We start from the raw sequence: 57671 nt of genomic DNA, 5'->3' as shown, positions 1-57671 counted from the left end.
TTTAGCAGCTGCCAGGGATACCGCTAGAATGGCATTAGCGCCCAGGTTGGCTTTGTTCTCGGTGCCGTCAAGCGCCAGCATGGCATCGTCCAGGCCGCGCTGATCACGTGCATCCATACCCAGCAGTGCATCACGAATTTTGCCATTAACCGCATCGACTGCTTTCAGCACGCCTTTACCTAGGTAGCGCGACTTATCGCCGTCGCGCAGCTCTAACGCTTCCCGGGAGCCGGTGGAAGCACCGCTAGGAGCACAGGCTTCACCAACAGCACCACTAGCAAGACGTACGTGCGCCTGTACGGTCGGGTTACCACGGGAATCGAGCACTTCCAACGCACTGATAGCAACAATTTTGGTCATGGCAGTATCCTTTCCTGTTAGTCAGATAAAATTATTAATATAGCGACCTGATTAGCGAAACATGGCTTAGTAAAACATGGCCTAGCGAATCGTTAGCGGCTCAAACCCTTTCACCAGCGCATCCAACTGGGCAAGCTGAGTTAAGAACGGCTCTAGCTGATCCAGCGGCAATGCGCAGGGCCCATCGCATTTGGCGTTATCAGGGTCAGGGTGGGCTTCCAAAAACAGTCCTGCAAGGCCGACAGCCACCCCCGCCCGGGCCAATTCAGCCACCTGGGCACGACGACCGTCCGCGCTGTCGGCACGCCCACCGGGGCGTTGCAGCGCGTGGGTCACATCGAAAAATACCGGATAGCCGGTTTGCTTCATATCACCAAAGCCCAGCATATCAACAATTAGATTGTTGTAACCAAAGCTTGAGCCGCGCTCGCAAAGCATCAACTGATCGTTACCGGCTTCCTGGAATTTGCTGAGGATATGACGCATTTCATGGGGCGCCAAAAACTGCGGCTTCTTGATATTGATGACCGCGCCGGTTTTGGCCATGGCGACCACCAAATCGGTTTGGCGAGCCAAAAAAGCCGGCAGTTGGATAATGTCGGCGACTTCAGCGGCCGCTTGCGCCTGCCAGGGCTCGTGAACGTCAGTGATGATCGGTACGTTGTGGCGAGCTTTGATATCGGCCAGGATCTGCAGGCCTTTCTCAAGTCCCGGCCCGCGGTAGGAGTGAATCGAACTGCGGTTGGCTTTATCAAAGCTGGCCTTGAAAACGTAGGGCATGCCCAGCTTTTGAGTCACCGTGACGTAGGCTTGGGCGACTTCGTCGGCAAGCTCGGCAGACTCCAGCACGTTCATGCCGCCCAACAGCATTAGCGGCAATGAATTGCCGGCGGTTAAGCCGGCAACATTAATGTGACGCTCTTGAGGTCGTTCTTGAGAAGCCATGCTTTTGCCCTCTTATTCCTGCGCATTCGCATGGGCGCGACTGCGCGCTGTCTTGTGCTCCAAGGCGGCATTCACAAAGCCTGAGAAGAGCGGATGACCATCCCGGGGAGTAGACGTGAACTCCGGGTGGAACTGGCAGGCTACATACCAAGGGTGGTCAGCCAGCTCGATGACTTCAACCAGCGATTGGTCAACGCTCTTGCCTGAAACAACCAAACCGGCTTTTTCAAGCTCATCAATAAACTGGTTATTGACCTCGAAGCGGTGACGGTGGCGCTCGACAATCTCATCCGAGCCATAGGCTTCGCGCGCTTTGGTGCCCGATGTCAAATGACACACCTGACCACCTAAACGCATAGTGCCGCCTAAATCAGACGCCGCATCGCGCAGCTCGACTTTGCCTTCTGGGCTTAGCCACTCGGTGATCAAACCGACTACCGGGTGCTGGGTATCGTGGGTGAACTCGGTGGAGTTGGCATCACTCCAACCAGCCACGTTACGAGCAAACTCAATCACCGCGACCTGCATACCCAGGCAAATGCCTAAATAGGGCACGTTGTTTTCGCGGGCGAATTGAGCGGTCATGATCTTGCCTTCTACGCCGCGCTCGCCAAAGCCGCCGGGCACCAGAATGGCGTCTTTACCCGCCAGTCGCTCGGTGCCGTGACGCTCTATATCTTCAGAGTCAATATAGTCGACGTTGACCTTGATACGGCCCTGGATACCGGCGTGAATCAGCGCTTCGTTGAGCGACTTGTAGGCATCCAGCAGCTCCATGTACTTACCAACCATGGCGATGCTAACCGACTTGAGCGGGTTGAGCTTGGCATCGAGCACCTTCACCCACTCAGACAAATCCGCTTCAGGCGCTTCAAGACGCAGCTTGTCGCAAACAATCTCATCCAGACCGTGCTCGTGGAGCATCAGCGGAATACGGTAGATTGTATCGGCATCCTGAAGCGGGACCACGGCACGCTCTTCGACGTTGGTGAACAGGGCGATTTTGCGCCGCTCGCTCTCTTCCAGCTCAACTTCGCTGCGGCAAATCAAAATATCCGGCTGGATACCGATCGAGCGCAACTCTTTAACGCTGTGCTGGGTCGGTTTGGTCTTGGTCTCGCCCGCCGTCTTAATGTAGGGCACCAAAGTCAGGTGCATAAACAGCGCGCGGTTGGCACCCTGCTCACTACGAATTTGGCGAATGGACTCAAGAAAAGGCAGTGATTCGATATCACCGACCGTGCCGCCGATTTCCACCAGCGCCACATCAAAACCTTCACCGCCCGCGTAAACGCGCTGTTTAATCTCGTCGGTGATATGCGGGATCACCTGAACGGTGCCGCCTAGATAATCGCCACGGCGCTCTTTACGCAGTACGTGCTCGTAGACACGACCGGTCGTAAAGTTGTTGCGCTGGGTCATTTTGGTGCGAATAAAGCGCTCGTAATGCCCGAGATCAAGGTCGGTTTCGGCGCCATCTTCTGTGACGAACACCTCACCGTGCTGGAAGGGGCTCATGGTGCCCGGATCCACGTTGATGTACGGGTCGAGCTTGAGCATGGTGACCTTAAGGCCGCGGGCCTCTAAAATCGCCGCAAGCGAGGCGGAGGCGATGCCCTTGCCAAGAGAGGACACAACGCCGCCGGTCACGAAGATATATCGTGTCATGGATAACCTGTCGAAACGTGATCAGAAGGCACGGCAGAAAGCCACGCCAGGATGGGTCGACAGACTAGCAGATTACGACCTAAGGCTCAATTTGAACTGAGCAGCCAAAACTACTCACCCTAATCACTCTTGTGCAACCGCCCCAGCGATAGGTCTCCGCGAGGGCGCTGTGAACCCTTCCCTGGGCGCTACTTTTGTCATCCATGACAAAAGACCCTCGCTACGACCTATCCCTGGAGCTGCTCTATGCATCAGACACGCTCTATACGCCCAGATAGTCCAGAATGCCTTCCGCTGCCTGGCGGCCTTCATAAATCGCCGTGACCACCAAATCAGAACCGCGCACCATATCGCCACCGGCAAAGATTTTTTCGTTGCTGGTTTGGAAGGCGTACTGGCCGTGCTCCGGTGCGGTGACGCGGTCACGTTCGTCGACTTGGATATTAGAGCTATCGAACCACGGCGCCGGGCTTGCCTGGAAGCCGAAAGCAATGACCACGGCATCCGCCGCGATGATCTCTTCAGAGCCGGGCACCACTTCAGGACGCTGACGGCCATTTTCGTCCGGCTCACCCAAACGTGTACGTACCACCTTCACGCCTTCGACCTTCTCTTCACCGACGACCGCGACCGGCTGACGGTTGAACAGAAATTCCACGCCCTCTTCACGGGCATTGGAGACTTCACGGCGTGACCCTGGCATGTTGCCCTCGTCACGACGATAGGCACAGGTCACGCTGGTAGCGTTCTGGCGAATGGAAGTACGGTTACAGTCCATCGCCGTATCACCGCCGCCCAGCACGACCACGCGCTTGCCTTCCATGGAGATGTAATCTTCGGGGTCTTTTTCAAAGCCCAGGCAGCGGTTGACGTTGGCAATCAGGAAGTCCAGCGCCTTGTACACGCCGGGCAGATCTTCGCCAGGGAAGCCGCCTTCCATGTATTTATAAGTCCCCATCCCAAGGAAGACCGCGTCGTACTCCTGCATCAAGGTTTCAAACTCGATATCGGTGCCGATTTCGGTATTCAGGCGGAACTCGACGCCCATCTCCTCAAATACCGCACGACGACGCTCCATCACGCTCTTTTCCAGCTTGAACTCGGGAATACCAAAGGTCAGCAGGCCACCGATTTCCGGGTACTTGTCGAACACCACCGGTTTAACGCCGTTACGGGCCAGAATATCCGCACAGCCCAAGCCCGCAGGGCCTGCACCAATGATGGCGACTTTTTTGTCGGTCCAGGTAACGTGAGACATGTCCGGACGCCAGCCCATGGCAAACGCCGTATCGGTGATGTACTTCTCCACCGAACCAATGGTCACCGCACCAAAGCCATCGTTCAGCGTGCAGTCGCCTTCGCAAAGGCGGTCTTGCGGGCACACGCGGCCACACACTTCGGGCAGCGAATTGGTTTTGTGCGACAGCTCAGCGGCTTCAATAATGTTGCCTTCCACTACCAGCTGTAGCCAGTTAGGGATGTAGTTATGCACTGGGCACTTCCACTCGCAGTACGGGTTACCGCAGTGCAGGCAGCGATGTGCTTGGCTCGCCGCGTCGGTGGGCTTGAACGGCTCATAAATTTCCGCGAACTCTTTGGCACGGGCGCGGGCATCTTTCTTCTGTGGGTCCTTACGACCCACATCGACAAACTGAAAATCGTTATTTAAACGGTTAGCCATGATCTCTCTCCTGTCAGCGTGAGGGGCATAAGCGGGTTATTGCGGCTGACGCCGAGACTGATCCAGCAAACTACCCAAGCTGGCCGCTTTTGGCTTAACCAGCCAGAAGTGGCGCGCATAGTCGCTAAAATCTTCCAAAATAGCCGCCCCACGCGCGGAACCCGTTGCGGCCACATAGGCTTCGATCATTTCACGCAGGTGACGACGATACGCCTCCATGGCCTCTGTGTTGACGCGATGAATCTCAACCAGCTCGTGGTTGTACTTGTCCACGAAGGTGCGCTCTTCATCCAACACATAGGCAAACCCACCGGTCATACCTGCGCCGAAGTTAACGCCTGTTTCGCCAAGCACACAGACCAAACCGCCAGTCATGTATTCGCAGCAGTGGTCCCCTGCGCCTTCAATCACCGCGGAAGCACCCGAGTTACGCACTGCAAAGCGCTCGCCTGCGGTACCGGCCGCGAACAGCGTGCCGCCAGTGGCACCGTACAAGCAGGTGTTGCCGATAATGGCCGTTTTATGGCTCTCAAACTGGCTGACTTTGGGTGGCACAATCACGATACTGCCGCCGTTCATGCCCTTGCCGACGTAATCGTTGGCGTCGCCTTCCAGGTAGAGGTTTAGGCCGCGGGCATTCCACACGCCAAAGCTCTGCCCTGCCACCCCAGTAAAGCGGGCGGTGATCGGCGCATCTTCCAGGCCCTCTTCACCATAGCGTTTGGCGATAGCACCTGATGTTAGCGCCGCCACGCTGCGGTCACAGTTGGTAATGGTGAAATCAAATTCACCCCCCGAGCGGTTTTCAATAGCATCTTTCAGCGCTCCCAACACTTCCTGGTTTTTAGAACCGGGATCGTGGGGCACGTTACGGCTAACGGTACAGAACTGCGGCGCGTCTTTGGGTACAAAATCATTGTCCAGCAGCGGCGTTAAATCGAGCTTACGCTGGGAAGCGGTATTACCTTCCAGCACTTCCAGCAGATCGGTACGCCCGATCAGGTCGGTGAGCTTACGCACGCCCAGCGCCGCCATCAGTTCACGCACTTCTTCGGCAATAAAACGGAAGTAGTTTTTGACCATGTCCACGGTGCCGCGGAAATGCTCGCCGCGCAGGAAGTCGTCCTGGGTGGCGACACCGGTGGCACAGTTGTTGAGGTGGCAGATGCGCAGGTACTTACAGCCTAATGCCACCATTGGCGCGGTACCGAAGCCGAAGCTCTCGGCGCCTAGAATCGCTGCTTTGACGACATCCAAACCGGTTTTCAGGCCGCCATCGGTCTGTAGGCGAATCTTGTCGCGCAAGCCGTTGATGCGCAGCGCCTGGTGCACTTCCGGCAGCCCCAGCTCCCAGGGCGAACCGGCGTGCTTGATCGAGGTCAGCGGACTCGCTGCCGTTCCGCCGTCATAACCAGAGACAGTAATCAAATCCGCGTAAGCCTTGGCCACGCCGGTGGCGATCGTGCCGATACCCGGTTCGGAAACCAGTTTCACTGACACCTGGGCATCCGGATTGACCTGTTTGAGGTCAAAAATCAGCTGTGCCAGATCCTCGATGGAGTAAATATCGTGGTGCGGCGGCGGTGAAATCAGCGTCACACCAGGCACCGCATAGCGCAGCCGGGCAATCAACTGGTTCACTTTACCGCCGGGCAGCTGACCGCCTTCGCCAGGCTTGGCGCCCTGGGCGACTTTGATCTGCAGCACTTCCGCATTGACCAGGTACGCCGGGGTAACGCCAAACCGGCCGGAGGCGATCTGCTTGATTTTCGAGCTGCGAATTGTGCCGTAACGTGACGGGTCTTCGCCGCCTTCGCCAGAGTTGGAGCGGCCGCCCGCTTCGTTCATGGCTTGTGCCAGCGCTTCGTGGGCTTCCGGCGAAAGCGCACCCAGCGACATACCGGCGCTATCAAAACGCGGCAGCAGCTCTTCAACCGGCTCTACTTCATCCAGCGCAATCGGCGTTTCAACAGTCTTGAGCTTGAGCAAGTCACGAATAGTAGCTACCGGGCGCTCATTTACCAGTTGGGCGAACTTCTTCCACTTGGTGTAGCTGCCTTCCTGAACCGCCGCCTGCAGCGACATTACGACATCGGGGTTATAAGCGTGGTACTCGTGGCCATGGACATACTTGAACATGCCGCCCTGGGAGATTCCTTTGCGGGGAATCCAGGCATCTTTGGCCAGCAGCGCCTGCTGCATCTGTAGCTCGGCGAAGCCGGTGCCCTGAATGCGCGACGCCATGCCGATAAAGCACATATCCATCACTTCGTCCGCCAGCCCTACGGCTTCGAATAGCATCGAGCCACGGTAGGAAGCCAGCGTCGAGATGCCCATTTTAGACAGGATTTTGAACAGTCCTTTCTGCAGGCCTTTACGGTAGTTCTCGCGACCATCAGCCGGGTTGCCGGTCAGCTCGCCCGTGCGGTGCATATCCGCCATGACCTGATAGGCGAGCCACGGATAAACCGCCGTAGCGCCCACACCAAACAGCACCGCCATTTGGTGGGCATCGCGGGCATAGCCGGTCTCCACCACGATGTTAGCGTTGGGGCGTAGCGCCAAACGGCCTAAGTGAGAGTGCACGGCACCCACCGCCAGGGCAGCCTGAATGGGAATCAGCCCTTTCGTCAGCTCGGCATCGGTCAGAACCAGAATGACTTTACCGGCGCGCACTTGGGCTTCGGCTTTTTCACATAGCGCTTTAAGCGCTTGATGCAGGCTCTGCTGCTCAGGGTCGTAACCCAGGGACAGCGTATAGCTGGCAAACGCCGGATCGTCCTGACTCACCAGCGCCGTAAACTTGCGTGGCGACAGTACTGGGGTAGTCAAAATCAAGCGATGAGCATGCTCTGGCGTCGCTTTAAAAACGTTAAGCTCAGCGCCACAGCAGGTTTCCAGCGACATGACGATCGCTTCGCGCAGCGGGTCGATGGGCGGGTTGGTGACCTGGGCAAACTTCTGACGGAAGAAGTCCGTCAGCAGGCGCGGACGGCTTGAAAGCACCGCCATGGGCGTATCGTCGCCCATGGAACCAACGGCTTCCTGGCCGCTCTCCGCCAGCGGACGCAGCACCTGGTCGCGCTCTTCAAAGCTTACCTGGAACATCTTCTGCTGCACGTTGAGCGAATCGGTATCCATGGTTTGGAAACGCGCCAGTTCGGTCAGCGCCGACTCTAAATAGTTCGCCTCCTGCTTCAACCAACGCTTGTAGGGGTAGGCAGATTTCAGCCGCTCATCGATATCGGTGGTGTGCAGCACTTCGCCGGTCTCAGTATCCACGGCGAGCATTTGGCCAGGGCCAACGCGGCCTTTGGCGACCACGTCTTCCGGCTTATAGCCGTAGGTGCCGATTTCCGACGCCAGGGTGATATAGCCGTTCTTGGTAATTACCCAGCGCGCTGGGCGCAGGCCGTTACGGTCAAGCATACACACCGCTTGGCGGCCGTCGGTCATCACCACGCCCGCGGGGCCGTCCCACGGTTCCATATGCATGGAGTTGTATTCGTAGAAGGCGCGTAGCTCAGCGTCCATGGTTTCGACGTTCTGCCAGGCGGGCGGCACCATCATGCGTACCGCACGGTGCAGCTCCATACCGCCGGTCAGCAGCACTTCCAGCATGTTATCCATACTGGAGGAGTCGGAACCAGTGGTATTGACGATTTCATCCAGCTCGGCGATGTCCGGCAAGCGGTCGTTAACAAAATTGGCTTTACGCGAGTTCGCCCAGCCGCGGTTGGCCTCTATGGTGTTGATCTCACCGTTGTGGGCCAATAGGCGGAAAGGCTGCGCCAGCGGCCAGCGCGGTGCAGTATTGGTCGAGAAGCGCTGGTGGAAAACGCAAATAGCGGTTTCCAGGCGCGGGTCGTTTAAGTCCTTGTAGAACGCCGGTAGGTCTTCCGGCATCACAAGGCCTTTATAGGAGACTACTTCTGACGACAGCGAGGCAACGTAGAAGTCCTCTTCGTCGCGTAGCACTTGTTCAGCGCGGCGGCGGGCCATAAACAGATCGACATCGAAGTGTTCGCCCTGGCCTGGCTGCACAAACAGCTGACGAATACGTGGCAGGCAGTCCAACGCCATGGGGCCGCAAACGCTGGGGTCAGTCGGCACATCGCGCCAACCCACTACATTGAGCCCGCGCGCTTCAAGCTCGCCGGTCAGAGTGTCACGGGCATGTGCTTCTCGGGCGTCATCGTCGGGTAGAAACACCACGCCCACGGCAAAGCGTTCGCCAAGCTCAGCATCAAACGCCTCTTTGGCCAGCGCCTGCATAAAAGGAGTCGGCATTTTAAGCAGCAGACCACAGCCGTCGCCGGTTTTGCCGTCGGCAGCGATACCACCCCGGTGAGTCATGCAGGTCAGGGATTCAATGGCAGTTTTCAGCAAATCGTGGCTCGCCTGGCCTTCCATATGGGCAATCAGGCCAAAACCACAGTTATCGCGGAACTCGCCAGGCTGGTGAAGACCTTTATTCATGGGCGTGCCTCTACTAGTCAGCGTATTTTTTTAGCAGCGTGCTTATGGTATAAAGGCAGGTTTTGCTTTTTTTATGGTGCTTATAACCTGCCCAGAATGGGGTATTTCCCACATTCGCTGCCGCAACAAAATGGCCGGTCAGCATAGCGATTGGCACACGTTGTGCGCAATCTCTTGGCGCCCACATCGTTAGGGAAACTCTTTTCAAATCCTGTATTTGCATTCTCATTCAAGAAAAAAACACATATACTTCAAATGCTTATAGCCAGTTAAAACGCTATTTTAACGCTTACCATTTCCCATTGAACTTTAGTCTAAGTGACGCCCAAACACTCATGCCGATAGCGCATAAGGCATACGGATTATACAAAACAGCGTTCGACTAATCGGCTTGCGAAGCGAATACAAAACCGCCCAATGAAACCACTCTATGTAAGGAGTGATCCATTGGGCGGCTATAGCTGGCTAGGTTGTGAAGTGACCAGGTTTGAAATGACCAGGTTTTGAAAGACTAAGTTGTGAAAGACTAAGTTGTGAAAAGATTACGTTACCACTTAGCAGCGCGGGTAATCGTCCAGCAGGGTGCGGAGAACATCAACGGGCGTTGCATCACTAACGCAGGCATCGCCCAGGGCGTTAAGCAGTACTAACCGCAGTCGCGAATCGATGTTTTTCTTGTCCAGCCGCATACGTGCTAAAAAGTCATCACTGGACATACTCGCCGGTGCAGCTAACGGCAGCTCGGCGCTCTCAATTACCGCTAGGCTTCTTGCTAGCGCTGCGTCGTCGATCCAGTCCAAGCGCTGGGAAAGCGTTGCCGCCATGGCCATGCCAGCACCCACTGCCTCCCCGTGGAGCCAGTTGCCGTAGCCCTGGTGTGCCTCAATGGCGTGGCCAAAGGTGTGGCCCAGATTGAGCAGCGCACGCACGCCCTGCTCAGTTTCATCTTCGGCAACGATATCCGCTTTGATTTGACAGCTTTGCGCAATCGCTTCGGCGATGACCTCAGGCTCTACGTTGAGCAGTGCGGGCATATTCGCTTCCAGCCAGCTTAAAAACGCTTCGTCACGGATCAGTCCGTACTTGATGACCTCTGCGAGGCCAGCGGAGAGCTCGCGACGCGGCAGGCTCTTAAGCGTATCAATATCCACCAGTACGGCTTTAGGCTGCCAAAAAGCGCCAATCATGTTTTTACCCAGCGGATGGTTAACGCCGGTTTTACCCCCTACCGACGAATCAACCTGGGAAAGCAGCGTGGTGGGCACTTGGATAAACGCCACCCCGCGCTGATAGGAAGCGGCGGCATAACCCACCATATCGCCAATTACCCCACCACCTAAGGCGATCAGGGTGCAGCGGCGGTTAAAACCCGCCTCTAGCAGCGCGTCCCAAATACGGCTGACCTGCTCGATGGTTTTATACTGCTCGCCATCGGGGAGCACGACCGTGCGCACCTCCAGATGATCAGGCAAGCTAGCGCAGAGCTTTTCCAGGTAGAGCGGCGCGATGGTCTCGTTTGTAACCACCATTACCTGCTGGCCGGTCAGGTAAGGCGTTAGCATATCGGCACGCTCAATCAGCCCGGTGCCAATATGAATCGGGTAGCTACGCTCGCCTAAAGCAACATGAAGCGTGCGTTGCGCACTGGCTGTCGAGATCATTGCGATACCTTATGGTTAAGCGTTCCAGCCGACGGTGATGAGGGCTCGAGGGGATCCACCAGCCGATGCACCCGGCGTAGGATTTCATTGACCACCGCACGCGGGCTGCGCCGGTCGGTGCGCACAGCAATATCGGAGGTGGCGCGGTAGAGCGGATCGCGCTGGGCAAACATATCATTGAGAACCTGTTCGCGGTTGGCACACTGCAGTAGCGGCCGGTTGCGATCTTTCGCAGTCCGTTTGAGCTGCTGGTCGACGGTGGTCAACAGATACACCACCGTGCCGCGCTCGCGAAGTGCGCGGCGATTTTCTTCGCGGAGTACCGCACCGCCACCGGTGGCGACCACCACCGGCGAGAGCTGGGTTAACTCATCAATCATATGAATTTCCCGCTGCCGAAAGCCCTGCTCACCCTCGACATCAAAAATCCACGGAATATCGGCACCGCAGCGGTCTTGGATGGCGTGGTCACTGTCGTAAAAGGGGCGCGCGAGCTCTGCCGCCAACAGGCGACCGATGGTGCTTTTGCCAGCCCCCATGGGGCCTATGAGAAACAAATTGGGTAAATCCTGCATCAGCGAACCGTTAAGCCATCGTCTAGAAGTCGTGGAGTAATAAAGACTAACAACTCTACCTTTTCATTGCTCTCTTCGGTATAGCGAAACAGTCTACCGAGCAAAGGAATATCACCCAAAAGCGGTGTTTTGGCGATTTGGCGCAGCTCTTCGGTGGTCAAAATACCGCCTAACACCACCGTTTGGCCGTTATCCACCAGCACTTGGGTCTCAATCTGGTTGGTATCAATCGGCGGTTCACCGCCAAACTCCGATTCACGGAAACTGTCATTCTTGATCACCAGATCCATAATAATACGATTATCCGGCGTAATCTGCGGGGTGACTTCCAACGACAGCTCGGCTTCTTTGAACTCGGTATCCGGATTGTCGTTGCCATCCACGCTCTGGAAGGCGCGCTCTTCACCTTGGCTGATGCGGGCAGTACGCTGGTTGGCAGTAATAATTCTGGGCTGAGAAATGGTTTGGCTTTTACCCTCGCTCTCCAGCGCGCGCAGCTCCAAATCTAATAAAATATCGCCGGACAAGTAGCCGAAACTAAAGCCGGTGCCCGGCCCAGTGGCAGCGCCAAGATCCACTGCCAAGCCGCCCTGGGCCCGGTTGATGCCATTGGGGTTGATATCGCGACGGCTGAAGGTGCCGTCTTCACCTTCTTGAAAGCCGCGCGTACTCGACATACCCCAGTTGATGCCTAGCTCACGGGAAGCGGTGTCCCGGGCGATCACAATGCGCGCTTCTATTTGCACCTGGCGAACGGCAACATCCAAGCGCTCAATGGTGCGGGCAATATCGCGCACCTGTTCGGCGGTATCCTGCACCAGCAACGTATTGGTACGGTTATCAATACTGACACGCCCCCGCTCGGTGAGTAGGCCAAAGCCATCCTCATCACCTCCACGCAGTAACTGAGCTAAATCTTCGGCTCGGGCATACTTGATCTCGATAAACTCGGTGACTAGCGGCGATAGCGTCTCAAGCTGATTGCGCGCCTCTAACTCCTGGCGCTCTAAATCGGCTAATTCACTGGCGGGCGCTACCACAATCACATTGCCCTGCTCACGACTCGATAGCCCTTGGCTTTGCAGAATCAGCTCAAGCGCCTGATCCCAGGGTACATCGTTTAAGTTGAGCGTCACGCGCCCCGTCACGCTGTCGCTGGCGACTAAATTTAGCCCGGTAAATTCGGCCAGCGTTGCTAGCACCGAGCGCACTTCGATATCCTGAAATTCAAGGCTCAAACGCTCGCCGGTAAAGCGTTCACCGGTCGCCTGAGAGGGCTGCGCATCCTGGCTGGCGGGCTGAACTTCCACCGTCAGCGTGCGACCATTTTGCGAGGAGATCATCGCATAAGGGCCCTGCGTAGCGATGGCTAGCTGGGTATCGCCCTGACTGGCGCGGGGGGTAATCCGTGTGATGGGAGTCGCAAAGTCGGTGACATCGTAGACCTGGTTAAGCGAATCAGAAATCGCCACATCGCGCAGGTCCACCATCACTTGATCGGGGCCGCCTTCGCGTACGTTTGCCACGACGCCATCGCGATCAAAGGTGACCATTAGCCGTCCGGCACCGTCTGCGCTGCGTCGGAAGTCAATATTTTCTATCTGCGGCCCTTCGTCGGTTTCAAGCCCCGCTGAAGCGATGCCGGGCGAAGGCGTAGAAGAGCGGCTATCGTCGGCATCAAAGCTGATACGCAAACGATCACCCAGCACGCTAGACGTAAACGCTTGCAACTCGCTGAGATTGACCACTAAGCGCATGCGCCCATTGCCCTCCAGAGCGGTAATCTGCTCGATACCATGGCGATTAACGTTGATGCGCCGATCAGCGAGACCACTCTGGGTGGCTGCCAAATCCAACGTCACTCGGGGCGGGGAGTCCAGGCGGTAGCTGCGTAGTTCAGGTACGCCACCGGTGAAACGCAGGTCAAGGTAAGTGCCACCGTTCTCGGCCGGCTGGACGTCAATATCGGTCAACACCGAAGCGGCGGCCAGTGAGGGCAAGAGTAAACATAGTGCGGCCATGGCCATGTTGAGAGTGATTCGCCAAGCTGTAACTGCCATGAGCTATTATCCGCTTACTCGTTGTTTTCGTTGATGACTAGCGACACTTGCCGCTCCTGCCACCCTTCACGCTGGGTGAACACCCGCTCGGTAACACGTACTTCTTGCGCCTTGATCTGGGCGACACGTCCATAGTCGGTGCCCATGTAGCTGCCCTCTTTCACGCTGGTCACATTACCATCCGGTGATGCAATCAACGCCACCTGCCGCCCCGCCATACGCATGGTACCGACCAAACGTAGCTCTTGCAGCGAGAAACGCTCCAGTGGCTCTGGCTCGCGCTGCTGGTCAGGGGCGAGCGCCCCCTCGCGATCAGCGCCAACCTGGGCAATCTCGTCGGGGGGCAAAAAGGGGCTACGTCCGTCGCTATACAAGTAGGCCAAATCTTGGCTTTCGGGCAGCGCTGCTACCATAACCGGCGGCTGGCCACCTGGGGACTGACGAATATCAGCCAGCGCGCCTTCAAGCTGCGCTAAATCGGCATCCGCACAGCCTGCAAGCACCGCCACTGAAGCCGTCAGAGTGATAGCCGAGGTTGCCCTTACCGCAAGCGGTGTTGTTCGTTTAGCGCTCATGGCGAATCGGCCCCCTCTGGGGAGGGTTGGTCACTCGCCTCGACATAGCGGTAGGTGCGGGCCAGCAGCGAAAGACGCAGCGTGTCGCCGCGACTGTCAACGGGCTCCAGGTTAAAGTCATGCTGGGTCACCATGCGGGGCAGCGAGGCAATGTCGGCACTAAAGCGCGCCAATTGGTGATAGCCGCCCCGCACCTGGATATCCAGCGGTTGCTCGACATAGTGGGCCTGGGTTTGCGTTGGACGCAGACGAATCGTTTCAATGGTCAGGCGGTTATCGACGGCGGCATCGCTAATGCTATCCAGCAGCGAGGGAATTTCCGCATCGGTGGGAAGCATGGTACGCATACGCCCCAACTGCCCTTCCAGAGTCGCCAACTGCTCGCGCATTTCCGGCAAAAAAGCCGCTTCCGAGGCTTTACTGCGATATTCACTCAGTAGCCTGACCTCTTGGCGCTGAGCAGCTGTGAAGGCCTCACGCTGTTCACTCACCACGAACCACATCATTACACACAATGCCACCAGCAGCGCCAAGCAGCAGCTCAACACTTTTAATAGCCACGGCCAGCCACCGGCCTCTTTAACGTCTAGATCTCGCCAATCAACATCGCGCAGGCGCTGCCACTCGATAGCCCACTGCTCGCGATTAAGCATCATGGAAGCGCCTCCTCGATCTCGTGCGGCAACGCGGCGGTGGTCTGTTCCACTTCAAAACGAAATACGCGGCCAGAGCCGTTTTGCTCACCCTCTACCGCTGAGAGCGAAGGGACAGCTAACCCCGGCAGAGCGGCAATACGGCGCAGTTGCTCGGAAACCTGGCGCTCGCTGCCCGCTACCGCAGTGACACTGATGCTATTGCCGTTTTTCGCCAAGCGTTGATAAATAACGCCATTGGCCACGCTCTCCGCCACGTCATTAAACAGCTGCACGGCATCCGTTCGTTCGGCCTGCAGCGCCTGGAACACCGCAATCTGCTCGCCTAAGCGTTCGGCGTCGCTGGCGTAGCGTGAGGCGCCATCGATATCGGCCTCAAGACGCTCAATGTGGTCACTAATGTAGGCATTACGCTGCTGCTGGGCCTCCAGCTTGAGCTGGTAAAATTGCGAGACCAGCAGACCAAGCACGACGCCAAGCACCAGCATGCCCGCCACTACGGCATAAAATTTACGGGTTTGCCGTTCACGCTGCGCTTCCCGCCAGGGCAGAAGATTAATCGTCATGCTCATTGGCTAACCCTCATCGCCAAGCCACCCGCGGTGAGCATCGCCGGGGCATCGTTGGTCAACGCCTGAAGGTTCAAGCGCTTGTTGACCCGCATGCGCTGAAAGGGGTTGGCAATGGTCACCGACATGCCACTGTCTTCCGCAATGCGTTCAGCAAGCCCTGGAATCACGCTCGAACCGCCCGCTAATACGATGTGTTGCACTTCTTGCTGACGTCCGGCGGTGTAGTAGAGCTGCAGAGAGCGACCCACCTGCTGCACCACGGTTTCCAGAAAAGGGTTGAGCACACGCTCATGGTAATCATCGGGTAGTCCGCCGCGCTTTTTAGCGAAACCGGCTTCCTCCATGCTTAGATCGTAGCGGTCACGAATCGCATCGGTGAGCTGGCGGCCGCCGAACACTGTGTCGCGGGTATAGACGATATGCCCACCCCGGACGACGTGGAAGGCATTCATATTGGCGCCAATATCCACCAGCCCAACGCAGGCGGTGGGGTCATTGTCCACCTTTAGCTGGCGGCGCAGCTCGGCAAGCGAACGCTCCATCGCAAAGGTTTCCACGTCTACTGCCGCGGGCTCTAAGCCTGCCCGCTCTAGCGTGTCGGTGAGCTGCGTTACATCCTGCTGCCGACAGGCGACCAGCACCACCTGCTGCTGTTCATCATCAAAGGGCGCGGGGCCAAGGCACTCAAAATCGAACGCCACTTCGTTGAACGGAAAAGGAATGTGGCGGTCGGATTCAGCCACGATCCGCTCCTCGATCTCCTCTTCACTTAGCCCGATAGGGAAGCTAAGCGTTTTAGTGATCGCGGCGCTGGCGGGAACAGCCACCGCCGCTTTGCGGGTAGAGGGTTTGGCATGCTCCACGGCACGACTAAGCACACTGGCGACGTCATCAATATCGCGGATACGCCGCTCAACGACTGCCCCTTCACGTAGAGGCCGCACGGCATAGCTTTCTACTTGGTAATTATCGTGGCACTGTTTTAGCTCAAGCAGTTTGACGGTCGCCGAAGTAATATCGACGCCGATCAACCCTTTACCAGATTTTAGAAAGCGCATATTGGGGTTTGGCTCCACCTGCTTATCGCGTCGTTTGAGGTTACATGATTTTTAGTTCTGTCACACGCGAACCCACTTACAGCATATCAACACTGGTGGCCGCCGCCTCAGGTTCCTATAATGGCTGCCAATTGCATGATACGGCCATATAGATGCCGATCTTTTCATTCTTCCCAGGGTGCTCTCCGTACATGACGTTTCTTCGAACCCTTATTGTGTCGCTGTTTTTCCTCATCGTGTCATTGGTTGGTGCCACCGCCTTAGCCGTAGTGGGGGCCGCCATTTATTTCGCACCGGGGCTACCCGACGTTCGCCAACTACAGGACTTTGAGCTGCACACGCCGCTGCGTATTTTTACCCAAGACGGTAAATTGATTGGCGAGTTCGGCGAAGAGCGCCGTATGGCGATCAATTTTGATGAAATACCGCAGGATATGATCAATGCCTTGATCGCCGCCGAGGATGCCAGCTATTTCGACCACGCCGGTGTCGACCCGCGGGGTTTAGCCCGCGCCGCAGTCGAGCTTGTGCAGAGTGGTGGCACCATCCAATCCGGTGGTTCGACGATCACCATGCAGGTCGCGCGTAACTATATGTTGACGCTAGACCAAACCTTTACGCGTAAAATTCGCGAGATCCTGCTAGCGCTGCAAATGGAGCAGGTGCTCAATAAAGAGGAAATCTTCGAACTTTACGTGAATAAGATTTTCCTGGGTAATCGCGCCTACGGCATCGCTGCGGCTGCTGAAACCTATTACGACAAGCCGCTCGCTGAGCTTGATCTGGCACAAACGGCGATGATCGCGGGGCTGCCCAAGGCACCTTCAGCTTTCAATCCGCTAGCTAACTCGGAGCGTTCGCTGATTCGACGCAACTGGATTCTGTTCCGCATGCGCGAACTGGGCTATATCGAAGATGACACCTATCAGTCAGCAGTCCAGTCCCCTGTCACCGCCCGTCGTCACTATATTCAAGCTGAAGTCGATGCCGCCTATGTCTCCGAGATGGCGCGCCAGTATGCGATAGAGCGCTTTGGCGATGAGGCTTACACCGGCGGCTATCGGATTTACACCACTATCGATAGCGAGCTGCAACCCTTTGCTCGCCAAGCGCTGGCCAATGGACTGACTACATACGACCTTCGCCATGGTTGGCGCGGGCCAGAGCAGCGAGAGATTGCCGCAAGCCTTGTCGAAGCACAGGAGCAGACGGCAACCCAAGGCCTCGAAGAGGAGCTTGCCGAGTCTCCCGAAATTCGTGAAACCGCACGCCAAGCCGCCCAGCGTAGCCAGACAGAAATTGAAGGAATCGATGGCGACGTCAGCAACTGGGTGCAGGTGCTAGAGCGCACGCCCAACTATGGTCTGCTCCAGCCCGCCATTGTGGTAGAGAGCAGTGGCCGCGAAATGCAGGTACTCACCCGCGCCGGTGGCCTACAGACTATCGCCTGGGAAGGCTTGAGCTGGGCGCAACCTTATCTAAGCCCGCGTAGCCGCGGTGCCAAGCCCAGTTCGGCAGAAGAGATTGCCGTACGTGGCGATATGATTCGCGTGATTGAGAATGAAGATGGCTCGCTGCGCCTCTCCCAGCGCCCGGACGTCGAAGGTTCGCTGGTCGCCCAAGACCCGCAAACCGGTGCAATCCTGGCACTTCAGGGCGGTTTCGACTTTAACGCCAGCAAGTTCAACCGCGCGGTTCAGGCACGGCGCCAATCGGGCTCCATCTTCAAACCGTTTATTTACTTGGCGGCCCTTGCAGAGGGGGAGATGAACGCCGCCAGCGTGGTTAACGACTCACCCGTGGTACTCGACGACGGTAGCAACTCATTGTGGCGGCCGGTCAACTCTAGCCGTGACTTCCAAGGCCCGATGCGCTTACGCCCGGCACTTGCCCGTTCGCGCAACCTAGTGACGATTCGCGTACTGCAGACCATGGGACTGGACTACACGATCAACTTTTTGGAAGGCTTCGGCTTCTCTCCAGCCCAGCTTCCACGTGGCTTATCATTAGCGCTAGGCAGCGCGAGCTTAACGCCGATGGAGATGACCAACGCCTATGCGGTACTCGCCAATGGCGGCTTTCAGGTGTCACCCTGGTTTATTGAGCGGGTAACCCGTGACGACGACAACGAGCTGATCGATGAAGCTACGCCAAAGGTTGCCTGCCCTAGCTGTGCCGAGGGCCAGGAGACGGTGGAAATCGATGGCCGTGAATATCCGATTGCCAAACGCGTGGCCGATCCGGCAGCGGTCTATATCCTACGCGACATGCTGCGTGACGTTATTACCTCGGGCACTGGTCGTGGCGCGCTAAGCCTTGATCGTGAAGATATCGTTGGCAAGACCGGCACCACGAACAGCCAGCGTGATGCCTGGTTTGCGGGCTTCAACAGCAACCTGGTGACTACGGTATGGGTGGGTAAGGACAGCAACGAGACCATTTCTGAATATGGGGCTCAGGCCGCGCTGCCTATCTGGGTAGAGTTCATGGGTGACGCCCTGGAAGGTACGCCGAATGCGGTACCGGAGCGCCCCGCGACTATCGTAACGGCACGCGTCGATCCGGAGACAGGCCAGCGCTTAGCAGATGGCCAGTCCGGCGGCATTACCGAGCTGTTCCATCAGGATCACCTGCCGGATTACCAGCAGCGGCGCATCAGCCGTGAGCTGGAAGAAGCCAGTGGCTCCCAGGGTTCAGGCACCGCTGAGTCGATCTTCTAAACCAGCCACCGCTTAGCCCTTAGCCTTTAAGCCCAGCCCACCAAGCAAAAGGCCCGAAGATTATCTCCGGGCCTTTTCTGTTACTGCAGTCTTTTCACTCTGGGTGTCGGTTGCCTAACATCTATCCGCTAACGGGTGTCGCAGGCTCTTCGCGCTTGCTGGCCAGCCAGTTAGCGCCAATGGCGATGATCATTACCACCACACCGGCAATCTCAGTCATGAGATTAGGATAGAACACCCCAAAAATTGCGGCGGTAATTGCGATACGCGGTAGCCACGACATTTTGGTAAACAGGTAGCCCTCCAACGCCGCTGCAAAGGCACCTAATGCCAGAATGGCAATCACCCCGTTCCAGATAACCACCGGTACCGGGCCGCCAATAATGATCTCAGGATTGAAAACCATAAACAGCGGTATCAGGTAGAGGCCTTTAGCAAACTTCCACGCCTGGAAGCTGGTTTCCATCGGCTTACTGCCCGCTATCGCCGCCCCGGCAAAGCCTGCCAAAGCGATGGGCGGAGTCACGTTGGAGTCCTGGGAGTACCAGAACACGACCAAGTGAGCGACCAGTAGCGGCACACCAAACTCGGCGGTCAATGCAGGCCCGACGAGTACGATAAGCACGATATAGCTGGCGGTAACGGGCAGCCCCATCCCCAGTACTAAGCTGGCCAACAGCACCATCACCAGCGCCAACACCAAGTTGCCGCCGGAGAAAGCCAGCATCATGGAGGAGAACTTCAGCCCCAAGCCGGTTAAACCCACTACCCCAACGATAATCCCGGCGACCGCACAGGCCATGGAAACCGCTACCGCATTGCGAGCACCTAGCTCCAAACCCTCGATCAGCTTGGCGAAGCCTGTGTGAATCACGTCTTTAACGGCCGACGCGGTCACCGGCTGGCCCTGCCTGGGCGCCACAAAGAAGAACCACAGCACGTAGCGCAATACCGCCACCGCCAAAATAGTGATCACTGCGTAGTAGCCGACCCGCATGGGCGACATACTCATCGCCAACAGCCAAACCAGCACGGCCAACGGCAACAGGAAGTGCCAGCCATCCTTCATGACTTGGCGCATCTGCGGAAGCTCGTCTTTGGGCAGCCCCTGCATGCCTTGTTTGAGAGCGATGATATGCACAAACAGATAAACCGTAGCGAAATACATAATCGCCGGCAGGATACTGACCTTGACGATGTCCAGGTACGGTGTATTGGTGTACTCAGCGATCAAGAATGCCCCGGCCCCCATCAGCGGCGGCATGATCTGCCCACCGGTCGAGGCCGCTGCTTCGATACCGCCTGCCTGCTTGGCTTTGTAGCCCAGCCGCTTCATCAACGGAATGGTAAAGGCACCGGTGGTAACCACGTTGGCAATCGCGCTGCCAGAGATAGAGCCCATGCCCGCCGACGCTAATACCGCCGCCTTGGCTGGCCCGCCGCGCTGGCGGCCCGTCGCCGCATAGGCCATATCAATAAAGAACTTGCCTGCCCCGGTGCACTCCAAAAAGGCGCCGAACAGCACAAAGATAAAGATGTAGGTCGCCGCGACGCCCAGCGGCAGGCCAAAGATGCCCTCTTGGCCCAGGTACAGCTGCCCGGCGACCCGGTCAATGGTGTAGCCCCGGTGTTCCAGAATGCCCGGCATCCATTCGCCCAGCCAAGGCAGCTCGCCCCGTGGCCCAGCAAAGGCGTACACAATCGCCAATAGGCCAATGACGGTCATACCAAAACCTACCGCACGGCGACTGGCTTCCAGTACCGTCACCGTGGCAATACAGGCGACCAGAATATCGGTCTCATTCCAGAACCCTGCACGGCTAAAAATCTCATCCAGGTTGAGTACTAAGTAACCACCGGTCAGCACCGCCCCGGCAAAAAACACTAGATCAAGTCCCCAGCCCAACACACCACGCTTACGGGTGGGGCCAAAGGCTGGAAACATTAAGAATGCCAGCACCATGATCAGTGCCAGGTGAATACTGCGCTGATAGAAAAGCCCTAACGGCTGAATACCGGCAGAGTAGAGCTGAAACAGGGAAAGACCCACCGCCACAATGGTGATCGACCACAGCACCATGCGGGGTTGAATCGCATTACCGCCCGGTACCACGCTCGACGGTTGATTGGATTCGCTCATGAAGTCCTCGGAAGCGTTAACTAATGTCGTTTTTATTCACGCGGGGATGCGTGCGGGTCTATCAACTGAATGGTTACGCGTTGCCCAGCGGCATGAGCACTTAGGCTCACTGGCGCATGCTCACCGTCTGGCCACACCACGCGATGATTAACAGCCGGTGAACCTACCCTCAACACATAGCGGTTATTGGCTACTGGCTCGTTAATGGCATTAATCCAGTAACCGCCTTCACCGTCTGATACTTGCTCACCGCGGCCAAAGATATGCCCAAGCCCGGCGGCGAAATCGGGTTGATGGCTACGCTCCAATTGCATGGAGCCCGCTGCATTACGATAGCAGTCCAACACCGTGAAGTGCTCCACGGAGTGCTGCCACTTAATACACCAGCGACCGCCATCAGGTACCGTCTCATCCACTAGCATGTCGCCTTGTTCGGTCACTACGGCTAAGTGCATAAACGCCGACGCCGAAGCAGGGGTAGCCCCCACTCCGGCGATCAGACAACATGCAATGAGTAGCGCCACCAGTCGTTGCTGCCACTGCATGGCAATATCCTTCAATGCACGTTAGCGATTACGGACGCAGACGATCCGGGATTTCAGCACCGACTTCTTCGAAATAACGCAGCGCACCGGGGTGCAGCGGCACAGGAGTCGACTCCATAGTGAACTCAATGGTGGTGTCGTTAGCCGCCGGGTGAACGGCAATCAGCTCGTCGGTGTTTTCGAACAGTAGCTGGGTCAACTGGTAAGCCAACTCTTCGTCCATATCAGAGTTAACGACGAGGACGTTGGGAATACCCAGGGTCTGCACGTCTTCGTCCATACCGTCATACATACCGGCGGCAAGCTTGTAAGGAGCGAAGACTTCTTCTGCTTCCCGAGCATTGGCCACTTCTTCATCGGACAGGCCAATCAGGCGAATATCGCGGGTGGCTGCCAGGTTGAGAATCGAGCTGGTGGGCGGCCCTACGCTCCAGAAACCGGCGTCGATATCACCGTCGCGAATCGCATCGGCGGTTTCGTTGAAGTTAAGGCGCTGTGGGGTGAAATCGCTATAGCTAACACCATTGGCTTCAAGCAGAGCACGGGCATTCAGCTCGGTGCCGCTACCCGGTGCACCGACAGAAACGCGCTTGCCCGCTAGATCAGCAATCGTTTCAATATCCGACTCGGCCAGCGTTACCAGTTGTACCGCGTTAGGATAAACCGAGGCTAGTGCGCGGATGTTCTCAACCTGACGGCCTTCAAAATCATCCGTACCGGTATACGCTTGATAAACCGTATCGGCCAGTGCCAGGGCAAGATCCGCATCGCCGCGCATGATCAGGCCCATATTTTCAACCGAGGCACCGGTCACCTCAGCGGTCGCCTGGGCGCCTTCGATATGGTTGTTGATCATTTCGGCGAAACCACCACCGATAGGATAGTAAACACCGCCAGTACCACCGGTGGCGATAGAGAGTTGCTGGGCGCTTGCTGGAAGTGCGACCGCGAGAATAGATGCGGCAGCTGCTGTGGTGTATAGAGAGCGTAGAGTTCGCATGAGCGTTTCCTCCGTCCTGTTTGGACTTATAGGTATGGTTGACGATAAAAGGAAGTGTTGAATTTCCAACGTCTGCTTGCCATCAACAGGCAACCAGAAGCGGTGAAAGAGAAGTTAGCACGGCTAATGCGTTGGATGCTAATAGGGTGTTATCAGCGCAGTAGCAGCTCCGCGTGTTCAAAATGACGACTAAACAGGCGAGGCCAAGCTAGCTTTCTAGCTCATTTAAAATAACGAAATCCTGCGCAAATGTCTTACCCTGTGCCAAATTGTTAATATTTAGCGATAATGACGGTCATTTTCCCCATCTCACCTTTATGATTGATTCAGGATAGGAGCCACACTGCTATGGAGCCCGGTTTTAAAGAAGAAGATAGTCGGGAAAAAGACGCGCCGCGGCAAAATCTGGCCATTAGTGCTTACCGTCAACTCAAGCACGACATTATTCGTGGTCGCTATGCGCCAGAGCAGAAACTGCTGATGAGCCGACTCAAAGAGTACTACGGCGCCAGCACCGGGCCGCTACGGGAAGCCCTGTCGCAATTAGTTTCTGACCGCCTAGTGGTCGCGATCAGCCAGCGCGGCTACCGGGTAGCCCCCATGTCACTGGCTGAACTCAATGATATTTACGACGCTCGGGCGCAGCTCGAAGGACTGATTCTGCGCTTGGCTATAGAGCGCGGCGACGACGAATGGGAGGCCACCGTACTGGCCACCGCGCATCGGCTGGCCAAGGTCACCGACATCAACACCCCCGACGACCTGCTGGATATCTGGGATCAGCGCCACAAAGCCTTCCATACCGCCATTGCCAGCGGCTGCAACTCCCCTCACCTGCTGCAAATGCGCAATACTCTGTTTGACCAGGTAGAGCGCTACCGCCACCTGTGGCTGCAGGAAATCGTAATGTCGTCCCAGGCGCTGGAACTGAAGCGCCAGGAGCACGCCGCACTGGTCGATGTCATTCTGGCTCGCGATACCGCCGAAGCCGATACCCTGATGCGCGATCACCTAATGACCCCCGTACCGATCATTACCCGCGTCCTTCAAGAGCGCGGCATCGACTGAGCTTTTCGCTTCGGCTCTTCGCCCAGACCAAAGTTCTACGTTTTAAAAAAATGTAGATATTTTAAAAAAACGGCGATACATTGGCTGTAAGCTACCTTGCACCTATTCCTGACCACTATCCGAGGAATCTACGCCATGACGCATTTCAACTGGGACGACCCGTTACTTCTGGAACAACAGCTCACCGATGAAGAGCGCCAGATTCGTGATGCGGCCTACGATTACTGCCAGGAAAACCTCCAGCCCCGCGTACTGACCGCCTTCCGTGAAGAGCGTTTCGACCGTGAGATCATGACCGAAATGGGCGAGCTTGGTCTGCTGGGGGCTACCGTTTCCCCCGAGTACGGCGGTGCAGGCGTTAACCACGTAGCCTACGGCTTGATTGCCCGTGAAGTAGAGCGCGTAGATTCCGGCTACCGCTCAGCCATGAGCGTGCAGTCCTCGCTGGTGATGTACCCCATCGAGACCTACGGTTCTGAAGAGCAGAAGCAAAAATTCCTGCCCAAACTTGCCAGCGGTGAAATGGTCGGCTGCTTTGGCTTGACCGAGCCTGACCACGGCTCTGATCCGGGCAACATGATTACGCGCGCGGAAAAAGTCGACGGTGGCTACCGCCTAACCGGCGCAAAAATGTGGATCACCAACAGCCCGATTGCCGATATCGCGGTGGTATGGGCGAAATCAGCAGCCCACGACAATCAGATTAAAGGCTTTATTGTCGAGCGCGGCACCGAAGGTTTCACCACGCCCAAAATCGAAGGCAAAGTCTCGCTGCGCGCCTCGATTACCGGTGAGATCGTGCTGGACAACGCCTTTGTTCCCGAAGAGAACCTGCTGCCCAACGTCAGCGGCCTGAAAGGCCCCTTCGGCTGCTTGAACAAAGCGCGTTACGGCATCGCCTGGGGCGTCATGGGCACGGCTGAGTTCTGCTGGCATGCGGCGCGTCAATACACCCTTGACCGCAAGCAGTTTGGCCGCCCACTGGCCGCCAACCAGCTGATTCAGAAAAAGCTCGCCGACATGCAAACCGAGATCACCCTTGGCTTGCAGGCAGCGCTGCAGGTGGGTCGCCTGATGGATAGCGGCAACTGGGCGCCTGAAATGGTCTCGTTGATCAAGCGCAACAACTGCGGCAAAGCGCTGGATATCGCCCGCCAGTCCCGCGATATGCACGGCGGCAACGGTGTTTCCGACGAGTACGGCGTGATTCGCCACATGGTCAACCTGGAGTCGGTGAATACCTACGAAGGTACCCACGATGTGCACGCCTTGATTCTTGGCCGCGCGCAGACGGGCATCCAGTCGTTCTTCTAATCACCACACCTTGATCACTTGTCACTTATTAACGGAGCCTCTATGAGCGAGTTAACCAAACCACTGGCCGGTATTAAAGTACTCGATATTTCGCGGGTATTGGCTGGACCGTGGTGCGGTCAGATGCTCGCGGATATGGGGGCGGATGTGATTAAGGTAGAGCGCCCCGGTAGCGGCGATGACACTCGCCACTGGGGCCCTCCGTGGCTGGTGGGCACTGAAGAGTCGGCGTACTACCTGTGCGCTAACCGGGGTAAGCGCTCGGTGACCGTTGATATGGCCAAGCCCGAAGGCCAAGCGGTGATCAAGCAGTTAGTCGCCCAGTCAGATGTATTGATAGAAAATTTTAAAGTCGGTGGTCTTAAGCGCTACGGCCTGGATTACGCCAGTTTAAAAGCGTTAAACCCCAAGTTGATTTACTGCTCGATCACCGGCTTTGGTCAGGAAAGCCCTTACGCTCACCGGGCGGGTTATGACTTTATGATTCAAGCCATGGGCGGGATCATGAGCCTAACCGGCAAACCCGACAGTGAACCCGGTGGTGGCCCGGTAAAAAGCGGTGTCGCCTTTACCGATATTTTCACCGGGCTATATGCCGCCAATGCGATTTTAGCGACGCTTTACCAGCGCCGTGATAGCGGCGAAGGCTGCCATATCGATATGGCGTTAATGGATGTCCAGGTCGGCGTGCTCGCCAATCAGGCGCTCAACTACCTAACCTCGGGCAATGTGCCCCAACGGCTGGGTAACGCTCATCCTAATATCGTGCCTTACCAGGCGTTCGCTACCCAGGATGGCCATATGATTATGGCTGTCGGCAATGACGAGCAGTTCAAGCGTTTTTGCGCGGTGCTTTCCCTACCGGCTTTGGCGGAAGATCCGCGCTTTGCCACCAATGGGGCTAGGGTAAATAATCGCGCGCTACTCGTGCCGCAGTTGGAAGCGGCGCTGGCCCAGCGCGGCACTGATGAGTGGCTAGCCGCTTTTGAAGCCGTGGGCGTGCCCTGTGGGCCGATCAATACGCTGGATCGGGTTTTCGACGACCCCCATGTGAAAGCCCGTGGACTCAAGCAGACCCTGCCCCATGACCAAGCAGGTCAGGTGGACCTGGTCGCTAATCCGATACGTTTTAACGGCGCCCAGATGAGCGCCACTACGGCACCGCCCCACCTAGGTCAGCATACTGAAAGCGTGTTGAATGAACTCGGCATCAGCTTGGAGCAGCAAGCTGCGCTCCGAGAAGCGGGGATTATCTAACCGTAGTGTTTTGTTATTACTCTTCTTAAGCGCCTTACCCGGCGCTTTTTTTTGGCCGACAGAACCGACAGACATTGCTAGCCAGGAGGTGGGCCGAAACCGGCTAGTGCTTAGCAATGCAAAGCTGTACAATACCTATACGAAAAATATATAAAAATTTAAACCACATAGCGTTGAAAGCCTCAGTGTAGTCTTTGGGCATTAAGCTATTTAATGATGGCAATCACAGTGTTATCCGATACCCACCCCCACAGGAGCAGCTATGAGCCAGTGCGCACGCGTTAATGGCAGTTGCAAACGCTGTGAAGGCGATTTGCCCTTTGAATTCACCATGGCCTTTCAGCCGATCGTGGATCTATCCCTGGCCCAAATCGTCACCTATGAAGCACTGGTTCGTGGGTCGCGTGGCGAATCCGCCGGGAGTGTGATTGCCCAAGTCACCGATGCCCTGCTCTACCGGTTTGATCAGGCCTGCCGGGTAAAAGCCATCGAGATGGCCAGCGCATTGAATATGCAAACCAACCTTTCGATCAACTTCCTACCTAACGCCGTTTATGAACCGGAAGCGTGTATTCAGGCAACGTTAGAAGTTTCCAAGCGAGTGGGCTGGCCCACCAACCGACTTATTTTTGAAATTACCGAAACCGAACGCGTCCGCGACCGGCTGCACCTGCGCAATATCATTGATGCCTACCGCTCAATGGGTTTCAAAACGGCGCTCGATGATTTTGGCAATGGGTACGCTAATTTGGACTTACTGACGGAATTAACGCCTGACAAGCTCAAAATTGATCGTGAGCTGATCATGAATTGCGATCGTGATATTCGCCGTCAAGCACTGTTAAACGCGATCATTTTGCTCGCTCAAGAACTCAATATGACGTTGATTGCTGAAGGCGTTGAAACGCGCGCCGAAGCACTATGGCTGGCCCGTGCAGGCATCGTGCGCCAACAAGGCTTTTACTTTGCAAAACCGGCTATTAACTCACTCGGTGACGACATAACTGCTCTGTTAGCGGGGTTAAAAAGTGAAGTCTATTTGGTGCAGGAGCAGTGAATGAAAGAGATTAGCCCCGATCAGCTTTATCAGCTTTTTAACCGTTCAAAACGCAATACCGAAAACGTCATTAAAGCGGCACCCATTGGCATCTGTATCACCAACCCTTCCGGTCATTTTGAGATGGTCAATCCTGCCTACTGCGAGTTTTATGGCTACCAGCCCGAAGAACTTCTAGGCCAGCACTTTACTCAAGTAGTGCCCGAAGAGAACCGGGCGGTTTTATCGGCGCTGCATGCTGAGTTTATGCAGGGCAACGAAAATCAAGAGCCCCGCCAAGAGTGGGATGTAATCGTCAAAAACGGCGGCAGACGCACCATTATCGCCGAAGCTGCGCGCATTGAGGCCGAAGACGGCGAACCGCGTAAAGTCACTTTTATTATCGACATTACCACCCGCAAGCATTTAGAAGAGCGACTAAAGCAAGCCAATGAGCGCTTGGACCATCTGGCCCACCACGACGAGCTAACCGAACTGCTCAACCGGCGCGCCGGTTTACAGCGGCTGGATGAAGAGATCAAGCGCTGCGAGCGGTATGTAACGCCTTTCAGCATCGCGATCTATGATCTGGATGACTTCAAAGCGATCAACGATACCTACGGACACAGCGCGGGCGATAGCGTTCTACAGCAGATCACCGCATTAGTGAGCAACGTACTGCGCGATACCGATTTACACATACGATTGGGCGGTGAAGAGTTTTTGATCATTATGCCAGGCGTCAACGCCGAAGAGGCCTACCAAGGCATGGAGCGCGTTCGCGAAAGCGTCGCACAACAAACGTTTAGCGAGCATCAATTGACGGTGACGCTCTCATCAGGGATTGCCAGCTACGTTGAAGCTTCGGGCACACGGCTACTTGATCGTGCCGATAAAGCTATGTATCAAGCTAAACAAACGGGGCGCAATCGTGTTGTCATTGCCTCGTCATCAATGTAATCAAAGCTATTAAGTACTTTGCTTGTAAGTACTATGCTTATAAGTACTATGCTAAAAGACCATTCATCATCAATTAGGAAGTAAGCCATGAGCAGCAATGCCGAACTGAACGAGCTGAAACATAAATACGTCGCTGCTGGCGCAGCAAGCCCTGCAACGGCGTTCGCCGACCACGCGGAAAACGCTGAAATCTGGGACGCGGACGGCAACCGCTTTATCGACTTCGCGGGCGGCATTGGCGTACTCAACGTAGGCCACCGTCACCCGAAAGTGGTCGCGGCTGTAAAAGCCCAGCTGGATAAGCTGATGCATACTTGCCAAACGGTGATGCCTTATGAAGGCTACGTTAAGGTCGCGGAAAAACTCAGCCAGATCGTTCCGGTTCGTGGCCATGCCAAAGTCATGCTTGCCAACTCCGGTGCGGAAGCGCTGGAAAACGCAGTCAAGATCGCCCGCGCCGCCACCGGCCGCTCCAACGTTATCTGTTTCGATGGCGGCTACCACGGTCGTACCTTCTTCACCATGGCCATGAACGGCAAGGTGGCGCCTTACCAGAGCGACTTCGGTCCAATGCCGGGCACAGTCTTCCGTGCACCCTACCCGGTGCCATACCACGGCGTGAGCGAAGATGAAGCCATTCGCGGCCTGAAGATGACGCTGAAAACCGATGCCAACCCCAAAGATACCGCGGCCATCGTGCTCGAGCCAGTGCTTGGTGAAGGCGGTTTCTACCCGGCCTCTACCAGCTTCCTGACCAAGGTTCGCGAAATCTGCGATGAGCACGGCATGCTGATGATCGTCGATGAAGTGCAGTCGGGCTTTGGCCGTACCGGCAAAATGTTTGCCATCGAGCATAGCGGCGTTGAGCCGGACATTATGACCATGGCCAAGAGCATGGCCGACGGCATGCCGATCTCCGCCATCGTGGGCACCGACAAAGTGATGGACGCTTCAGGCCCTAACTCGTTGGGCGGCACCTACACCGGCAGCCCCACCGCCTGTGCGGCGGCGCTGGCGGTCATGGAAGTGTTTGAAGAAGAGAACATTCTGGAGAAGAGCCAAGCCCTGGGCGACAAGCTGGCTAAGCGCTTCAATGTGTGGGCAGACAAGTTTGATTGTATCGACCACGTGCGCAACATGGGCGCGATGGCGGCATTTGAGCTGGTGTCGAACAAAGCCGACCACACGCCTAACCCAGAGCTAGCTGCCGCACTGTGCAAGAAAGCCCGCGAAGAGGGTTTGATCCTGCTTTCATGCGGCATGTACGGCAACACCATCCGCTTCCTGATGCCCGTCACCATTCAAGATGACGTGCTCAATGAAGGCCTGGATATTATTGAGTCCTGCCTGGATTCACTGGTGTAACGCAGTTTTAACCGAAACAAACGCCGCCCCATCGGGCGGCGTTTTTATTTTTACTTGTGTGGACACCTGACCGGTTTATTGCGACATGAAGCGTGGCAGCCACAAGGCAATATCCGGCCATACGCTGATGATCAAGGCTGCCACGCACATCAGCAGGAAGAAGGGTAGCGCTGCCAATGCCACCCGGCTGATGCTTTCCCCCGTCAGGCTTTGCAGCACAAACAGGTTGAACCCTACCGGAGGCGTTATCTGGCCAAGTTCAATCATGATGATCAGGAAGATGCCAAACCAGATCGGATCGAACCCCGCCAACAGCACGATCGGCAGCGTAATCGGCAGGCTCATCACGGTGATCGAAATACCGTCCAGGAAAAGCCCCAGCACCACATAGAAAACCGCCAGCGCCAGCAGCAACAACATCGGGCTAAAGTTTTGCGCGGCGATCCACCCCGCAAGCTCCCGGGGCAGATGCAGATAGCCCATCGCCGTGGAGAGCAGCGTGGCGGTAATCAACAGGCTGCACACCATGATACTGGTGATTAACGTGCCTCTGAACGCCTCGATAAACAGCCGCACCGTCAGCTGGCGCTCGACGCCGAGCAGCACCAACGTCGCGGCCACGCCCACCGCCGCCGCCTCTGAGGGCGTGGCAATACCGCTATAAATAGAGCCAATCACGATGCTAATCAACACCAGCACGGGCAGCAGCAACAAGATGGATTGCCCTACACTCTGGCCAGACGCCGCCTGTTTGGGTGCCAGCGAAGGCGATAGATAGCATCTAGTGCCGATATACGCGCTGTACAGCAGCGCAATTAACAGGCCCGGCACTACCCCCGCCATAAACAGCTGACTAATGGAGACTTCCGCCTGGACGCCATAGACGATCATCACGATAGAAGGCGGAATCAACAGTCCCAGGCTACCGGCGCCCGCTAGCGAACCGATCGACAGGTTGCGGTCGTACCCCCTCGTTTTCAGCTCCTGAGTGGTGATTTTGCCAATCGTCGCGGTAGTCGCCGCGCTGGAGCCGCTCACCGCCGCAAACAGCGTACAGCCAAGCACGTTGGTGTGGAGAATGCCGCCAGGCAAATGGCGGGTGATCGGCACCAGTCCTTTGAAAAGCCGCTCGGAAATATTGGAGCGAAAAATCAGCTCACCCATCAAAATAAACAGCGGAATAGCCGATAACTCCCAGCTATTACTGGCTCGGTAGAGAATTCGCGAGAAAATCAGGCCAATACGATCAGCACCGAAGTCGCCAAACAGCCAAAGCGAGCCGATGGACACGGCCAGCATGGATGCAAAAATCCAGGTGCCCATCGACAAAAAGAACAACAGCAGTACGCCAACCCCGACGGCCGACCAAAAAATATCCATAACGCCTTTCCTATTAGTCGCTGCTTCAATTGACGCTAGACGAGTAGCCTGAACGCAGAACCATTATTTTTAGGGCTCTGACTAACAGCGTGATGGAAATTAACCACATGCCCGCGAGGATGGCGCTCTCCGGCAGCCAAATAGGCGTCTCTGCCATGGTTTCACTGACAGTACCGCGGCTGTAGCTACGCAGAACGTTCTGAAACCAGAAGGTCGAGAGCCACACAAAGCAGCCCGCCGTTACCAGGCTGCTGAATAGCTCCAGCGGCCAGCGCATGGTTTCAGGAAAGCGTTCCAGAAGAAGCGAGACACGGATCAGCCCGCCCTTCTCGAGCACATAAGGCAGGCCTAAAAATGACATCGTGGCCACGGCATAGCCGATATACTCATCGAGGATAAACGTCGAGTAGCCAAACAGCCTCAGTGTTATCTCTAACAGGATATGGCCGAGCATATAAATAATGAGCAACACGGCAATGACAGCACCGACCCGATTGAGCAGTTGAGAGATACGCTCGATGATATTGAGCGCCCTCATTCAGCGCCTCGGAACTCGCTCAGGATAGACTCGCCGTCATCACCGGTATTCTCCAGCCAGCTCTCGACCACGCCACTGGCGGCTTCCTTGAGAGGCGTTAGCAACTCGTCCGAGACGGGATCACTGATCGCGACGTCGTGCTCACCCAGCGTCCGGTAGTTTTCTTCGGTACGCGTTTCAACCGCTTCCCAGTTGTGTTGGTCAGTCAGGCTGGCCACTTCCATGACCGCATCCTGTTGAGCGTCGGTAAGCGATTCGAATGCATCGCGATTCATGTGCACCATGTTAAGGGGAATGGCGTACTGAACCCCGGCAAAGTAATTCTGATGTTCCCAAAAACTGGCATTGGCCCCCGCTTCGGCGGACGTTAACACCGCCTCGATACCGCCGGTGGCCAGTTGGGGTACCACATCGGCCCAGGACAGGCCGACCGGCGAGGCACCTACATTTCTAAATGTCTCGGTACCGTTACGGTCAAAGGTGCGAATCTTCAGGTTCTCAAGATCGTCCTGACTCGCGACCTCGTCTTCAGACCAGATACCGCTCGGCGGCCAGGGCGAGGCATACAGCAGCACCTGGTTATTATCGGCGAACACCGCTTCATAATAGGGTTTCGCTATGTCATAAAGTCGCCGCGCATCAGCAACGTCGTCGACAACAAATGGGAGCGAAGAGAGTAGAAACAGCGAATCGATGCCGCTCATGGTGCCAGAGAGGGTATCGGCTATCTCGACGGCGCCATCGGCCACGCCATAAAAATGATCACCGGAATTAAAGCCGAGCGAGCCACCCGTATGCAGCGTGATATCAATATCGCCATCAGTTAATTCGGCAAGCTTATCAATAAAATAGGCATCGCCCTGAGCGTGAATGGAGGACGCATTATACTCATTGGAGAAGTCCATACTGACCGACTGGGAATGCGCATAGCCACTGACGAGCAACGCCCCCAGCGCCATCGAAAGTGTTTTACCCACACGAGGAAGTTTGTTATTTAAATCAGTAGGATGGAACATTCTCTTAACCCCTATTTTTGATTGGCATAGGGATTAAACTACAGCCATTTGGGAACCATTTATGTCCCATAGCGACGCGAACGGACCAGACAACGACACGCCGCCCAGTGGGCGGCGTTGCCTATGCTGCGTGATTAGCGTGGTCGACGATCGCCTTCGAGGAAGTTAGCCGTGAAGACCGCTTTGCCATGGGTCTCAAACGACCACCTCATCACCTCGCTTAACGCTGCCATTACCTCATCGAACTCGCCAAATACCTGAGTGCTCATGCGATTCGGGTGCACTTCTAATCCTGTCGCTTCCAGGCGTTTCACCACCTCTTTGACCACCGGCTTAAAATCATCGGCGAGCGGGTAATAGCTAAGTTGTACGGAAAGATACATAACGCCTCCTTACGCTGTATGAGAAGACTGGCGGGTGCTGGCGATACGGCGCCAGGCAGCCAGTATGGCGGCACGCGTCTCATCTGGGTGCTCCATCGGGAACATATGCGTACCGGGCACCTCGCTCACCGATAACCCCTTGCGCCTCAACCGTTTGATACGAGACGCCGTCAACAGGTGCGACTCGTTACCGGCCACCAGTTCGAGCGGCACGCCCAGCCGCTGCGGCAGGCGCGAAAGGTGATCCGGTAGATGGCGGAAAATTTCCACCTCAATCCGCGGATCAAAGGTCAGTTCGGCACTGCCGTCGTCTAACAAGCGCGTCCCTGCTTCAATGTAGTCGTTGAGCGCCTCTGGGGTAAAGCGGCGAAACAGGCCCCGGCGACTCAGCGAGTTAGCCATCGCCTCGCGGCTCGGCCACACAGTGCGCCGCCCCAAGGTTTTACCTGCAGGTGTAACCCGATCCACAAACCCAAACCGCTTGGCGGCTTTCATTGCCCAGGCGTCCGTTCCCAGCATTAGTGGTGGGTCGAGCATAATCACTCCGCAGAAGCGCTCAGGCTGTTTATCCGCGGCCATGGCCATCAAGGTGCCACCCAGCGAATGCCCCACGCCCAGCAGCGGCGTATCGCTCTCTGGCAGGTAGCCCAGCAGCTCATCTACCAAGTTGCCCCAGTTGTGATTAACGGGGTAATCAGGGTGGTGGCCTAGGCGATCCAAAGGATGCAGATCAAACGTCTCTGCCAGCGGGTTGAGCAGGCTGCGATAGCTTAACCCTGGAAAACCATTGGCGTGGGCAAACACTAGACGGGGACGTTGGGCAGCATTAGCAGGCATGGCAAGTCTCGCGCGTTAAAAGGCAGGAAGACGGCTCATGTGAAAACGTTCATTTACGCCGCCTATCATACATCTGTTTTAACGCGCTACTGAATGAGCGTCAATCAGCATAAGGATTAACAGGCTAATTAAAACAGCGACAGCTGATGCTCCTGGCTGTTGTCCGCCAGCCGATACCCCACGCCCAGCAGGCGCACGGGCCGCTCGCCCCTGGCCCAGCCAACGTTAAGCAGGGTTTCGAACTGGGCAAGATTGGGCGCTGGGTCGGCGTGTTCGACGGTGGTTTGGGTAAAGTCGCTAAACTTCACTTTGACTATCAGCCCGCGCACCGCCAGGGGTGGATCAAGCCGTGCATAGCGGCGCTCTAAATCTTCGATCAGCGCGGGTAGTTCACGACGGCAGGCGTCGAGGTTGGGTAAATCCTGGGCGTAGGTCTGTTCGGTGCTGACCGATTTGCGCTCCCGGTGGGTTTTTACCGGGCGCTCGTCCCGCCCCCAGCTTAGCTCGTGCAGCCGCCGTCCAAAGCGTCCAAAGTGTTCGACCAGTTCTGTCAGCGTGCGGGTACGCAGATCGGCGCAGGTATGGATATCCAGTCCCGCCAGTTTTTCGGCCGTGCGCGGGCCAACGCCGTGGATTTTCTTGACCGGCAATTGCTGTACGAAGCTATCGACTTTATCCGGCGTAATCACGCAAAGGCCGTCGGGTTTGTTCCAGTCGCTGGCAATTTTGGCCAGAAACTTGTTGGGTGCCACGCCAGCGGAAACGGTAATGCCCACTTCACGGCTCACCCTTTCGCGGATCGCTTCCGCCATTAACGTGGCGCTACCGTGATGCTGGGTGACCTCCGAAACATCCAGAAACGCCTCATCCAAAGAGAGCGGTTCGATCAATTCAGTCACATCGCGATAAATGGCGAAGACCTGCCGGGCGACCACTTTGTATTTGGCCATATCGCCGCGAATCACGGTCAAATGGGGGCAGCGCTTGAGCGCCTGGCCCATGGGCATCGCCGAGTGAATACCAAACTCGCGGGCGGGGTAGTTACAGGTGGCAACGACCCCACGCTGCTCGACACTGCCGCCAATGGCAATCGGGATATCCCGCAGCGCGGGGTTATCGCGCATTTCCACTGCTGCATAAAAGCAGTCACAGTCGCAGTGAATGATTTTGCGCACCGGCTACCCTTCTACCTGTAAAAAATCACAGTTTATCACAGGGGATACGAGATGGTTCATAACCTCTATCACACTCTAAACCAGCCGGAACAACCCTACGCGGGGGCGCTGTGAACCCCTCCTTGGGCGCTACTTTCGCCATCCATGGCGAAAGACCCCCGCTACGGATTGATTCCGTCCTCAGCGCAATGGCATTAGCTCTTTATGTGCCGCAGAACGTTCTTAATACCTGTTCGCTATCGGTGGCGGGTGCCGCTAAACGGCGCGCTTCTACGGAGTCATCGAATGGCTGGGTGACGACCGCTAACAGCATATGAAAAGGCGCAAAGTCACCGTCGTAAGCGGCATCGATGACCTCTTGAACCCGGTGGTTGCGGGGAATAATCACCGGGTTGGCGCTTCGCATGGCGGCAAAGCGTTGGTTATCTTGATTCGCCACCTGCGCGGCCTGCCAAGTGCCCAGCCACGCCGTTAGCTCATTGGGTTGGGTCGTTAGCGCCAACAGCCCCTCGCGGTGCTCATCACTCATTGAGGCAGCGTATTGGGTGAGTGCATCAAAGGTAGCGGTCATATCCATCCGGCCCTGGTGCATCTGGCTTTCCAACCCTTCCATAAGCAGTGCTGCCTGGTCGCTTTCTGGAGGAAGGCCCAGTTTATCGGCATGCAAACGGCGCTGCTCGGCATCAAACAATGGATTAAAGCGGCGAATGATCTCGGTGGCCTGCTCCACCAAGGCGTCGCCCTCTTCGCGCATCAGCGGCAGCAGCGTTTCGGCAAAGCGGGCCAGGTTCCACTGGGCAATCGCCGGTTGATTGGCAAACGCATAGCGGCGGCCTTGATCGATGGAGCTAAACACCTTCTGCGGATCAAACTGCTCCATAAAGGCACAGGGGCCGTAATCGATGGTTTCACCGGCAATGCTGCAATTATCGGTATTCATCACGCCATGGATAAAGCCGATGCTCATCCAACGGGCGATCAGCACCGCTTGGCGGGCCACCACTGATTCCAGCAGCGCCAGATAGGGGTCTTCCGCATTGGCGGCTTCCGGGTAGTGACGCTCGATGACATGATCCGCCAGCGCTTTTAACAATGCTTCATCCCGTTTCGCGGCGGCAAATTGGAAGGTGCCCACACGAATATGGCTGCTCGCCACGCGGGTAAAGACGGCGCCGGGCTCGGCCATTTGCCGCACCACCCGCTCACCGCTGGTGACGGCCGCAAGGGCTCGGGTGGTGGGGATGCCCATCGCCGCCATAAACTCACTGACCAGATATTCGCGCAGCACCGGCCCTAGCGGCGAACGACCATCGCCACCACGGGAAAACGGCGTGCGTCCGCTGCCTTTTAACTGCACATCGCGGCGAACGCCATTCTGGTCGATCACTTCCCCCAGCAGCAGCGCACGACCATCGCCCAGTTGCGGCACGAAGTTGCCGAACTGGTGGCCTGCGTAACCTAATGCGCCCGGCTTGGCATCCGGCATGGGCTGGTTGCCGCTAAACCACTCAGCAAGCGTGGCAGGATCAGGAATCTCTTGGGCGCCCAGCTCATGGGCAAGCGGCGCATTGAACGCGATCAGCGCCGGGCTGGCCACCGGCGTCGCTTGGGTGGCGACCCAGAGGGGTTCAGGTAAGGTGGAATAGAGATGTTCGAATGGCAGCACGATAAGCTCCGCTTTATGTGGCAATGTCTATCTAATACCCTAGCATTCTACTCAACTAAACGCCGAGACGATGTTGCCAAACATGCCAAATGTTAAAAACAGCCAGCTGACGCCCCTCCCCCGTGATTTCTATAATCGCGACACGCTTGAAGTGGCGAAAGACATGCTCGGCTGCTGGCTGGTGCGCGAACATAACGGCAAGCAGATGGCGGCAAGAATCGTCGAAACCGAAGCCTACTGCGGTGCTGAAGACACCGCCTGCCATGCCCACCGACGCCGCTCGCCGCGCACTGAGGCGATGTTCGGCCCTGCGGGCCACGCCTATGTCTACCTCGTTTACGGCATGCACTGGTTACTGAACGTGGTAACCGAGCCGGAAGGCTCGCCCTGCGCGGTGCTGATTCGTGCGGTAGAGCCCACCTTTAACGAAGCCGCCATGCGCGCCACCCGCCAAGCCGTAGGTAAACAGCTCTGCAATGGCCCCGGCAAGCTCACACGTGCGTTGATGGTCGATAAAGCACTTTATGGCCATGATATGACCCAGGCAGACAAGCTGTGGATTAGCGCCGCTACGCATGACGCCTCGATAGTTAGCGGCCCACGTGTGGGTATTGATTACGCCCAGCCCGAGCACCGCGATGCGCCCTGGAGGCTCTGGCTGGAAGACAATTCGTGGGTATCGAAAGCGCGCTAGCGCCTTTGCAGGTAACCCACAGAAGCCACACCATAGAAAGTGGCGGCAAACTGTCAATCGCTGTTACAACCAGTGCTATAGTTACGTCCCTCTTCAATGAAGCGAGGCCCCAGCACGGGGGTGCAGAGGCCTCTGGCGAAGCTATTGTCCTAGCTTTAGAAATGTATCTTTAATCAGATATTTTGACCACCGGACACTTCAATCCGCTGCGCATTAACCCAGCGATTTTCAGCCCCAAGCAGACTGGCGACTACCGGACCAATATCGTCGGGCACGCCGACACGGCCAAGGGCCGTCATGCTAGCGAACGCGTCGTTATAGTCTGGCGTATCACGTACCGCACCACCCAAAAAGTCAGTCTCAATCGCACCTGGGGCAATCGTGTTTACAGTAATGCCGCGGCTACCCAACTCTTTGGCCAAATAAACACTGAGTACTTCGATGGCACCCTTTGCTGCAGAATAAGCTGAGAACCCCGGGAAGGCGGCACGAGTTAGACCGGAAGAAAAATTCACAATGCGCCCGCCATCGGTAAGCAATGGAAGAAGCGCTTGAGTCAGGAAGAACACGCCTTTGACATGAACATTGAATAGCAGGTCGAATTGAGCTTCTGTCGTCTCGGCAAAAGGCACCATTTCACCATGCCCCGCGTTATTAACAAGATGGTCAAAGCTGTCTCGCCCCCATTTGGACTTCAACGCCGAACGAACACTTTCGACGAAAGCGGGTATGGCATCAATCTCGCTAACGTCGAGGGGCAGCGCAACGGCTTTACGCCCCATGCTCTCAATTTCAGCTACCACGGCGTTTGCGCCCTCAACGCCACTGCGATAGGTGAAGATGACATCGCCGCCATGGCGGGCAATATTGATAGCAGTATTACGGCCAAGTCCGCGGCTACCACCGGTAATAATTGAAATAGTCGTCATGAAAAGCTCCTGTGCTGGTGAGCATTGTGCCCATCAGTACTATCGCCGACACGCTCCTATCCTTGTTGCTGGATACTCGGCACCTTTTGCCTATTCCTCCAATAATATTGCGAGAAGAAAGGGTATCGCTTAATGTTTAATTCATGAATGAAAACCTACTTGAGACAGTGCACCGCTATGCCGAGGCACGCGTTGGTTCGACGACCAGCGTTACTCAAACACCTATCCCTGGTTTGACGATTATTCGTCAGACTAGGCCTACTGCATTGCACTTCAATATAGACAAACCGTTGGTGGCCATGGTGCTTCAAGGCAGCAAACGAGTCATCATGGGAAACCGCACTTATGACCTTGGCGCAGGCGAGTCCCTCGTGATTACCGCTGATGTCCCCACCGTTAGTCAGATCACGCGGGCTAGTATCAAAGCCCCCTACCTCTCGCTCGTACTTGAACTTGATCCCGCCGTCATTGAGGATCTTGCCGTTGAGATAGATGCCAGCTCGCTAGACACCGATAGGCCCGTCCGTGTTGATACAACAGAGAGAGACGTTTCTGACGCTGCATTGCGCCTAATGCGTCTTATTGAGCGCCCAGGATCATTGGCTATACTCCAGAATCAGTTGATTCGAGAGCTGCATTTTTGGCTGATGACAGGACGCCAAGGCACTGCAATTCGACGCCTTGGTGTTGTTGGCAGCCACGCCAATCGCATTGCACGCGCGGTGTCATTCATCCGTCAACATTTTGCTGAGCCGCTCCGCATAGAGCAACTGGCAGAAACCGCAGGTATGAGCCTATCTTCGTTTCATGAGCATTTCAGATCCATCACTTCCCTGACGCCTCTCCAATTTCAAAAGCAGCTCCGTTTGATCGAGGCTCGTAGGATGATGTTGTCGAAGGGAGAGATAATCAGCCACGCGGCTTATGCAGTTGGTTACGAGAGTGTCTCGCAGTTCACGCGCGAGTATAGCCGCCTGTTTGGATTGCCCCCAGGACGCGATATAAAAAACATCAAAGCGCGAACGCAGTCAGTCGCTTAACCCGTTTATTATGGCTTCTCTTGCTACAAGACATTGAATAAAAAAGGGTTATCAACTGCGCTCTGCACCCTTTAAACAGCGCACCGCCTGCTCAAGCACTGGCGTCAACCCCGCCCGCCACTGGTGGGTCAATAGCGCATCCGCACGAGTCACGCCGAGCGAGAGCGACGCTAGCGGCATGCCCCGCTCATGGGCGGCGCGGCAAAAACGGTAGCCGGAAAACACCATTAATGAGGTGCCCACGGCCAGCACCGCATCCGCCTCAGCCAGCGCCACCTGCGCTTCTAACCTGCGTTCGGCGGGTACCACATCGCCGTAAAACACCACGTCGGGCTTTAGGATGCCGCTACAGCGCGGGCAGTCGAAAATACGAAAGGAGCTAAAGTCGGTTTCCAGATCGGCGTCGCCATCCGGGGCGTGACCGGCCTGCAAGCCTGCAAAGCTAGGATTCATCCTCGCCATTTCTTCATGCATAGCGTGGCGCATCATTTGATAGTCGCACACCATGCATTTGACCATATCCGCACGACCATGCAGGTCGATCACCCGGCGTGAACCGGCGCGCTGGTGCAGGCGGTCAACGTTTTGGGTCACCAACTGATGGATATAGCCCTGGGATTCAAGCGTGGCTAACGCACGGTGGGCGCCGCTGGCCTGAGCTTCGCGCATGGCGCTGAAACCGATCAACGCCCTCGCCCAGTAGCGCTGGCGAACGTGATGCGAGCTCATGAAGTCGCCATGCTGCACCGGCGGCGGCCGCTTCCACTGACCGTCCGCATCACGATAGTCAGGAATACCGCTGTCAGTACTGACGCCCGCACCGGTAATCACCCACAGTTTCGGATGCTGCTGAATAAAGGCTGCCAGCTCCTCGCCCGCCTGGGTAACGCTTTTTGCAATTTCCACGCCCTGCGTCAATAGTTCACCTCTAGGCAATGTGGCTTAAACTCAATGATACTGTATGGCGGAAGCGGGCCATGTCACGCGCCCTTTAACGGTTATTGTGCACCCAGGAGATACTCTTATGCAGCACGATCATGACATTATTATTGTCGGTGGCGGCATGGTGGGCGCCGCCCTGGCGGCCCGCGTGGGTCATGCGGGCTTCTCCGTGGGGTTGGTGGAACACGGCGACGCCCCGACGCCCCCTAGCGGTGACTACGACCTGCGTATTTCATCGCTGAATGCCCGCTCGTTAGCGTTCGTTAAGGCCAGCGGCACGACTTTACCTGAGGAGCGTTGCTGCCCTTTTCGGCATATCGATGTCTCCAACCAGGACGGCACCGGCCACTCGCTGTTTTCCGCTAAAGATAGCGGCATGGATGACTTCGGCATCTTTATCGAAAACCGCACGCTGCAGTACGCCCTATGGCAGCGCCTGGAACAGCTGCCCAGCGTTACCTGCTACACCCAGTGCGCACCGTTAAGTACGATCACCTCAACCACTGGCCGCCTGCTGGAGCTGGATAATGGCAAAACCCTAAGCGCACGTCTGATCGTCGGCGCCGACGGCGCGCAATCGACCCTGCGCGAGCTAGCGGGGATCAGTGTTAGCAGCTACGACTACCACCAGCGGGCGATGATCATTAACGTGGAAACCGAACTGCCCCAGCAGGACGTCAGTTGGCAGGTCTTCACCCCCACCGGCCCGATTGCAATGCTGCCACTGCCCGGCCATCGCGCTTCCCTGGTGTGGTACGACGCAGATAAAACCACCCAAGCCCGCGAACAGCTTGACGACGACGCGCTTAAAACAGCCATTGAAATGGCGTTTCCTAAACGCCTGGGTAACCTCATCCGCATCGTCGCCCGGGCCAGCTTTCCCATCAAGCGCCAACACGCCCACCGCTATATCGGTAAGCGCCTGGCACTGATTGGCGATGCCGCCCATGTGGTGCATCCGTTGGCAGGCCAAGGCTTGAATATCGGCCTTCACGACGCTGATACGCTTGCCGAGATCATCATTCAAGGCCGCGACCCAGGCGACTATGTCAACCTACTCCGCTTTGAGTGCCAGCGCCGCGCGGCTAACCAAGCGATGATCGCCGCAACCGACACGTTTCATCACCTGTTTACCGGGGCCAAACCGCTGCGCCAACTGGGTGATTTAAGCCTGCAGCTCGCCGAGCGCTTCCCGTTTGCCAAGCGCATGATGATGCAGCAAGCCAACGGCTTGAATCCATTCAAAATGCACTAGGGTCTACTACGCTGAGAGGGTGGCTGCGATAGCGGCCAAAACAATCACAATAATCCCTCTTTTAAGGCGACCCTATGACACTTTCACGACAAACGCTGTTCACGGCAACACTCTGTTCCGGCCTTGGCCTGCTGCTGGCTTCCCCTCTCTGGGCCTGGGATGGCGTCGTCGAGAAACAGACCTTCGAAATGGACAGCTTCACCACCCAGGGCGGCGAGACGATTCCCAACGTCACGGTGGGCTGGGAAGCCTACGGCGAGCTCAACGACGCCCGCGATAACGTCATTCTGATTACCCACTTTTTCTCCGGCACCAGCCATGCGGCAGGCCGCTATGAGGCAGAGGGGCAGCCGACCGGCTACTGGGATGCGATCATTGGCCCCGGCAAGCCGCTGGATACCGATGAGTACTACATCATCTCCTCGGATACCCTGGTCAACCTCGGTGCCAATGACCCCAACGTCACCACCACCGGGCCCGCTACCATCAATCCTGAAACCGGCGAACCCTGGGGCATGGACTTCCCGGTCGTCACCATCCGCGATTTTGTCGAGGTACAGCGCGAGCTACTGGAGAGCCAAGGCATTGAATCGCTGCATGCGGTGATGGGCGCCTCGATGGGCGCGCTACAGGCGATTGAGTGGGCCAGCGCCTACCCTGACCGAGTCGAGCGCTTAATCTCCGTGATTGGCGGCGGCGTTACCGACCCGTGGCTGCTGGCAACCCTAAGCGCCTGGGCAGCACCGATTAGATTGGATGCCAACTGGAATGAGGGTAACTACTACGACGGCGAGCCGCCCACCGAGGGACTAAAAGAAGCGCTGAAGCTGGTGACGCTCAACGCCAACCACTGGCAGTGGACCAACGAAACGTTTAACCGCGACTGGGCCGACGAAGCGCGCGACCCGGCTGAGGACATCAACGCCCGCTACGCGATCGAGCAAACCCTGGATGACATCGCCGCCGCTCGTGCCGAGACATCCGATGCCAACCACCTGCTCTACCTGGTACGCGCCAACCAAACCTTTATGGCAGGCCACGGCGACTCGCTAGAGGAAGGACTTGCCGCCATCGAAGCACCGACCCTGATGCTGTATAGCGAAAACGATCTTGTCTTCGCGCCCCAAGGCGTGCGCCGCACCGCCGAGCTGATTGAAGCAGACGGCACCGACGTGACGATTGAAACCCTGGAAGGTACTCGCGGCCACTTGGATGGCGTGGTTTCCATCGACCAAGCCAGTGATACGTTGCGGGAATTTTTACAGTAAGGGGGGAGCGCTGGCTTTTAGACTAAAGCCAGCGCTTAAGAAGTCGCAATATGAACCAGACTGACTAGCCGCTAGGCCAGAGCCTCTAAAACGTTAGCGGCTAGCGTTTTCCTCAGCTACCTGACGAAGCGCATCGACCAACACGTCGGCAGGCTGGGCGCCTGAAATCAGGTAGCGTCCATCTAGAATAAATGCCGGTACGGCGTTTACCCCTGCGTCCATAAAGCGCTGTTCTGCCGCTCGCACTTCGTCCGCGTACTGATCGGAGCGGGCGATGGCCTCAGCGGTATCACCGTCAAGCCCAACCTCAATGGCCTTCTCACGCAGCACCGCTGGGTCGGCGGGGTTCTTCGCCTCACCGAAATAGGCCTCGAACAGTGCCAGTTGCAGGGCTGTCTCTTGGTTTTGCGTTCCGGCCCACGCCAGCACGCGGTGGGCCGCGAAGGTATTGTTCGCCCGACGCTCCAGGGCACCGCGGAAATTCAGGCCAAGCTCTTCGGCGGCGGCCATAATCTCGCGCTGGGACTGCTCCATGGTGGCCGCATCTTTACCGTACTTGCGGCACAAGTGCTCCAGGATCGGCTCACCCTCGGACGGCATATCGCGGTTCAGCTCAAAAGGCTGCCAGACCAACTCAACATCAATCTCGCCATTGAGTGTCTCTAGCGCTTGCTCCAAGCGCCGGTAGCCGATCGCGCACCACGGGCAGGCCACATCGGATACCAGGTCGATTCTTACCTTTTGCATTTTGTTTACCCCTTCGGCATATCCCAAAATTCGATCAAACTAAACAAAGCATGGTACGTGTATAAAGTGCGTAACGGCAGTAGTGATTAGGAGACAGATATGGCAAAAGCAGCGTTAGCGTTAAGTACCCTGTTACTTATCAGCGGGTGTGCTCAACACAGCAATGGCACCGCATCAGGCGCGCCGGACTCAGGTGCGTCGACCGAGCAAAACCAGCCCCATCACCAGGAGACCGATCAATGGGTCGGCCGCTGGATTGGCGTGGAAGGGTTATTCCTGGAAATCAGCAAGGACGATTCTGCAGGCCCGGGCCATTATCTCCTTCACATGCGCTACGGCCTGGATGCCGATCAAAGCGGCACCTTCGAAGGGCAGGCCACCGCCGAGGGCATTCGCTTCAACCGCGGAGGTGGCCCACAGCTGCTTAGTGCGGGCGACGGCGAAGCCACCGGCATGAAGTGGTTATTAGAAAAAGAAGACTGCCTGGTAGTCGCAACAGGCGAAGGCTATTGCCGCGACTGATCTGCGCGGCAAGCACTCAAGGAGCGGCGGGATGACATCGGCTATTCGCCCGCAAGTTCAGCAAAGTGGTCCGGTTTATCCAGGGTGTACTTAAACCACCGCTGCTTTAGGCGGCAACCAGCCGCTTTACTTTAAGCTCTTTACGATGCTGTTCGGCGTGCCAGAGTTCGTATTGGGACTGCTGGTTCAGCCAGCTTTCCGCAGAGGTATCAAACGCGATAGAAAGCCGCACCGCCATTTCAGGGCTAATACCGGCCTTGCCGTTCAGGACAGCACTCAGCGTTTTGCGGCTTACTCCCAGCGCTTCCGCTGCGGCTGTCACAGTAAGACCTAAGGGCTCCAAGCAAAGCTCGCGTAATACTTCACCAGGGTGGGGAGGATTGTGCATCAACATGGGCGCTGCCTCAGTGGTAATCTTCATAATTCACTATCTCGGCATCTCCGTCCTCAAACCGAAACGTCACTCGCCAGTTACCACTAACCGTGACTGACCAGATACCAGAGCGATTTCCTGAGAGTTCGTGCAACCGAAGGCCTGGTAAGTCCATATCTTTGGTATCTGACGCAGCATTGAGCCGACCAAGAATAAGCCGAAGCCTCTTTGCATGAGCGGCCTGAATCCCTGCAGTGCTGCCGGATTTGAAGAACTTTGCCAAACCTTTGTGTTTGAAGCTTCGGATCATCTCTAAAATGTACCCTGCAACGTATCAGGTGTCAAAGACATAGCGTTGCTTAAGCATGGCCGAGCAGTTTTCAGCATATTTTCTCTTGCAGAGGCACCTAAACGCTGATGACGAGTATCGAAAAGGTTACTCGCCCGCCACTTCAGCAAAGCGGCCCGCTTTATCCAGGGTGTATTCGCCAAAATCCCGCGCCAGGTAAAGCGAGCCCGAATAGTCGCTCTGGGCTTCTTTGCGAATGTCCTCGATGGAAGGCGACGCAAAGGGGTGGAGCTGGTAACGGGGGCTAAAGTGCGTCAGCACCAAGTTGGGCAGTTGGACCGTTTCGGCAAACGCGGCGACAAGCTTGGCGTAGCTATGCCCCACATCACCAGCCTTCTGGGCCATCTCTTCGGTGTAGGCGGCTTCATGCACCAGCACCTGCGCCCCCACGCAGGCATCCATCAACAAGTCAGGCTGGTCATTGTCCCCAGCAATCACCACTTTTCTCGGCTTGTGCTTGAAGATCAGGTAGTCATGGCTTTTTAACCGCTCACCCTCAAACTCAACATCAAACCCTTGCTTCAACTGCCCCCCATATAGGCCCTCTCGGAATGCTCTTTTGGGTCAGCTTTTCAATGTTTAAATCAGTGTCGACATTTCGCTCAGTAAATCCATAGGCATAGGACGGCGCCCGTGGGCTCAGCGATATGTTAGCAATTGTCGTTCAGTGCCTAGGCGCGCCCTTTTTGGATGACACGGTAGCACTGAACATACAAGCTCTCGACCAATCGAACCTGTTAGCGTTATACAATTGCTTTAAGAGCGTCTAGTGTAAGCACTCTCCATTTCCTACGGCAACATCAGCCTTTGGATACCTGAACGAAAAACGGAATTGCCTGCTGGGCTGCGCGATTGGCTGTGGGTGACATGCCACCGCTGTTGCCCGTTTGGGAGCGGGCAACAGCGGTGAAACGATGGCTCATAAGCTAGTCGGAAACAATCTTTGAAGTCATGCTCACGAACTATGAATTAGAAAGCTTTTCCTCAAGGTTTTGCATCTTGCTCTTAGGGAAAAATGGAACAAATCCTGCCCAGAAAGAATAGTTGTACGTCTTCAGGGCTTTATTGGTAGAGTTCGCAGCGGTACCTGTACTGAAATCCGAAGCAGTTAGGTTATTCAGCAAGGCAGCCTTAATCTGATCTACTTGAGCGCCAGTGCTAGGCTATCTAGAGCCTTCAAGAAGTAGTGCAATTGTACCAGCTACTAGCGGGCAAGACAGACTGGTTCCATTAGCAGCCATGCCACGACCAAGACGGCCTAAACAATCTACCTGGGTGCCTGGAGCCCACAAATCTATATTAGAACCATAACAGGAAGCGTACCCAGAAGGCCAGATGCTACGATTCATATTGGTATCATGGGCCCCCACAGAAATAACATCCTCAAAAGCGGCGGGCACTTGGTTTACTCCCCCATATTCGTTCCAGTTCTCGTATTCATAGTCACTGTTCCCGCTGGAGGCCACAAGAACGATACCAGCAGTTTTTAGCTCATGATAAGCGTAGCGGTACTCCTCTTGGATTGCATCATGCTCCCCTTCAAGACTAGAGGATAATCCACTGAAAGACATAGACACTACAGACGGGGTGTTAGTTGTCTTGGCCCAATGATGCCATGCTACAGTATCCAGTGCTTCGTAGATGTTAGAACGAGGAAAAGGCCCGTCACCTATACGGCAACTATAGATATCTGCATTCTTAGCAACACCATACTGGCTACCTGCTGCTACGGACGCAACTATCGTACCGTGATCGCTTGTGTTCCAGGTTCTGTTATCTAGGCTATAAAGGTAGTTAACTCGTTCACCAAACTCAGGTAAGTCTCCATTAACCCCGCTATCTAATATGTAAATATCAACATTACCACCACCACGATTGTAATAATAAGCATCATGATATGGGCGACTTAACGACTTCAATGCCCATCCTGCGTTTGTTTGCTTGATAGCCTGTCCTGGGTTTCCGCCTGGACTTGGGACTATGATCGTTTGTGCCACATCAGGATAAATAACACTGTCTTCTGTCACAGTCAGAACACCTGGAAAGCTCTCAACTTCTGCCTTACTCCGATCGGTTGAGATAATGACCAAACGATGCAGAGCTCGTCCCTTGCCTACCTTCCCAGCAAAGAACCTTTCAGCCTTTTCACGGTCAAATTTTTCAGGATTAATAGTCGTAATGTATTTAGTCAATGCGTTCTCCTGTTGCTTCGTCCTTACGGTGATTATACGGTCATCCCCATAGCCTTAATGAATGGGAATTTTCATTGAGGTTACGCTCTAACCTAATCTTACCTTATCCCATTATTTATTTTTTTGCTAATTTAATTTTGGAAGCATCTTCGGATTTACCTTCTTGTTCATTTGACTATAGCCAACAAGTAAGTGGGCAATCATGTTTAATCACACTATTAGTTCCGTAGTTATCAAGCAGCAGGTGTACCTTATTACAGCAGATCAAACGTAAGGTAGATACTCAGCGGCACCTATACATACTTCATCTACCGTAACATGGTTTCGATTTAACTCTGGCGAGTAAGTCGAGACAACTTGGCGCACACCTTTAACCATCCCCAGGACTATCTTAAGCCGGAACGCCTAGATCTGTGATGCATGCTGGCATTATCGAGTACTACGAAGGTGAAGATATTGGGCTTTTTAGGCCCATGTTGTAGTTAGCCAAAGCTGGTATACCTATCGGCCCATATAATCAGATGCTTCCTAGGCATGCAACTTCACCCCTGATTGAGTAGCGCTACACGTTAGGATCCGATCCTATACGTAAGGAGATTGGACATGAAAAAGCGTTTCAGCGAAGAACAGATCATTGGGTTCCTGGGCGAAGCCGAAGCGGGGTTCCCCATAAAGGAGCTATGCCGTCGGCACGGCTTCTCGGAAGCCATCTATTACCTTTGGCGCAGTAAGTTTAACGGAATGAGCTTGCCAGACGCTAAACGACTAAAAGAACTCGAAACTGAAAATACCCAATTAATGAAGCTGCTTGCCAAGTCGCTACTGGAGATGGAGGTCACTCGCGAGGCGCTGAAAAAAAAGTTGTGAGCGCTCCTGCCCGCCGAGAGATGGTGCGCTTCATGGTGTCACGTGGTCTGAGTGAGCGCCGAGCGCTCTGTGTCATCCGCATGAGTGCGAGTTCGTTGCGCTATCAAGCGTCCCCTGATCGCAACAAAGCACTCCGTGAACGCATTGCTAGCTTGGGCGCTATGGCGCTGGCATGATCTACCTGAAGCTGCGTCAAGCCAGCGAGCAAGTCAATCATAAGCGCGTCGAGCTCCTCTACACCGCCGCTCAGTTGCAGGTAAAACGCCGAAAGCCTAAGAGGGTGCCTACCTCTGAGCGAAAGCCCCTGGGCCGCCCTTGTGCCGCCAATCAGGTTTGGTCAATCGGTTTTGTGTTTGACCGAACGGCAGAGGACGCGTGATTAAGAATCTCACCGTTGTCGACGACGCCACCCATGAAGCCGTGGCAATCGTGCTTGAGCGTGCGATTGGCAGGCTGTCATTAACACGAATGCTGGATCACTTGGCTTTACACCGAGGATTATCTAAGGCCATTCGTACGGATAATGGCAAGGAGTTCTGTGGGCGCGCGATGCTGGCGTGGGCTCATCTACATGGCGTTGCACTGTTTTTAATCGAACCTAGACAACCCAATCAACGCCTACATCGAATCATTTAATGGGCGCTTTTGAGATGAATGCCTGAAGGAGCACTGGTTTCACCAGCCTGCACCACGCCAGGGTCGTCATCGAAGCATGGCGACGGGAATATAACCAGGAAAGACCGAAGAAGGGACTCGGCGGGTTAACCCCTTCCGCCTATGCCGAGCAACTGGCATTAAAACACGATAAAGTAACTTCAGACTCTAAACCCGGATGCTGCTGAGAAAGGGGGGATGTCGGTTGTACTCATGAACAATAAGTCATATGTAGACTCAGACTCGATAACAAAGAAGCCAAGGCTTGAATACAAAGAACAAGCAGCATGGTTATCTCGATAGACGCGCAGCGTAACCGTCGATGCGCCAGTGGATTGCTTGGCCTTTTCGATGAGCTTTTCGCAAAGCAAGCGGCCTGCGCCATTTCCTCTTGCTTCAGGCGAAATAATAATCCTACCGATATGCACAGCACCCAGCTTTCCGGGCCAGAACTGGCCAAAACCGACGCAGTTGTTATGGATACCGGATAAACAATAACTTGAGCATCCCTCTACGGCGAGTAACTCAGGCAAGTTTTCTGAAACGAAGGGAAATGGCACGGAAGGGCCAGCCCAGCGAGAACAGGCTTTCTCATCACTGATCCAAGTCGCAATAGCCTCATAATCGGCTTTTTTGGGTGTTCGCAGAGTTGTTTTCATATGTCTAACATCGTTCAGCATGCGTGGTTACGAAATGGAGGCGAAGCCGCAATGTAATAGACGTCGCCGGGACTGGCCTTGTTATGCTTTGAATCCAGGTGGAATGTCCCAAAGTTGCACCTCAATATAAAGCTCAAAGTCAGTTTCCCAATATCGCTCATAAGGAACAACATGGTTATTGTCAGGAACTCCAAACCGCTCAACGAGCTCGCTCATCTCGCTAAGCAAAAACACTTGATTGAAGTAAGGCTTATCGTCTCGGGATAACGCAATAAAGCTATCCGGATAGGTCAAGGACGTTGTTTCAGGGTCAAGCTCCGATAGAGGTATTTTTAGCTCACTTTGGTCTGCGTTCAAATCACCAAACCAAGGAGATTCTCCAAGTACGAGATAATAGGGATGACGACAGCGAGACTTACCACCTCGCGCAACGAAAAGTTCACGCAGCCGAGCTTCAACCTTGCTGCGAACTTCAATGTAGTTCCTGCCGTAGCACTGTCGATAGACGGGATCACGCTGATGACGCGTGTCAGAAGATCTAAAAAGACTGGATATTCTGAGCCCGCTGGAAGTTCGGAGAGACTCCGAAATGGGCGAACCTCAGGTAAATAGTAATGGGTAGCAAATTCTGGGAGTCTCATCTCAATATCACGCCTGACAGTGATTCTGCGCGCCACTGCAAAACTTCAATCAATGCGCCGCGCGTTTATTGAAGTTTTACAGCCAATAACAAGCGGGTTCTCTTGAGGGTTTTATTAAGGCTTGTAGCGTGACAAAGCAATGCCGCAAGCGATCAGGCCTGAAGAAACAAACCGCCATACGCCGAAGCCCTCTTTCAGAATGAGAGTGGAAATCAGCGCCGCGAAAAGTACGCTGGTTTCTCGTAGAGCCGATACCATGCCGAGAGGAGCGTAGGCCATGGCCCAGATAACGATCCAATACGCACCGACCTGCATTCCACCGCCAACAACGGCGGGTGCCAAATTGCTGGATATAACTCTTTTTATCTCCTTGGCTTTCCATGTCAGAGCAATCGCAAACGTCAGCAAGCCGTTGCCGAGGGTCAATAAAACCGCAAAGCCGAGCACCGAGGCCACCTACCAGCGTGTAGGAGGCAATCAGGGCGCCCGTACCAAGAGCAAGAAGTATGGCGCGGGGGTTTCTGGTAATACCGGCATGGGTATCGAATGAAAGGGACATCACGCCAACGCCAAGAAACAGCACACCAAACAGCGGTAGCATCCCCAACATTTCGCCAGCGAATGCGGCTGCGCCAAGGGTAACAAGTAATGGCGCCGATCCACGCGCTATGGGATACACCTGACCGAAATCGCCATAGTGGTAAGCCATGGGCAGGCAAAAGTGATATGCGGTATGAATCAAGATGGCCAAGCCAAGCAGCGGCCAACTGGCAGAATCGGGGAGTGCCACGAAAGGCAAGGCGAATACAGAAACTAGACTGCCCAATAAGGTAATCACCGCCATGACGGCGATCCTGTCGCCACTCACTTTAACGATCGCATTCCAGCTTGCGTTAAAGATAGCAGCGAGCAATACAATCATTGTTATTTCTAGGCTCATATCACTGTATCCTTGAGAAACAGGATGCAACGTTAAGAAAAACTAGCTTTTCCAGCATAGTCTAAATTCGTATGCCTGGATGTTTTGCTACTTTTCCCCACACAAACTACTGCTGCTTTAGCCTTCGCTGCTTTTCTAGCAATTGAGTTAAACTGTTCGACGAACATTTGCAGTGACTATCCCATAACACGATGTAAGTCCCTCTTCACCTAAGGCACATACCAAACCAAGAGAAACTGGGTTAAATAGCCTCACTGTAATCTTGAGGAATACCATCACCTGTGTAGTGCATCGCCCTTATAGCAGCATCAGAACACACTATCTCGTCACTCATTTAGCTTCTCATTCGCTAGGCTCCGTTCTTTCAACAGCAAGGATGCCACTACTCCCAAGCCGCTTATAGTTAAGGGTAGAATCAACGCGAGTTGATAGCTCTGAAGGCTTGGAACAGTTTCGGGGTCAGCAGCAGAGACGCTATCAAGAATGATCCCAAAACCTGATTGAACCAAAGCAGCGGTCAGGAAGGCACCCATATTAACGAGAGCAGTCGCAAAGCCAACATTCGCCAAGGCGACTGACTCTTTGGTAGCCGCAAAAATGACCCCGACCGGCCCGCCAGAGAGTCCTAAAAGTACAAACAGTGCCATTGCCACTCCGCCAGGCTCCCACTCTGCAAACGCCATAAGCGCCCATACCGCGACGGATAACATAGCCGTCACAACAATGATGGGTTTCTTCGCCCCAATCCGGTCAGCGATCCACCCCCAAAATAAAGAGCTCAAACCATACACCGTTAAAGCAACGGTGGCATATTGTGCTGCTTGCGCTGGTTGGATGCTGAATCCATCGGTCAATAGCGGTACAGCCCATAGCCCTAAAAATGCATACAAGGTTCCGTTGGTAGCCGCGACACAAACAAATAGTAACCATACCTGGCGCTCTCTAAAGACATATCGATTTCCGCGCAGTATTGGATGCACAGTCGTCTTGGCTTTCGAGTCACGTATCCGCTTTGGTGCTGGGTCGTCTTTACAGAAAAAAAGCAGACATGCAGTGGCCAATAAGGTTAAGGCTGCGAAGAAAAGGACGACTTCTCTCCAGTTGAACCAATGCAACAAATACGCTGTCGGGGTCTGCGCTATTACGCTTCCTAGCGCAGCCAGTAGCATGGTTGTGCCCATAACAAGGGAATGGCGCTCTGGGGAAAACCAAGTAGCGTTGTAACTCATCAGGGCGACAAATACAGCTGACAGGCCCAGCCCCAATAACGCTGACCCCACAAGCAAAACGACAAGATTCGGCGCAAAACCAAAGGAAAAAGCACCTATCGCCGTTACTATACCGCCGATAATGCCACCCTTCCGTATCCCCACCGAGTCAGTAAAAATGCCAGCGGGCACCTGCATCAGCGTATAAACCCAGAAATGCATTGATGCCACAATGCCGAGTGTCGTAGCTGTCAAGCGAAGCTCTTGTTGCATACTCCCTGAAAGGGTCGAGGGGGCAAAGCGGAAAAAAAAACCACTCATGAAGATGCTAATGAGTAAGCACCAGCCTCCCCACTTGAGCCAAGCTATTGGCATCCGCAGGCGCTTACCCATAACGGTATCCGTGCTATTCATACCCCGCCTCCAGGAGCAATGTTTCGATTAGCCCCGAAAAGTAGGCGGCGACAGGTTCAACTGGTGTGTAATGCCCTTGCACACGATTGTTCAATCCTTCCAGTTGGTATTCACAAATCTGGTCATCCTCTAGAATTACTTGATCAAGGCGTTCGAAATAGTGTGGCGCGATCTCGTTAAAGTCATGCCTCGCCAAGGTTTCATCATGAAATGCGTAACCAACATTGACGCTTGTGCGAGTAGCGGAGATTGGCGTCTTCTGAATCCACCACATAACTTCGGGTGCAGTTACAATGAAAAAACCTGGAAGAATGACGCTGAAATGGGTGCCTTCTGCTGCTTCGCCGATAACGTCACGGGGAGCTGGAAAGGCGAGGTTACGTTTTTCAGGAAATAATGCTGGAGAAAGAGAGTTCTGATGATAAACACCAAACCAGTTGCGATCATGTTCTACCGGCTTAACTGGCTGGCTACCAATCGAGCGACTGTGTATGAAGTTGGTATGGAGAGTCTCCATATCTACTTCAATGTATAACTTCCAATTTGTCGTTAATGCATAGGACTTTTCTTGAACACAATGCATTCTCTGAGTTTGGTGTGGTAGAGCCACCTTATCTATGTAGTTGCCTAGATAGACCTCAAGCGGCATCTCGTTTTCTTCATTAAGATTAATGAATACCAAACCAGCTACAGCTTCACATTGAACTGGAACCAGATTTAGATTTAACTTTTTAAGATCACTTCTTTTCACGCTCCCACTTAAGCCGGGAGCGCTCGTCAAATTGCCGAATGTGTCGTAAGACCACTTGTGAAAAGGGCATCTAAAGTGCGCATTCTTTCCGCAGCTTTCGCTCGTTAAAGGAGCCCCACGATGTCTACACGTGTTTAGAAAGGCTCGGATAATACCGTCTTCACTACGAACAACGATGACACTTCGTTCCAAAAACCGACGGCATACAAAACTTCCAACGTTAGGGAGAGCAGTCGAAAGGCAGGCAAAATGCCAGGCTGGAAAATGAATGGTCTGTAGTTCTCGTTCAAACCAGTGGTCATCTATATAGCATTCAGGCCGGAGCATTTTTGAGAGGTCTGTTTTATCGCACCCATCCTGAACGCCAGTGCGGTAGGAACTATTCGTATCTGTCATATTTGTATCCACGTGTTTGCTTTCAGAACAAGTGGTCTGAGCGTACAAAGCGACATGGGATAATTGGAAACGGAAATATTTGCTGAGGGGTATCAATTAATTCGATACTGGATCAGAGCCCTTTTTACATCACTCGGTCGCCACTTCAATTCATCAACATACATGGCGAATAAGACGATCCGACGGTAAGAGGTACCACAATGAAATGGAGCTTGGATCAGCTGCGCACATTTATCTATGTTGCAGATTTGGGCGGTTTTTCACGGGCGGGAGAGCGACTCTTTCTGGCCCAATCTACTGTCAGTTGGCAAGTTCAGCAGCTTGAACGCCAGATTGGCGCTCCACTGCTCTACCGCACCCCAAGCGGCGTTACCCTTACCGAAAAAGGCCATGCCTTCTATCTAAGGGCACAAAAGGTCATTAACGCAAACGATGAGGCTGAGCGATGGTTGGCGCAGAGCTTTGCTGATCGCCAGATCATTCGGTTCGCCACCACAGATTGCTACGCAACTTGTCTGTTGCCAAGCCTACTTGAGCTTTGGAAATGTCAGTTTCCCAATGTTCAAGTGACATTGGATTGTAGCTTCAGCACTGATATCTGGAAGCGCTTTAAAAACGGGGAATTCGATATTGCTCTGGCTCAGCATTGTCCTTCTGACATCGATGCAGAGCCTATTCGAGTTGAACCATTGGAGTGGGTTTGCGCCAGAAGTTCGCTCGTTTGGAAACAGAGTACGCTACCCGTCGCTTTATTCGAGTACGGCTGCCCTGACAGAGAATTCATCCTAAATGCACTCAAAGGCGCAGACCGTGAGTATAGAGTTGAGTTCGAAACCTACAGCTATGGAGGGCTTGTGGCAGCAGTGGAAAGCGGAGCTGTAGTTTCGGCACTGCCCAAATCAACGATACCACCCACCCTCAGGCGCCTGGATAGCCAGCATTGTCTCCCACGGCTGCCCTCTTTAAACGTAAATTTAGCAAGCCCCAAAAAAAGCAGTGATCGCATATGCAGCCAACTGTATGACGCTGTTGTACTGCACTTGGCCGAATACGAACAGAGTTTAACAATCAAAGGCAAGGAGTTACTCCAATAAGCACTGATTCACACTTCTAACAACTATGTACGTGAATGACCTCACTCCATTTTCATTAGCCGCGTTTTCGCAAGAGTGGTCGAAACATGGCCAACCTATTCGTACGCCAGTTCAGAAAAGTGGCCCGCTTTATCCAGGGTGTATTCGCCAAAATCCTGCGCCAGGTAAAGCGAGCCCGAATAGGCGCACTGGGCTTCTTTACGGATGTCTTCGATGGAAGGCGACGCCTGGGGGTTGAGCTGGTAACGGGGGCTAAAGTGCGTCAGCACCAGATTGGGAAGCTGTACGGTTTCGGCAAACGCGGCGACAAGCTTGGCGTAGCTATGCCCGACATCACCGGCTTTCTGGGCCATCTCTTCGGTGTAGGTGGCTTCATGCACCAACACCTGTGCGCCCGCGCACGCCTCAAACAACAAGTCAGGCTGGTCATTGTCCCCGGCGATCACCACTTTCCTCGGCTTGTGCTTGAAGACTAGGTAGTCATGGCTTTTTAACCGCTCACCCTCAAACTCAACATCAAACCCTTGCTTCAACTGCCCCCACAAAGGCCCTCTCGGAATGCCCTTATGCGCTAACTTATCCAAGTCCAAGGCAGCATCGACCTTTGTCTCCGTAAACGCATAAGCGTAGGACGGCGCCCGATGTGAAAGCCTGAAGGTGGACACCGCGATGCTTTCAAACGCAACGCTGGGCAGCTCGTCCGAGTCGATAAACTCCAGGGAGAAGGGTAAAGATAGCTGCGTGGCCTCACAGGTGGCCTCCAGCCACGCCTTGATACCTGCGGGTGCCACAATGGTAAGCGGCGCTTTCCGGCCACCCATTCCCGCACTCGCCAGGATGCCCGGCAGCCCATAGCAGTGGTCGCCGTGCACGTGGGTAATAAAGATGGCCTTCAATGAATGGAACGACAGCTTCGTATGCAAGACCTGATGCTGGGTGCCCTCACCACAATCGATCAGGTACCAGCCTTTGCCTTTGCTCTCTCGTAAGGCGATTCCGGAGACGTTTCTTGTTTTGGTGGGTACACCGGCGGATGTGCCGAGGAAGAGTAAATTCATAGCTTGTACGTGATCTCTCTTATCCACTCTCTTTAAGATTAGGACATCGAATTGTCAGTCACACTAAATTTAAACAGTAGTGCTTTTACAATGATTACCAGGCGCACATTAATTAAACTGTGACCAAAATATACCACAAGCTTGACGAACAGTTTGTGATTATAGCATTGAGCACCTAAACCTTAACGCCTTAAGCGCCGGTGAAGTTTTACTGCATCCTATTGCCTTGACTGGTTGTGTGCATTTTCAGCAAGTCGTCATAAACTAAAGAAAGGCTTTCGATCAGCTCTTTTACTAAGCTACTCATAGATGGAATCACGGACTCGTATTTTTCAACAGACTCCCCAATAACTACATCTTTAATTTTCTCGTAAGACATTATATCTGTAATTTTTCTTACCGATATAGATTCCGGATCTGAATTTTCTATAGCCTGTAGTACGCTCAGATTTTTACTTGAAAAACCTGCTTGGTGTGCAACCTTATTCCGCGGATATCGCAAATGATCTATTGCGCCTTCCATCTTTTTTAGAATTTCAACTGAACACGGAGAAAAAATCTCCAACTCTTTATAAACCTTGCGTTTTCCACCTAATTTTTCAATCTTATTATTTTCCATCAACATTGTTGAACCAGCTAGCAAATATGACCGATCTACTACACCAGTTAATCTGAGCAGGAAATTTTCAATATGAAATGCATGATTCTCTGAGAAGCTGTAGCTTGAGCCAGGATATTCCTTTTGCTTTAAGCACTCGATAGCAATCGACATGTTCTTAAAGGCGTTATCAATTTCAAAAACTCGAGAAAATACTTCCTGCGCATATATCTCAATAGCGGATGCTTCATAGCTACCACCCCCATTAGCCAACGATGTCAATCCTCTGGTAAGGGATTTAGTGACCAATGGAAAGAGCTGCTTTATTTTCGGATTCTCTGAGTGCATTGCGCTACTCCATTTACACATTACACCTAATTATAATTTTCACTAGAACGGAATATCATCATCGAAAGAATCCCAGGCTTTCTTTAGTGGTGCCTGTGGAGTTTTTGGAGAGGGGAAGGCCAATTCTTCGTTTTCCAAAAGTAATTCAATACCTTGAGGTGTGATTTTATAGGTATAAAACTCATTTCCGTTCATATCCGAGTCGTTTCGTTTTTCGATATAACCGACGCGCTCCAGACGAATTACAGCTAGGTCTACTATATGGGATTGCTCTTTCAAGTTATTTTTTAGCTGGTAAAGCATGTGCCCTTCTGGATCTGATGTTGCCGTACTCAAGAGTTGAGCAAGAACCAAATAGTCGAAATCCTTGAGGTTAGCGGCATCGATACTGATCTTTGGCGGTGGCATACCAGTGGAGGCACTCTCTACCGTATGTAACTTTTCCATTTGCTGCTTCATAAGCACGCAAGCGTGATTTACAGAAGATGCTAAATCACCATCCGATCTATTTGGCTCATAATCTGCTGGAGTGACACCTAGAAGATCCGTCGGAAAATGAAGATCGACTCCTCTCGGCTTAAGAATGAAGCACCTTTCTTTTCCGAGTGAACCGATAAACAATCCAAGCTCGAAAAGAACATTATCACGAACTATGGCTTTTTGTTGATTTCGAATTATCGCGATATCATCTGGAGAAAAAATAAACAGAGAAAAGTCCACTGTTTTAGCTTTATTTGCTAAAGCATCAATGGTGTTACTCGAAAGATCAAATGTTCCATTTCTCCAAATGGTGACTTCGGCCTTATGATCTAGATTAAGATTCACTGCATCAGCCACATCAAGGCTCTCCGATGAAGAGCCTATAAATATTCTTGGTTTTCTACTCATCGATTTCCCATATCATTAAATGCTAACGCATCAAACACCGGCGCAGTTTTGCTTTTCCCCAGCACTTAGAATTGTTAGATTTTTATGGTCTATCAAGGCGACGGACATTTTCCGTTCCTTGACTTATTGTTACAGTAATTGTTGCAGAGGGAAGGAT

The 57671-nt window shown here is 54.6% G+C and carries 52 protein-coding genes and 2 pseudogenes (2 of these 54 only partly in view); 14 read left to right on the top strand and 40 right to left on the bottom strand.

All coding sequences use genetic code 11. The features are described from left to right. The 12 genes from eno to pilM form a co-directional block, all read right to left on the bottom strand. Positions 1–360: the 5' portion of a phosphopyruvate hydratase gene (gene eno / locus QEN58_RS03400; protein ID WP_280105758.1), read on the bottom strand. It extends 930 nt beyond the left edge of the window; 360 of the gene's 1290 nt are visible here — the first part of the coding sequence; it begins with the start codon at positions 358–360; the stop codon falls past the left edge of the window. Between the two features lie 81 nt (positions 361–441). Next, a complete protein-coding gene (gene kdsA / locus QEN58_RS03395; RefSeq protein WP_280105757.1) occupies positions 442–1305 on the bottom strand; it encodes a 3-deoxy-8-phosphooctulonate synthase in 864 nt (287 codons plus the stop codon). Between the two features lie 12 nt (positions 1306–1317). Next, positions 1318–2973 carry a CTP synthase gene (locus QEN58_RS03390; RefSeq protein WP_280105756.1) on the bottom strand — a complete coding sequence of 552 codons (1656 nt, stop codon included), beginning with the start codon at positions 2971–2973 and terminating at the stop codon, positions 1318–1320. Between the two features lie 262 nt (positions 2974–3235). Then, positions 3236–4654 carry an FAD-dependent oxidoreductase gene (locus QEN58_RS03385; RefSeq protein ID WP_280105755.1) on the bottom strand — a complete coding sequence of 473 codons (1419 nt, stop codon included), beginning with the start codon at positions 4652–4654 and terminating at the stop codon, positions 3236–3238. A gap of 36 nt (positions 4655–4690) precedes the next feature. Next, positions 4691–9133, bottom strand: a complete 4443-nt coding sequence (gene gltB / locus QEN58_RS03380; protein WP_280105754.1) for a glutamate synthase large subunit — start codon at positions 9131–9133, stop codon at positions 4691–4693. 554 nt (positions 9134–9687) lie between these two features. Further along, positions 9688–10794, bottom strand: coding sequence for a 3-dehydroquinate synthase (gene aroB / locus QEN58_RS03375; protein ID WP_280105753.1), 1107 nt, complete (start codon positions 10792–10794; stop codon positions 9688–9690). Further along, entirely contained in the window at positions 10791–11369 is a 579-nt protein-coding gene (aroK, locus tag QEN58_RS03370; RefSeq protein ID WP_280105752.1) for a shikimate kinase AroK, read from the bottom strand. Before aroK ends, aroB begins: the two co-directional genes overlap by 4 nt. Then, entirely contained in the window at positions 11369–13429 is a 2061-nt protein-coding gene (locus QEN58_RS03365; protein ID WP_280105751.1) for a type IV pilus secretin PilQ, read from the bottom strand. Before QEN58_RS03365 ends, aroK begins: the two co-directional genes overlap by 1 nt. Before the next feature lie 14 nt (positions 13430–13443). Then, positions 13444–14004: a pilus assembly protein PilP gene (locus tag QEN58_RS03360; RefSeq protein ID WP_280105750.1), complete on the bottom strand. Its 561-nt coding sequence runs from the start codon at positions 14002–14004 to the stop codon at positions 13444–13446. Next, a complete protein-coding gene (locus QEN58_RS03355; protein WP_280105749.1) occupies positions 14001–14660 on the bottom strand; it encodes a type IV pilus inner membrane component PilO in 660 nt (219 codons plus the stop codon). The genes QEN58_RS03360 and QEN58_RS03355 overlap by 4 nt, the downstream gene beginning before the upstream one ends. Further along, positions 14657–15229 carry a PilN domain-containing protein gene (locus QEN58_RS03350; protein ID WP_280105748.1) on the bottom strand — a complete coding sequence of 191 codons (573 nt, stop codon included), beginning with the start codon at positions 15227–15229 and terminating at the stop codon, positions 14657–14659. Before QEN58_RS03350 ends, QEN58_RS03355 begins: the two co-directional genes overlap by 4 nt. Further along, positions 15226–16287 (bottom strand): type IV pilus assembly protein PilM, encoded by a 1062-nt coding sequence (gene pilM / locus QEN58_RS03345; RefSeq protein ID WP_280105747.1) that lies wholly within the window; start codon positions 16285–16287, stop codon positions 15226–15228. Before pilM ends, QEN58_RS03350 begins: the two co-directional genes overlap by 4 nt. Before the next feature lie 191 nt (positions 16288–16478). Between pilM and QEN58_RS03340 the strand changes: the two genes are divergently transcribed. Further along, positions 16479–19007, top strand: coding sequence for a penicillin-binding protein 1A (locus QEN58_RS03340; protein ID WP_280105746.1), 2529 nt, complete (start codon positions 16479–16481; stop codon positions 19005–19007). Positions 19008–19128: 121 nt separating this feature from the next. Here the strand turns inward: QEN58_RS03340 and QEN58_RS03335 are convergent, their stop codons facing one another. The 3 genes from QEN58_RS03335 to QEN58_RS03325 are packed head-to-tail and all read right to left on the bottom strand — an operon-like array spanning position 19129 to position 22692. After that, complete coding sequence (locus tag QEN58_RS03335) at positions 19129–21147, bottom strand: TRAP transporter permease (RefSeq protein ID WP_280105745.1); 2019 nt, start codon at positions 21145–21147, stop codon at positions 19129–19131. A 32-nt stretch (positions 21148–21179) separates the two neighbouring features. After that, positions 21180–21692 (bottom strand): DUF1850 domain-containing protein, encoded by a 513-nt coding sequence (locus QEN58_RS03330; protein WP_280105744.1) that lies wholly within the window; start codon positions 21690–21692, stop codon positions 21180–21182. Between the two features lie 28 nt (positions 21693–21720). Then, positions 21721–22692, bottom strand: coding sequence for a TAXI family TRAP transporter solute-binding subunit (locus QEN58_RS03325; RefSeq protein WP_280105743.1), 972 nt, complete (start codon positions 22690–22692; stop codon positions 21721–21723). Positions 22693–23040: 348 nt separating this feature from the next. On the opposite strand from QEN58_RS03325, the gene csiR reads away from it, so the two are divergent. The 6 genes from csiR to gabT all read left to right on the top strand — a co-directional run bounded on the left by csiR (position 23041) and on the right by gabT (position 29692). Further along, the gene (csiR, locus tag QEN58_RS03320; protein ID WP_280105742.1) at positions 23041–23760 is read left to right on the top strand and encodes a DNA-binding transcriptional regulator CsiR; all 720 of its coding nucleotides are present in this window, start codon (positions 23041–23043) and stop codon (positions 23758–23760) included. Between the two features lie 135 nt (positions 23761–23895). Continuing rightward, positions 23896–25074, top strand: a complete 1179-nt coding sequence (locus QEN58_RS03315) for an acyl-CoA dehydrogenase (RefSeq protein WP_035576748.1) — start codon at positions 23896–23898, stop codon at positions 25072–25074. Positions 25075–25116: 42 nt separating this feature from the next. Continuing rightward, entirely contained in the window at positions 25117–26331 is a 1215-nt protein-coding gene (locus tag QEN58_RS03310) for a CaiB/BaiF CoA transferase family protein (RefSeq protein WP_280105741.1), read from the top strand. Positions 26332–26593: 262 nt separating this feature from the next. Next, positions 26594–27388 (top strand): EAL domain-containing protein, encoded by a 795-nt coding sequence (locus tag QEN58_RS03305; protein WP_280105740.1) that lies wholly within the window; start codon positions 26594–26596, stop codon positions 27386–27388. Next, positions 27389–28327 carry a sensor domain-containing diguanylate cyclase gene (locus QEN58_RS03300; protein WP_280105739.1) on the top strand — a complete coding sequence of 313 codons (939 nt, stop codon included), beginning with the start codon at positions 27389–27391 and terminating at the stop codon, positions 28325–28327. Positions 28328–28414: 87 nt separating this feature from the next. Beyond that, the gene (gabT, locus tag QEN58_RS03295; protein ID WP_280105738.1) at positions 28415–29692 is read left to right on the top strand and encodes a 4-aminobutyrate--2-oxoglutarate transaminase; all 1278 of its coding nucleotides are present in this window, start codon (positions 28415–28417) and stop codon (positions 29690–29692) included. A 75-nt stretch (positions 29693–29767) separates the two neighbouring features. Here the strand turns inward: gabT and QEN58_RS03290 are convergent, their stop codons facing one another. The 7 genes from QEN58_RS03290 to QEN58_RS03260 form a co-directional block, all read right to left on the bottom strand. Beyond that, a complete protein-coding gene (locus tag QEN58_RS03290; RefSeq protein WP_280105737.1) occupies positions 29768–31072 on the bottom strand; it encodes a TRAP transporter large permease in 1305 nt (434 codons plus the stop codon). A 25-nt stretch (positions 31073–31097) separates the two neighbouring features. Then, positions 31098–31610, bottom strand: coding sequence for a TRAP transporter small permease (locus tag QEN58_RS03285; RefSeq protein WP_280105736.1), 513 nt, complete (start codon positions 31608–31610; stop codon positions 31098–31100). Continuing rightward, positions 31607–32626, bottom strand: coding sequence for a TRAP transporter substrate-binding protein (locus QEN58_RS03280; RefSeq protein WP_280105735.1), 1020 nt, complete (start codon positions 32624–32626; stop codon positions 31607–31609). Before QEN58_RS03280 ends, QEN58_RS03285 begins: the two co-directional genes overlap by 4 nt. A gap of 134 nt (positions 32627–32760) precedes the next feature. Beyond that, the gene (locus QEN58_RS03275) at positions 32761–33009 is read right to left on the bottom strand and encodes a YkoF family thiamine/hydroxymethylpyrimidine-binding protein (RefSeq protein ID WP_280105734.1); all 249 of its coding nucleotides are present in this window, start codon (positions 33007–33009) and stop codon (positions 32761–32763) included. Positions 33010–33018: 9 nt separating this feature from the next. Further along, complete coding sequence (locus tag QEN58_RS03270) at positions 33019–33846, bottom strand: alpha/beta fold hydrolase (protein ID WP_280105733.1); 828 nt, start codon at positions 33844–33846, stop codon at positions 33019–33021. Positions 33847–33974: 128 nt separating this feature from the next. Then, positions 33975–35021 (bottom strand): DNA polymerase IV, encoded by a 1047-nt coding sequence (gene dinB, locus QEN58_RS03265; protein ID WP_280105732.1) that lies wholly within the window; start codon positions 35019–35021, stop codon positions 33975–33977. 202 nt (positions 35022–35223) lie between these two features. Next, positions 35224–36687, bottom strand: coding sequence for a protein adenylyltransferase SelO (locus QEN58_RS03260; protein WP_280105731.1), 1464 nt, complete (start codon positions 36685–36687; stop codon positions 35224–35226). Between the two features lie 82 nt (positions 36688–36769). Here QEN58_RS03260 and QEN58_RS03255 point away from each other — a divergent pair, with 82 nt between their 5' ends. Then, positions 36770–37381 carry a DNA-3-methyladenine glycosylase gene (locus QEN58_RS03255; RefSeq protein ID WP_280105730.1) on the top strand — a complete coding sequence of 204 codons (612 nt, stop codon included), beginning with the start codon at positions 36770–36772 and terminating at the stop codon, positions 37379–37381. Between the two features lie 173 nt (positions 37382–37554). Here QEN58_RS03255 and QEN58_RS03250 read toward each other — a convergent pair whose 3' ends face one another. Continuing rightward, positions 37555–38310 carry an SDR family NAD(P)-dependent oxidoreductase gene (locus QEN58_RS03250; protein WP_280105729.1) on the bottom strand — a complete coding sequence of 252 codons (756 nt, stop codon included), beginning with the start codon at positions 38308–38310 and terminating at the stop codon, positions 37555–37557. Between the two features lie 143 nt (positions 38311–38453). Here QEN58_RS03250 and QEN58_RS03245 point away from each other — a divergent pair, with 143 nt between their 5' ends. Next, positions 38454–39350, top strand: coding sequence for an AraC family transcriptional regulator (locus QEN58_RS03245; protein ID WP_280105727.1), 897 nt, complete (start codon positions 38454–38456; stop codon positions 39348–39350). Positions 39351–39401: 51 nt separating this feature from the next. Here the strand turns inward: QEN58_RS03245 and QEN58_RS03240 are convergent, their stop codons facing one another. Continuing rightward, on the bottom strand, positions 39402–40268 hold the full coding sequence (locus QEN58_RS03240; protein WP_425270301.1) for an NAD-dependent protein deacetylase: 867 nt from the start codon (positions 40266–40268) through the stop codon (positions 39402–39404). A 106-nt stretch (positions 40269–40374) separates the two neighbouring features. On the opposite strand from QEN58_RS03240, the gene QEN58_RS03235 reads away from it, so the two are divergent. Both QEN58_RS03235 and QEN58_RS03230 read left to right on the top strand, forming a co-directional pair. Then, entirely contained in the window at positions 40375–41547 is a 1173-nt protein-coding gene (locus QEN58_RS03235; protein ID WP_280105725.1) for a UbiH/UbiF/VisC/COQ6 family ubiquinone biosynthesis hydroxylase, read from the top strand. 74 nt (positions 41548–41621) lie between these two features. Further along, positions 41622–42815, top strand: a complete 1194-nt coding sequence (locus QEN58_RS03230; protein WP_280105724.1) for an E22 family MetX-like putative esterase — start codon at positions 41622–41624, stop codon at positions 42813–42815. Between the two features lie 93 nt (positions 42816–42908). Here QEN58_RS03230 and QEN58_RS03225 read toward each other — a convergent pair whose 3' ends face one another. Further along, a complete protein-coding gene (locus tag QEN58_RS03225) occupies positions 42909–43562 on the bottom strand; it encodes a DsbA family oxidoreductase (RefSeq protein WP_280105723.1) in 654 nt (217 codons plus the stop codon). A gap of 99 nt (positions 43563–43661) precedes the next feature. Between QEN58_RS03225 and QEN58_RS03220 the strand changes: the two genes are divergently transcribed. After that, positions 43662–44084, top strand: coding sequence for a hypothetical protein (locus QEN58_RS03220; protein ID WP_280105722.1), 423 nt, complete (start codon positions 43662–43664; stop codon positions 44082–44084). Between the two features lie 106 nt (positions 44085–44190). Here the strand turns inward: QEN58_RS03220 and QEN58_RS03215 are convergent, their stop codons facing one another. The 5 genes from QEN58_RS03215 to QEN58_RS03195 all read right to left on the bottom strand — a co-directional run bounded on the left by QEN58_RS03215 (position 44191) and on the right by QEN58_RS03195 (position 46998). Then, entirely contained in the window at positions 44191–44478 is a 288-nt protein-coding gene (locus QEN58_RS03215; RefSeq protein ID WP_022520034.1) for a HigA family addiction module antitoxin, read from the bottom strand. Between the two features lie 10 nt (positions 44479–44488). Continuing rightward, entirely contained in the window at positions 44489–44767 is a 279-nt protein-coding gene (locus tag QEN58_RS03210) for a type II toxin-antitoxin system RelE/ParE family toxin (protein WP_280105721.1), read from the bottom strand. 126 nt (positions 44768–44893) lie between these two features. Then, entirely contained in the window at positions 44894–45331 is a 438-nt protein-coding gene (locus tag QEN58_RS03205) for an MBL fold metallo-hydrolase (protein ID WP_280105720.1), read from the bottom strand. A gap of 275 nt (positions 45332–45606) precedes the next feature. Next, a complete protein-coding gene (locus QEN58_RS03200; protein WP_280105719.1) occupies positions 45607–45729 on the bottom strand; it encodes a hypothetical protein in 123 nt (40 codons plus the stop codon). Positions 45730–45969: 240 nt separating this feature from the next. Further along, positions 45970–46998, bottom strand: coding sequence for a S8 family peptidase (locus QEN58_RS03195; protein ID WP_280105718.1), 1029 nt, complete (start codon positions 46996–46998; stop codon positions 45970–45972). Between the two features lie 603 nt (positions 46999–47601). On the opposite strand from QEN58_RS03195, the pseudogene QEN58_RS03190 reads away from it, so the two are divergent. Then, positions 47602–48707: pseudogene (locus QEN58_RS03190) on the top strand (IS3 family transposase). Here the strand turns inward: QEN58_RS03190 and QEN58_RS03185 are convergent. The 6 genes and pseudogenes from QEN58_RS03185 to QEN58_RS19480 all read right to left on the bottom strand — a co-directional run. Next, entirely contained in the window at positions 48681–49178 is a 498-nt protein-coding gene (locus QEN58_RS03185; RefSeq protein WP_280105717.1) for a GNAT family N-acetyltransferase, read from the bottom strand. The pseudogene QEN58_RS03190 and the gene QEN58_RS03185 overlap by 27 nt on opposite strands. 81 nt (positions 49179–49259) lie before the next feature. After that, entirely contained in the window at positions 49260–49535 is a 276-nt protein-coding gene (locus tag QEN58_RS03180) for a hypothetical protein (protein ID WP_280105716.1), read from the bottom strand. Positions 49536–49895: 360 nt separating this feature from the next. Beyond that, positions 49896–50759 (bottom strand): EamA family transporter, encoded by an 864-nt coding sequence (locus tag QEN58_RS03175; protein WP_280105715.1) that lies wholly within the window; start codon positions 50757–50759, stop codon positions 49896–49898. 326 nt (positions 50760–51085) lie between these two features. After that, the gene (locus QEN58_RS03170) at positions 51086–52381 is read right to left on the bottom strand and encodes an MFS transporter (protein ID WP_280105714.1); all 1296 of its coding nucleotides are present in this window, start codon (positions 52379–52381) and stop codon (positions 51086–51088) included. Beyond that, positions 52374–53132, bottom strand: a complete 759-nt coding sequence (locus QEN58_RS03165) for an SRPBCC family protein (RefSeq protein WP_280105713.1) — start codon at positions 53130–53132, stop codon at positions 52374–52376. Before QEN58_RS03165 ends, QEN58_RS03170 begins: the two co-directional genes overlap by 8 nt. 18 nt (positions 53133–53150) lie before the next feature. Beyond that, positions 53151–53459, bottom strand: a pseudogene (locus QEN58_RS19480) (aromatic ring-hydroxylating oxygenase subunit alpha); the annotation flags it as partial. Positions 53460–53728: 269 nt separating this feature from the next. Between QEN58_RS19480 and QEN58_RS03160 the strand changes: the two are divergent. Continuing rightward, positions 53729–54622 (top strand): LysR family transcriptional regulator, encoded by an 894-nt coding sequence (locus tag QEN58_RS03160; protein WP_280105712.1) that lies wholly within the window; start codon positions 53729–53731, stop codon positions 54620–54622. Between the two features lie 95 nt (positions 54623–54717). On the opposite strand, the gene QEN58_RS03155 is transcribed toward QEN58_RS03160, so the two are convergent. The 4 genes from QEN58_RS03155 to QEN58_RS03140 all read right to left on the bottom strand — a co-directional run. Further along, positions 54718–55680, bottom strand: a complete 963-nt coding sequence (locus QEN58_RS03155) for a ribonuclease Z (RefSeq protein ID WP_280105711.1) — start codon at positions 55678–55680, stop codon at positions 54718–54720. A gap of 208 nt (positions 55681–55888) precedes the next feature. Then, a complete protein-coding gene (locus QEN58_RS03150; RefSeq protein ID WP_280105710.1) occupies positions 55889–56626 on the bottom strand; it encodes a hypothetical protein in 738 nt (245 codons plus the stop codon). A gap of 42 nt (positions 56627–56668) precedes the next feature. Beyond that, the gene (locus QEN58_RS03145) at positions 56669–57514 is read right to left on the bottom strand and encodes a TIR domain-containing protein (RefSeq protein WP_280105709.1); all 846 of its coding nucleotides are present in this window, start codon (positions 57512–57514) and stop codon (positions 56669–56671) included. 82 nt (positions 57515–57596) lie between these two features. Then, a protein-coding gene (locus QEN58_RS03140; protein WP_280105708.1) for a hypothetical protein crosses the window boundary here: on the bottom strand, positions 57597–57671 show its 3' portion. The gene runs 903 nt beyond the window's last position; 75 of the gene's 978 nt are visible here — the last part of the coding sequence; the start codon falls outside the window, past its right edge; the stop codon is at positions 57597–57599.

The organism is Halomonas alkaliantarctica, assembly GCF_029854215.1.
Taxonomy (GTDB): Bacteria; Pseudomonadota; Gammaproteobacteria; order Pseudomonadales; family Halomonadaceae; genus Vreelandella; species Vreelandella alkaliantarctica_A.
The sequence above is the reverse complement of the archived record's forward strand: the minus strand, read 5'-3'. Positions and strand labels throughout refer to the sequence as shown.

Coding starts and splice junctions, on each gene's coding strand:
- kdsA (WP_280105757.1), bottom strand. CDS start 1,305: ATGGCTTCTCAAGAACGACCTCAAGAGCGTCACATTAATGTTGCCGGC.
- QEN58_RS03390 (WP_280105756.1), bottom strand. CDS start 2,973: ATGACACGATATATCTTCGTGACCGGCGGCGTTGTGTCCTCTCTTGGC.
- QEN58_RS03385 (WP_280105755.1), bottom strand. CDS start 4,654: ATGGCTAACCGTTTAAATAACGATTTTCAGTTTGTCGATGTGGGTCGT.
- gltB (WP_280105754.1), bottom strand. CDS start 9,133: ATGAATAAAGGTCTTCACCAGCCTGGCGAGTTCCGCGATAACTGTGGT.
- aroB (WP_280105753.1), bottom strand. CDS start 10,794: ATGATCTCGACAGCCAGTGCGCAACGCACGCTTCATGTTGCTTTAGGC.
- aroK (WP_280105752.1), bottom strand. CDS start 11,369: ATGCAGGATTTACCCAATTTGTTTCTCATAGGCCCCATGGGGGCTGGC.
- QEN58_RS03365 (WP_280105751.1), bottom strand. CDS start 13,429: ATGGCAGTTACAGCTTGGCGAATCACTCTCAACATGGCCATGGCCGCA.
- QEN58_RS03360 (WP_280105750.1), bottom strand. CDS start 14,004: ATGAGCGCTAAACGAACAACACCGCTTGCGGTAAGGGCAACCTCGGCT.
- QEN58_RS03355 (WP_280105749.1), bottom strand. CDS start 14,660: ATGATGCTTAATCGCGAGCAGTGGGCTATCGAGTGGCAGCGCCTGCGC.
- QEN58_RS03350 (WP_280105748.1), bottom strand. CDS start 15,229: ATGAGCATGACGATTAATCTTCTGCCCTGGCGGGAAGCGCAGCGTGAA.
- pilM (WP_280105747.1), bottom strand. CDS start 16,287: ATGCGCTTTCTAAAATCTGGTAAAGGGTTGATCGGCGTCGATATTACT.
- QEN58_RS03340 (WP_280105746.1), top strand. CDS start 16,479: ATGACGTTTCTTCGAACCCTTATTGTGTCGCTGTTTTTCCTCATCGTG.
- QEN58_RS03335 (WP_280105745.1), bottom strand. CDS start 21,147: ATGAGCGAATCCAATCAACCGTCGAGCGTGGTACCGGGCGGTAATGCG.
- QEN58_RS03330 (WP_280105744.1), bottom strand. CDS start 21,692: ATGCAGTGGCAGCAACGACTGGTGGCGCTACTCATTGCATGTTGTCTG.
- QEN58_RS03325 (WP_280105743.1), bottom strand. CDS start 22,692: ATGCGAACTCTACGCTCTCTATACACCACAGCAGCTGCCGCATCTATT.
- csiR (WP_280105742.1), top strand. CDS start 23,041: ATGGAGCCCGGTTTTAAAGAAGAAGATAGTCGGGAAAAAGACGCGCCG.
- QEN58_RS03315 (WP_035576748.1), top strand. CDS start 23,896: ATGACGCATTTCAACTGGGACGACCCGTTACTTCTGGAACAACAGCTC.
- QEN58_RS03310 (WP_280105741.1), top strand. CDS start 25,117: ATGAGCGAGTTAACCAAACCACTGGCCGGTATTAAAGTACTCGATATT.
- QEN58_RS03305 (WP_280105740.1), top strand. CDS start 26,594: ATGAGCCAGTGCGCACGCGTTAATGGCAGTTGCAAACGCTGTGAAGGC.
- QEN58_RS03300 (WP_280105739.1), top strand. CDS start 27,389: ATGAAAGAGATTAGCCCCGATCAGCTTTATCAGCTTTTTAACCGTTCA.
- gabT (WP_280105738.1), top strand. CDS start 28,415: ATGAGCAGCAATGCCGAACTGAACGAGCTGAAACATAAATACGTCGCT.
- QEN58_RS03290 (WP_280105737.1), bottom strand. CDS start 31,072: ATGGATATTTTTTGGTCGGCCGTCGGGGTTGGCGTACTGCTGTTGTTC.
- QEN58_RS03285 (WP_280105736.1), bottom strand. CDS start 31,610: ATGAGGGCGCTCAATATCATCGAGCGTATCTCTCAACTGCTCAATCGG.
- QEN58_RS03280 (WP_280105735.1), bottom strand. CDS start 32,626: ATGTTCCATCCTACTGATTTAAATAACAAACTTCCTCGTGTGGGTAAA.
- QEN58_RS03275 (WP_280105734.1), bottom strand. CDS start 33,009: ATGTATCTTTCCGTACAACTTAGCTATTACCCGCTCGCCGATGATTTT.
- QEN58_RS03270 (WP_280105733.1), bottom strand. CDS start 33,846: ATGCCTGCTAATGCTGCCCAACGTCCCCGTCTAGTGTTTGCCCACGCC.
- QEN58_RS03255 (WP_280105730.1), top strand. CDS start 36,770: ATGCCAAATGTTAAAAACAGCCAGCTGACGCCCCTCCCCCGTGATTTC.
- QEN58_RS03250 (WP_280105729.1), bottom strand. CDS start 38,310: ATGACGACTATTTCAATTATTACCGGTGGTAGCCGCGGACTTGGCCGT.
- QEN58_RS03245 (WP_280105727.1), top strand. CDS start 38,454: ATGAATGAAAACCTACTTGAGACAGTGCACCGCTATGCCGAGGCACGC.
- QEN58_RS03235 (WP_280105725.1), top strand. CDS start 40,375: ATGCAGCACGATCATGACATTATTATTGTCGGTGGCGGCATGGTGGGC.
- QEN58_RS03230 (WP_280105724.1), top strand. CDS start 41,622: ATGACACTTTCACGACAAACGCTGTTCACGGCAACACTCTGTTCCGGC.
- QEN58_RS03225 (WP_280105723.1), bottom strand. CDS start 43,562: ATGCAAAAGGTAAGAATCGACCTGGTATCCGATGTGGCCTGCCCGTGG.
- QEN58_RS03220 (WP_280105722.1), top strand. CDS start 43,662: ATGGCAAAAGCAGCGTTAGCGTTAAGTACCCTGTTACTTATCAGCGGG.
- QEN58_RS03215 (WP_022520034.1), bottom strand. CDS start 44,478: ATGTTGATGCACAATCCTCCCCACCCTGGTGAAGTATTACGCGAGCTT.
- QEN58_RS03210 (WP_280105721.1), bottom strand. CDS start 44,767: ATGATCCGAAGCTTCAAACACAAAGGTTTGGCAAAGTTCTTCAAATCC.
- QEN58_RS03200 (WP_280105719.1), bottom strand. CDS start 45,729: ATGAGCCATCGTTTCACCGCTGTTGCCCGCTCCCAAACGGGCAACAGC.
- QEN58_RS03185 (WP_280105717.1), bottom strand. CDS start 49,178: ATGAAAACAACTCTGCGAACACCCAAAAAAGCCGATTATGAGGCTATT.
- QEN58_RS03175 (WP_280105715.1), bottom strand. CDS start 50,759: ATGAGCCTAGAAATAACAATGATTGTATTGCTCGCTGCTATCTTTAAC.
- QEN58_RS03170 (WP_280105714.1), bottom strand. CDS start 52,381: ATGAATAGCACGGATACCGTTATGGGTAAGCGCCTGCGGATGCCAATA.
- QEN58_RS03160 (WP_280105712.1), top strand. CDS start 53,729: ATGAAATGGAGCTTGGATCAGCTGCGCACATTTATCTATGTTGCAGAT.
- QEN58_RS03155 (WP_280105711.1), bottom strand. CDS start 55,680: ATGAATTTACTCTTCCTCGGCACATCCGCCGGTGTACCCACCAAAACA.
- QEN58_RS03150 (WP_280105710.1), bottom strand. CDS start 56,626: ATGCACTCAGAGAATCCGAAAATAAAGCAGCTCTTTCCATTGGTCACT.
- QEN58_RS03145 (WP_280105709.1), bottom strand. CDS start 57,514: ATGAGTAGAAAACCAAGAATATTTATAGGCTCTTCATCGGAGAGCCTT.